The 54,812-nt window shown below is 65.9% G+C and carries 56 protein-coding genes and 1 tRNA gene (1 of these 57 running past the window's edge); 28 read left to right on the top strand and 29 right to left on the bottom strand.

All coding sequences use genetic code 11. The features are described from left to right. The 5 genes from ctaD to AC3FJ6_RS07935 form a co-directional block, all read left to right on the top strand. Positions 1–517: the end of a cytochrome c oxidase subunit I gene (gene ctaD / locus AC3FJ6_RS07955; protein WP_488771410.1), read on the top strand. 1,115 nt of this gene lie to the left of the window's left edge; the window shows 517 of its 1,632 coding nt (coding positions 1,116–1,632); its start codon lies off the left edge, out of view; it ends in the stop codon at positions 515–517. Positions 518–616: 99 nt separating this feature from the next. Beyond that, complete coding sequence (locus AC3FJ6_RS07950; RefSeq protein ID WP_175460007.1) at positions 617–763, top strand: cytochrome oxidase small assembly protein; 147 nt, start codon at positions 617–619, stop codon at positions 761–763. 36 nt (positions 764–799) lie between these two features. Next, complete coding sequence (locus tag AC3FJ6_RS07945) at positions 800–1,399, top strand: cytochrome c oxidase assembly protein (protein ID WP_488771409.1); 600 nt, start codon at positions 800–802, stop codon at positions 1,397–1,399. Between the two features lie 11 nt (positions 1,400–1,410). Further along, on the top strand, positions 1,411–1,626 hold the full coding sequence (locus tag AC3FJ6_RS07940) for a DUF2970 domain-containing protein (RefSeq protein ID WP_092603139.1): 216 nt from the start codon (positions 1,411–1,413) through the stop codon (positions 1,624–1,626). A 96-nt stretch (positions 1,627–1,722) separates the two neighbouring features. Then, positions 1,723–2,583 (top strand): cytochrome c oxidase subunit 3, encoded by an 861-nt coding sequence (locus AC3FJ6_RS07935; RefSeq protein WP_092603141.1) that lies wholly within the window; start codon positions 1,723–1,725, stop codon positions 2,581–2,583. A gap of 131 nt (positions 2,584–2,714) precedes the next feature. On the opposite strand, the gene AC3FJ6_RS07930 is transcribed toward AC3FJ6_RS07935, so the two are convergent. Continuing rightward, a complete protein-coding gene (locus tag AC3FJ6_RS07930; RefSeq protein ID WP_092603143.1) occupies positions 2,715–2,924 on the bottom strand; it encodes a twin transmembrane helix small protein in 210 nt (69 codons plus the stop codon). A gap of 100 nt (positions 2,925–3,024) precedes the next feature. Between AC3FJ6_RS07930 and AC3FJ6_RS07925 the strand changes: the two genes are divergently transcribed. From AC3FJ6_RS07925 to AC3FJ6_RS07905, 5 genes are all read left to right on the top strand, one after another. Further along, complete coding sequence (locus AC3FJ6_RS07925) at positions 3,025–3,744, top strand: SURF1 family protein (protein WP_488771846.1); 720 nt, start codon at positions 3,025–3,027, stop codon at positions 3,742–3,744. Positions 3,745–3,792: 48 nt separating this feature from the next. Continuing rightward, a complete protein-coding gene (locus AC3FJ6_RS07920) occupies positions 3,793–4,428 on the top strand; it encodes an SCO family protein (RefSeq protein WP_228771002.1) in 636 nt (211 codons plus the stop codon). Between the two features lie 76 nt (positions 4,429–4,504). After that, on the top strand, positions 4,505–5,608 hold the full coding sequence (locus AC3FJ6_RS07915; RefSeq protein ID WP_488771408.1) for a COX15/CtaA family protein: 1,104 nt from the start codon (positions 4,505–4,507) through the stop codon (positions 5,606–5,608). 8 nt (positions 5,609–5,616) lie between these two features. Next, positions 5,617–6,543, top strand: coding sequence for a heme o synthase (cyoE, locus tag AC3FJ6_RS07910; protein WP_488771845.1), 927 nt, complete (start codon positions 5,617–5,619; stop codon positions 6,541–6,543). Positions 6,544–6,639: 96 nt separating this feature from the next. Then, entirely contained in the window at positions 6,640–7,254 is a 615-nt protein-coding gene (locus tag AC3FJ6_RS07905) for an SCO family protein (protein ID WP_488771407.1), read from the top strand. 111 nt (positions 7,255–7,365) lie between these two features. Here AC3FJ6_RS07905 and rpoH read toward each other — a convergent pair whose 3' ends face one another. After that, positions 7,366–8,301: an RNA polymerase sigma factor RpoH gene (gene rpoH, locus AC3FJ6_RS07900; protein WP_400392107.1), complete on the bottom strand. Its 936-nt coding sequence runs from the start codon at positions 8,299–8,301 to the stop codon at positions 7,366–7,368. Positions 8,302–8,655: 354 nt separating this feature from the next. On the opposite strand from rpoH, the gene AC3FJ6_RS07895 reads away from it, so the two are divergent. Further along, positions 8,656–9,528, top strand: a complete 873-nt coding sequence (locus tag AC3FJ6_RS07895) for a pirin family protein (protein ID WP_092603155.1) — start codon at positions 8,656–8,658, stop codon at positions 9,526–9,528. Positions 9,529–9,586: 58 nt separating this feature from the next. On the opposite strand, the gene ybiB is transcribed toward AC3FJ6_RS07895, so the two are convergent. From ybiB to AC3FJ6_RS07870, 5 genes are all read right to left on the bottom strand, one after another. After that, positions 9,587–10,576, bottom strand: coding sequence for a DNA-binding protein YbiB (gene ybiB / locus AC3FJ6_RS07890; protein WP_488771406.1), 990 nt, complete (start codon positions 10,574–10,576; stop codon positions 9,587–9,589). A gap of 74 nt (positions 10,577–10,650) precedes the next feature. Then, entirely contained in the window at positions 10,651–11,454 is an 804-nt protein-coding gene (locus tag AC3FJ6_RS07885) for an ABC transporter ATP-binding protein (RefSeq protein WP_488771405.1), read from the bottom strand. A gap of 13 nt (positions 11,455–11,467) precedes the next feature. Further along, positions 11,468–12,337 (bottom strand): nitrate ABC transporter permease, encoded by an 870-nt coding sequence (gene ntrB / locus AC3FJ6_RS07880; protein ID WP_153949010.1) that lies wholly within the window; start codon positions 12,335–12,337, stop codon positions 11,468–11,470. Between the two features lie 101 nt (positions 12,338–12,438). Next, entirely contained in the window at positions 12,439–13,749 is a 1,311-nt protein-coding gene (locus tag AC3FJ6_RS07875) for a CmpA/NrtA family ABC transporter substrate-binding protein (RefSeq protein WP_488771404.1), read from the bottom strand. A 479-nt stretch (positions 13,750–14,228) separates the two neighbouring features. Further along, positions 14,229–14,864 carry an ANTAR domain-containing response regulator gene (locus AC3FJ6_RS07870; protein WP_488771403.1) on the bottom strand — a complete coding sequence of 212 codons (636 nt, stop codon included), beginning with the start codon at positions 14,862–14,864 and terminating at the stop codon, positions 14,229–14,231. A 181-nt stretch (positions 14,865–15,045) separates the two neighbouring features. Here AC3FJ6_RS07870 and AC3FJ6_RS07865 point away from each other — a divergent pair, with 181 nt between their 5' ends. Further along, positions 15,046–15,747, top strand: coding sequence for a fumarylacetoacetate hydrolase family protein (locus AC3FJ6_RS07865; RefSeq protein WP_488771402.1), 702 nt, complete (start codon positions 15,046–15,048; stop codon positions 15,745–15,747). Positions 15,748–15,751: 4 nt separating this feature from the next. After that, a complete protein-coding gene (maiA, locus tag AC3FJ6_RS07860; RefSeq protein ID WP_488771401.1) occupies positions 15,752–16,399 on the top strand; it encodes a maleylacetoacetate isomerase in 648 nt (215 codons plus the stop codon). A gap of 148 nt (positions 16,400–16,547) precedes the next feature. Here maiA and ftsY read toward each other — a convergent pair whose 3' ends face one another. After that, the gene (gene ftsY / locus AC3FJ6_RS07855) at positions 16,548–17,807 is read right to left on the bottom strand and encodes a signal recognition particle-docking protein FtsY (RefSeq protein ID WP_488771400.1); all 1,260 of its coding nucleotides are present in this window, start codon (positions 17,805–17,807) and stop codon (positions 16,548–16,550) included. A gap of 60 nt (positions 17,808–17,867) precedes the next feature. Between ftsY and AC3FJ6_RS07850 the strand changes: the two genes are divergently transcribed. The 5 genes from AC3FJ6_RS07850 (at position 17,868) to AC3FJ6_RS07830 (ending at position 22,547) form a co-directional block, all read left to right on the top strand. Next, complete coding sequence (locus tag AC3FJ6_RS07850) at positions 17,868–19,403, top strand: M16 family metallopeptidase (protein WP_488771399.1); 1,536 nt, start codon at positions 17,868–17,870, stop codon at positions 19,401–19,403. A gap of 22 nt (positions 19,404–19,425) precedes the next feature. Further along, on the top strand, positions 19,426–20,790 hold the full coding sequence (locus AC3FJ6_RS07845) for a M16 family metallopeptidase (protein WP_488771398.1): 1,365 nt from the start codon (positions 19,426–19,428) through the stop codon (positions 20,788–20,790). A 73-nt stretch (positions 20,791–20,863) separates the two neighbouring features. After that, positions 20,864–21,499, top strand: coding sequence for a 16S rRNA (guanine(966)-N(2))-methyltransferase RsmD (gene rsmD / locus AC3FJ6_RS07840; protein ID WP_488771397.1), 636 nt, complete (start codon positions 20,864–20,866; stop codon positions 21,497–21,499). 234 nt (positions 21,500–21,733) lie between these two features. After that, positions 21,734–22,219, top strand: a complete 486-nt coding sequence (gene coaD / locus AC3FJ6_RS07835; protein ID WP_066739714.1) for a pantetheine-phosphate adenylyltransferase — start codon at positions 21,734–21,736, stop codon at positions 22,217–22,219. Between the two features lie 67 nt (positions 22,220–22,286). Continuing rightward, complete coding sequence (locus tag AC3FJ6_RS07830; protein ID WP_488771396.1) at positions 22,287–22,547, top strand: YfhL family 4Fe-4S dicluster ferredoxin; 261 nt, start codon at positions 22,287–22,289, stop codon at positions 22,545–22,547. Between the two features lie 120 nt (positions 22,548–22,667). On the opposite strand, the gene pth is transcribed toward AC3FJ6_RS07830, so the two are convergent. The 7 genes from pth to AC3FJ6_RS07795 form a co-directional block, all read right to left on the bottom strand. Next, a complete protein-coding gene (gene pth / locus AC3FJ6_RS07825; RefSeq protein WP_488771395.1) occupies positions 22,668–23,264 on the bottom strand; it encodes an aminoacyl-tRNA hydrolase in 597 nt (198 codons plus the stop codon). Positions 23,265–23,367: 103 nt separating this feature from the next. Continuing rightward, positions 23,368–23,979, bottom strand: a complete 612-nt coding sequence (locus tag AC3FJ6_RS07820; protein WP_153948998.1) for a 50S ribosomal protein L25/general stress protein Ctc — start codon at positions 23,977–23,979, stop codon at positions 23,368–23,370. Positions 23,980–24,142: 163 nt separating this feature from the next. Continuing rightward, entirely contained in the window at positions 24,143–25,096 is a 954-nt protein-coding gene (locus AC3FJ6_RS07815; RefSeq protein WP_153948997.1) for a ribose-phosphate pyrophosphokinase, read from the bottom strand. 94 nt (positions 25,097–25,190) lie between these two features. After that, a tRNA-Gln gene (locus AC3FJ6_RS07810) sits at positions 25,191–25,267 on the bottom strand. Positions 25,268–25,332: 65 nt separating this feature from the next. Further along, a complete protein-coding gene (ispE, locus tag AC3FJ6_RS07805; RefSeq protein WP_488771393.1) occupies positions 25,333–26,211 on the bottom strand; it encodes a 4-(cytidine 5'-diphospho)-2-C-methyl-D-erythritol kinase in 879 nt (292 codons plus the stop codon). An 8-nt stretch (positions 26,212–26,219) separates the two neighbouring features. Next, positions 26,220–26,834, bottom strand: coding sequence for a lipoprotein insertase outer membrane protein LolB (gene lolB / locus AC3FJ6_RS07800; protein WP_488771392.1), 615 nt, complete (start codon positions 26,832–26,834; stop codon positions 26,220–26,222). Positions 26,835–26,981: 147 nt separating this feature from the next. Then, positions 26,982–28,802 (bottom strand): tetratricopeptide repeat protein, encoded by a 1,821-nt coding sequence (locus AC3FJ6_RS07795; protein WP_228771001.1) that lies wholly within the window; start codon positions 28,800–28,802, stop codon positions 26,982–26,984. A gap of 272 nt (positions 28,803–29,074) precedes the next feature. On the opposite strand from AC3FJ6_RS07795, the gene mutM reads away from it, so the two are divergent. The 3 genes from mutM (at position 29,075) to mutY (ending at position 33,516) form a co-directional block, all read left to right on the top strand. Continuing rightward, entirely contained in the window at positions 29,075–29,977 is a 903-nt protein-coding gene (gene mutM / locus AC3FJ6_RS07790; RefSeq protein WP_488771391.1) for a bifunctional DNA-formamidopyrimidine glycosylase/DNA-(apurinic or apyrimidinic site) lyase, read from the top strand. A gap of 360 nt (positions 29,978–30,337) precedes the next feature. After that, positions 30,338–32,281: a dynamin family protein gene (locus AC3FJ6_RS07785; protein WP_488771390.1), complete on the top strand. Its 1,944-nt coding sequence runs from the start codon at positions 30,338–30,340 to the stop codon at positions 32,279–32,281. 71 nt (positions 32,282–32,352) lie between these two features. Next, a complete protein-coding gene (mutY, locus tag AC3FJ6_RS07780; protein WP_488771389.1) occupies positions 32,353–33,516 on the top strand; it encodes an A/G-specific adenine glycosylase in 1,164 nt (387 codons plus the stop codon). 44 nt (positions 33,517–33,560) lie between these two features. Here mutY and AC3FJ6_RS07775 read toward each other — a convergent pair whose 3' ends face one another. The 3 genes from AC3FJ6_RS07775 to AC3FJ6_RS07765 all read right to left on the bottom strand — a co-directional run bounded on the left by AC3FJ6_RS07775 (position 33,561) and on the right by AC3FJ6_RS07765 (position 35,706). Then, a complete protein-coding gene (locus tag AC3FJ6_RS07775) occupies positions 33,561–34,214 on the bottom strand; it encodes an LON peptidase substrate-binding domain-containing protein (RefSeq protein ID WP_153948990.1) in 654 nt (217 codons plus the stop codon). Between the two features lie 57 nt (positions 34,215–34,271). Continuing rightward, positions 34,272–35,198, bottom strand: a complete 927-nt coding sequence (gene rapZ / locus AC3FJ6_RS07770; protein WP_153948989.1) for an RNase adapter RapZ — start codon at positions 35,196–35,198, stop codon at positions 34,272–34,274. 169 nt (positions 35,199–35,367) lie between these two features. After that, a complete protein-coding gene (locus AC3FJ6_RS07765; RefSeq protein WP_488771388.1) occupies positions 35,368–35,706 on the bottom strand; it encodes a PsiF family protein in 339 nt (112 codons plus the stop codon). Here AC3FJ6_RS07765 and AC3FJ6_RS07760 point away from each other — a divergent pair. Next, positions 35,705–35,869 (top strand): hypothetical protein, encoded by a 165-nt coding sequence (locus AC3FJ6_RS07760; RefSeq protein ID WP_488771387.1) that lies wholly within the window; start codon positions 35,705–35,707, stop codon positions 35,867–35,869. The genes AC3FJ6_RS07765 and AC3FJ6_RS07760 overlap by 2 nt on opposite strands. Positions 35,870–35,901: 32 nt before the next feature. Here the strand turns inward: AC3FJ6_RS07760 and hprK are convergent, their stop codons facing one another. The 8 genes from hprK to AC3FJ6_RS07720 all read right to left on the bottom strand — a co-directional run bounded on the left by hprK (position 35,902) and on the right by AC3FJ6_RS07720 (position 43,105). Further along, positions 35,902–36,873 (bottom strand): HPr(Ser) kinase/phosphatase, encoded by a 972-nt coding sequence (hprK, locus tag AC3FJ6_RS07755; RefSeq protein WP_092603200.1) that lies wholly within the window; start codon positions 36,871–36,873, stop codon positions 35,902–35,904. 66 nt (positions 36,874–36,939) lie between these two features. Next, a complete protein-coding gene (locus tag AC3FJ6_RS07750; protein WP_488771386.1) occupies positions 36,940–37,395 on the bottom strand; it encodes a PTS sugar transporter subunit IIA in 456 nt (151 codons plus the stop codon). A 499-nt stretch (positions 37,396–37,894) separates the two neighbouring features. Then, complete coding sequence (hpf, locus tag AC3FJ6_RS07745) at positions 37,895–38,248, bottom strand: ribosome hibernation-promoting factor, HPF/YfiA family (protein ID WP_066739680.1); 354 nt, start codon at positions 38,246–38,248, stop codon at positions 37,895–37,897. Between the two features lie 50 nt (positions 38,249–38,298). Next, positions 38,299–39,780: an RNA polymerase factor sigma-54 gene (locus tag AC3FJ6_RS07740; protein ID WP_488771385.1), complete on the bottom strand. Its 1,482-nt coding sequence runs from the start codon at positions 39,778–39,780 to the stop codon at positions 38,299–38,301. A 175-nt stretch (positions 39,781–39,955) separates the two neighbouring features. Continuing rightward, positions 39,956–40,756 carry an LPS export ABC transporter ATP-binding protein gene (gene lptB, locus AC3FJ6_RS07735; protein WP_153948985.1) on the bottom strand — a complete coding sequence of 267 codons (801 nt, stop codon included), beginning with the start codon at positions 40,754–40,756 and terminating at the stop codon, positions 39,956–39,958. Between the two features lie 23 nt (positions 40,757–40,779). Continuing rightward, positions 40,780–41,424, bottom strand: coding sequence for a lipopolysaccharide transport periplasmic protein LptA (gene lptA / locus AC3FJ6_RS07730; RefSeq protein WP_153948984.1), 645 nt, complete (start codon positions 41,422–41,424; stop codon positions 40,780–40,782). 64 nt (positions 41,425–41,488) lie between these two features. Further along, positions 41,489–42,118 carry an LPS export ABC transporter periplasmic protein LptC gene (gene lptC / locus AC3FJ6_RS07725; RefSeq protein WP_400391321.1) on the bottom strand — a complete coding sequence of 210 codons (630 nt, stop codon included), beginning with the start codon at positions 42,116–42,118 and terminating at the stop codon, positions 41,489–41,491. Between the two features lie 3 nt (positions 42,119–42,121). Further along, positions 42,122–43,105 (bottom strand): KpsF/GutQ family sugar-phosphate isomerase, encoded by a 984-nt coding sequence (locus AC3FJ6_RS07720; RefSeq protein ID WP_400391318.1) that lies wholly within the window; start codon positions 43,103–43,105, stop codon positions 42,122–42,124. A gap of 149 nt (positions 43,106–43,254) precedes the next feature. On the opposite strand from AC3FJ6_RS07720, the gene AC3FJ6_RS07715 reads away from it, so the two are divergent. Then, positions 43,255–45,234, top strand: a complete 1,980-nt coding sequence (locus tag AC3FJ6_RS07715; RefSeq protein WP_488771384.1) for a monovalent cation:proton antiporter family protein — start codon at positions 43,255–43,257, stop codon at positions 45,232–45,234. Between the two features lie 34 nt (positions 45,235–45,268). Here the strand turns inward: AC3FJ6_RS07715 and AC3FJ6_RS07710 are convergent, their stop codons facing one another. Both AC3FJ6_RS07710 and AC3FJ6_RS07705 read right to left on the bottom strand, forming a co-directional pair. After that, the gene (locus AC3FJ6_RS07710) at positions 45,269–45,685 is read right to left on the bottom strand and encodes a ribbon-helix-helix domain-containing protein (RefSeq protein ID WP_488771383.1); all 417 of its coding nucleotides are present in this window, start codon (positions 45,683–45,685) and stop codon (positions 45,269–45,271) included. A 46-nt stretch (positions 45,686–45,731) separates the two neighbouring features. Continuing rightward, positions 45,732–46,310: a DJ-1/PfpI family protein gene (locus AC3FJ6_RS07705; RefSeq protein ID WP_153948979.1), complete on the bottom strand. Its 579-nt coding sequence runs from the start codon at positions 46,308–46,310 to the stop codon at positions 45,732–45,734. Between the two features lie 120 nt (positions 46,311–46,430). Between AC3FJ6_RS07705 and AC3FJ6_RS07700 the strand changes: the two genes are divergently transcribed. Both AC3FJ6_RS07700 and AC3FJ6_RS07695 read left to right on the top strand, forming a co-directional pair. Next, entirely contained in the window at positions 46,431–47,003 is a 573-nt protein-coding gene (locus AC3FJ6_RS07700; protein ID WP_400393829.1) for an adenine phosphoribosyltransferase, read from the top strand. A gap of 145 nt (positions 47,004–47,148) precedes the next feature. Continuing rightward, positions 47,149–48,825, top strand: coding sequence for a Na/Pi cotransporter family protein (locus AC3FJ6_RS07695; protein ID WP_400393831.1), 1,677 nt, complete (start codon positions 47,149–47,151; stop codon positions 48,823–48,825). A 41-nt stretch (positions 48,826–48,866) separates the two neighbouring features. Here AC3FJ6_RS07695 and uvrA read toward each other — a convergent pair whose 3' ends face one another. Further along, positions 48,867–51,731: an excinuclease ABC subunit UvrA gene (uvrA, locus tag AC3FJ6_RS07690; RefSeq protein ID WP_488771381.1), complete on the bottom strand. Its 2,865-nt coding sequence runs from the start codon at positions 51,729–51,731 to the stop codon at positions 48,867–48,869. A 392-nt stretch (positions 51,732–52,123) separates the two neighbouring features. Here uvrA and AC3FJ6_RS07685 point away from each other — a divergent pair, with 392 nt between their 5' ends. The 3 genes from AC3FJ6_RS07685 to AC3FJ6_RS07675 all read left to right on the top strand — a co-directional run. Beyond that, a complete protein-coding gene (locus AC3FJ6_RS07685; RefSeq protein ID WP_488771379.1) occupies positions 52,124–53,374 on the top strand; it encodes an MFS transporter in 1,251 nt (416 codons plus the stop codon). A gap of 227 nt (positions 53,375–53,601) precedes the next feature. Continuing rightward, positions 53,602–54,153 carry a single-stranded DNA-binding protein gene (locus AC3FJ6_RS07680; RefSeq protein ID WP_488771378.1) on the top strand — a complete coding sequence of 184 codons (552 nt, stop codon included), beginning with the start codon at positions 53,602–53,604 and terminating at the stop codon, positions 54,151–54,153. 319 nt (positions 54,154–54,472) lie between these two features. Beyond that, on the top strand, positions 54,473–54,812 hold a 340-nt coding region (locus tag AC3FJ6_RS07675; RefSeq protein WP_488771377.1), incomplete at its 3' end, for an isochorismatase family protein.

Below are 54,812 nucleotides of genomic sequence, written 5' to 3'. Positions count from 1 at the left end.
CTTCATCTTCGTGTTCACGATCGGCGGCTTCACGGGCCTGATGCCGGCCGTCGCCCCGATCGACATCCAGCTGCAGGACACGTACTTCATCGTGGCGCACTTCCATTACGTGCTGGTGGCGGGCTCGCTGTTCGCGCTGTTCGCCGGCTTCTACTACTGGGGGCCCAAGTGGAGCGGGTTCATGTACGACGAGATGCGCGGCAAGATCCATTTCTGGGGCTCGCTGATCTTCTTCAACGTGACCTTCTTCCCGATGCACTTCCTGGGCCTGGCCGGCATGCCGCGTCGCTATGCCGATTACCCGACCCAGTTCACGGACTTCAACGCCGTGGCGTCGCTGGGCGCGCTGGGCTTCGGCCTGATGCAGGTGTACTTCTTCTTCGCGGTGGTGCTGCCGTCGTACCGTGGCGGCCAGGCCGCCGGCGACAAGCCGTGGGATGGCGCCGAAGGCCTGGAGTGGACCGTGCCGTCGCCGGCCCCGTTCCACACCTTCGAAGAGCCGCCGGTGGTGAAGTAAGCGCAGGGACGTCGTAGTTTTACGAAGTCGTGCGAAGTCGTGCGAAGTCGTGCCAATCGGCCGGATGCCCACGGGCGTCCGGCCAGCGAGATCCGAATCATGCAGCCCTCAGCCAAAAGCCCGTCGCAGCTGGAACGCCAGGCCAGCCAGAAAGCCGCCAACCGGCGCCTGGGATGGATCCTGTTGTCGGTGGCACTGGTTTTTTTCCTGGGATTTGTCGCCAAGATGAAGTTCCTGGGCGGCTGATCCGATAAGAACAAGGCAATAGCCGGAGACAAGGCAGTGGACGCGCAGGACAAAGCCCTCGAAAAGCGATTCAACCGCGGCATGATGATGCGGCTGCTGGTCGTGGTGACGCTGATGTTCGGCTTTGGCTACGCGCTGGTGCCGCTGTACAAGGCGATCTGCGACATCACCGGGCTCAACGTGGTGACCACGCGCGACCTGTATGGCGCGGGCGCGGCGGTAAAAAATACCCAGGTCGACACGACCCGCACGATTACCGTGGAGTTCGATTCGAATGCGCGCGGCCCGTTTGCGTTCCGGCCGGTCAGGCATTCGATGGAGGTGCACCCGGGCGAGCTGACGACGATCGTCTACGAAGTGGCCAATGGCCAGTCGCGCGACATCTCGGCGCAGGCGATCCCGAGCTACGCGCCCAAGCAGGCCACGGAGTATTTCAAGAAGGTGGAGTGCTTCTGCTTCAAGCAGCAGACGCTCAAGGCGAACGAGGCGCGCGAGATGCCGGTGGTCTTCGTGGTCGATCCGAAGCTGCCGAAGGATGTGAAGGTCATCACGCTGTCGTACACGTTCTTCGAGATCGGCACGCCGGTGGCGCAGGCCCAGGAAGCCGGGGTGACGGCAACGCAGCAGGGCAGCTGAGGAGGCTGGGCATGGCGACGGACGATCCGGTGCATCGCAAGGCGTCATTCGTACAGACGGTGCGTGCGGTGCTGTGGTCGTTCATTGGGCTGCGCAAGGGGTCGGAGCATGAATCCGACATGGCGCGCCTGAACCCGGTGCATGTGATCATCGCCGGGCTGATTGCGGCAGCGGTGTTCGTGGCGGTACTGATCGCCATCGTGCGCGTCGTGGTCAGCCAGGCATAGCAGGGCAGCAGATACAAAGCGAGCACGCCGCCGGCCAGATGTCGGGGCCGGACGGGCGGATAACATGAATCGAGACTTTGAGCTGGAGATAGAAGAATGAGTGCGAATCGCGCAAACGCCCCGTACTACTTCGTGCCGGGCCCGTCGCGCCATCCGATCACGGCGGCGTTCGGCCTGCTGATGACCGGCGCGGGAGCGGCCGGTTGGGTCAACGGGCAGCCGTGGGCGCCGTACCTGTGCGGCTTCGGGCTGATCTGGTTCCTGTTCGTGCTCAAGAGCTGGTTCGGCGACGCCATCGGCGAATCCGAGGGCGGGCTGTATGGCAAGAACATCGACGTGTCGTTCCGCTGGTCGATGGGCTGGTTCATCTTCTCGGAGGTGATGTTCTTCGCGGCGTTCTTCGGTGCGCTGTTCTACGCGCGCACCATCGCCATGCCGTGGCTGGGCGACCTGAACAACAAGATCATCTGGCCGGACTTCTCGGCCGTGTGGCCGAACACCGGCCCGGCGGGCACCGTGGAAACCTTCCAGACCATGGGGCCGTGGCCGATCCCGACGATCAACACGGCGCTGCTGCTGACCTCGGGCGTGACGCTGACCTGGGCGCACCACGCGCTGCTGGCCGGCAAGCGCAACCAGCTGATCCAGGGCCTGGTGCTGACCATCCTGCTGGGCGCGATCTTCATGTGCCTGCAGGTCTACGAATACATGCACGCCTACCACGAGCTGAACCTGAAGCTCACGTCGGGTGTCTATGGTTCGACGTTCTTCCTGCTCACGGGCTTTCACGGCTTCCACGTGACGATGGGCGCGATCATGCTGGCGGTGGTGCTGGGCCGCGTGCTCAAGGGCCACTTCACGCCGGACCACCACTTCGCGTTCGAAGGCGCCGCCTGGTACTGGCACTTCGTGGACGTGGTCTGGCTGGGTCTGTACGTGGTCGTGTACTGGTTGTAACACCGGGTGGTGTCTGCGCGCTCCCCCAGCCGCTCTCCCGCGCGGCGGGAGAGCGAAGCCAGCCAGCCACAAACGAAAAGCGCCGCGTGAGGTCAGTCTCAGCGGCGCTTTTTGTTTGGCATCCGGACGGCTCAGGGGGACATGTGGATGCCGGTGCTCTGAATCCAGCCCATCCAGTGCGAGAACAGGATGAACAGGAACAGTGCGATCGAGAAGCCGACGCGCAGCATCAGCGAGCGCATCATGTTGGGCGTGCGGCCACGGTCGCGCATCATGAAGAACAGCGCGGACGCCAGGCTGCCGATGATCAGGATAAAGGCGACGATGATGACAAAGCGCATGTGGGGGGCTCTTTTCGGCAAGCGCCCATTATGGCATCGCCGCCGCCGGAGGAAACCCGTGACGACCCGCAGGCGGTGGCGCGCGCCGGGAGCGGTGCCGATGATTGCCGCGCTGGTGGTGATCGCGGTGACCTGCGCGCTGGGCAACTGGCAACTGGGCCGTGCGCACGAGAAGACCGGCCGCGCCGCACGGCTGGCGGCGGCAGCGGCGCAGGCGCCGGTCGATCTGACAGCAGGGCGGGGAGACGCCGCGGCTTTGGTGGATCGCCACGTGCGCGCACGCGGCAGCTTCGACGACAGCCGCACCGTGCTGCTGGACAATCGCCCGCATGGCAATGGCACCGACAGCCGTGCCGGATTTCTGGTGCTGACGCCGTTGCGGCTGGCCACGGGCGGGCAGGTGCTGGTGCTGCGCGGCTGGCTGCCACGCGACGCGCAGGACCGCACGCGCATCGCGCCGTTCCCGACGCCAGCCGGCGAGGTCACCGTCGAAGGCACCGCGCTGGCCGCCGTGCCGCGCGTGTACAGCCTCGGCCAGGACCCCGCCGCGGAGGCCGGCCGCAAGATACGTCAGAATATCGACCTTGCCGCGTATGCGCGTGAGATCGGTACGCCACTGCTGCCAGTGGTACTGGAACAGTCGGGCGATACGGGCGATGGGCTGGCGCGCGACTGGGCGCCCGCCGATTCCGGCGCCGACCGCCACTATGGCTACGCCGCGCAGTGGTTCGGCCTGGCCGCGCTGACCGTGGTGCTGGTGGCAGTGCTGGGATGGCGCCGCGCCCGGCGCGAGGCCGGACCGGCCACGGCCACCGAATGACCCGAGAGTGATCAGATTGATCGAACGATGAACGTACAGACATCCTCCATGCCGCAGCAAGATCCCTCGGCCACGCCCGACCCCCGCATCGATGCCCGCACGCGCCGTGGCCGTCTGCAGATGCTGATGCTGCTGCTGGTGTGCGCATCGCCGGTGCTGTTCTCGTATTTCACCTATTACGTGATCAAGCCGACCGGCGGCAGCACCAACTATGGCGCGCTGGTGGACCCACAGCGCCCGATGCCGGCCGTCGAACTGGTCAACGAGCGCGGCGAGGCCGTGCCGCTGACGTCGATGCGCGGCAAGTGGCTGATGCTGATGACTGATCCGTCCGCCTGCGACGAAGCCTGCGCGCGCAAGCTGTTCACGATGCGCCAGATCCGCGCGGGGCAGGGCGAGGACCGCGAGCGGATCGTGCCGGTCTGGCTGATCCAGGACGCCGGTAAAGTGGACGATCGGCTATCTACCGCCTACAACGAACCCTATGCCGGCGTGCGCTTCCTGCGCATGGACCGTGCGGCCATCGCGCAATGGCTGCCGGCCCAGGAAGGCGGCCGCGTCGAGGACACGCTGTTCCTGGTCGATCCGCTGGGCAATCTGATGATGCGCTGGCCGAAGGACCCCGACCCGAAGAAGGTGAGCGGCGACCTGAAGAAGCTGCTCAAGTATTCGCGCATCGGCTGACGCGCGCCGGAACCATCCTGGCGCACCGACCGATCCATCCCGATCGTTTTTTCGTTGAATTACCGGCTGTACCCAAATGCTGCTCCAGCTCGCCATCATCGGCATCCTGATCGCCCTGCTGCCACTGTCCTATGTGATGGTGCGCGGCAGCCGTGACAAATATCGCAAGCTCGTGTGGATCACGGCGTTCCTGACGCTGGACCTGATCATGTTCGGCAGCTTCACGCGGCTGACCGACTCGGGCCTGGGCTGCCCGGACTGGCCGGGTTGCTATGGCCATTCGAACCCGCATGCGGCGATGGAGCCGATCCGCGCGGCCGAGACGGCGCTGCCGAGCGGCCCGGTCACGCTGGTCAAGGCCTGGATCGAGATGATCCATCGCTATTTCGCCATGGCGGTGGGCGTGCTGATCATCTCGCTGATGGTGCTGGCCTGGGTGAAGCGGCGCGAACTCAGGCAGTCGCCATGGTTTGCCACGGGCGTCTTCGTGCTGGTCTGCGTGCAGGGTGCCTTCGGCATGCTCACGGTCACCATGAAGCTGCAGCCGATCATCGTGGTCACGCACCTGATGCTGGCCATGCTGCTGCTGGCATCGCTGATCTGGCTGGGCTCGCGCAACGACCAGCCGCACGCGGTGGCGCCGCAGGCGGCGTCGCTGCGCTGGGCGGGCCTGCTGGCCATCGTGCTGCTGGTGGTCCAGATCTTCCTGGGCGGCTGGGTCAGCACCAACTACGCGGTGCTGGCCTGTACCGACTTCCCGCTCTGCAACGGCCAGCTGGTGCCCGAGATGGACTTCCGCCATGGCTTCACGCTGTGGCGCCAGCTGGGTATGACGGCCGATGGCGACTACATCCCGCACGCGGCGCTGGTGGCCATCCACTGGGTGCATCGCGGCTTTGCGTTCGTGGTGCTGGGCTACCTGCTGTGGTTCGGCCTGCGCGCCCGCCGGCTGGAAGGGCTGGCGCGCCACGGCAAGTGGCTGCTGGCCGTGCTGGCGCTGCAACTGGCCACCGGGATGTCGAACATCGTGTTCGACTGGCCGCTGGTGGCGGCGGTGGCACATAACGGCGGAGCAGCCCTGTTGCTGATGCTGTTGCTCCGTCTCAACTACAATATCGGCCTCGCGACCCGCTCCGCAGGCGCCGCCGCCCAGTCCGCAATCGCGGCGCGCGCCACATGAAGGACAAGATGCCCCCCGTGGTTACCGCTACCCACCCCCACTCTTCCGTGGGCCGGATTCGTCACCTGGCCCGCCAATACGCCGCACTGACCAAGCCGCGCGTGACGCAACTGGCCGTGTTCTGCTCGGTCATCGGCATGTTCCTGGCCACGCCGGGCATGGTGCCGTGGTCGGTCCTGATCGGCGGCGCCGCCGGTATCTGGCTGCTGGCCGGCGCGGCCTTCGCCATCAACTGCCTGGTGGAACAGAAGATCGACGCGCTGATGCGCCGCACGGCCTGGCGCCCGTCCGCCACCGGCGAGATCACCACCACGCAGACGCTGATCTTCTCGGCCATCCTTGGCGGCGCGGGCATGTGGCTGCTGCACGTGTTCGCCAACGACCTGACGATGTGGCTGACCTTCGCCACGTTCCTGGGCTACGCGGTGGTCTACACGATCCTGCTGAAGCCGGCCACGCCGCAGAACATCGTGATCGGCGGGCTGTCGGGCGCCATGCCGCCGGCGCTGGGCTGGGCCGCCGTGGCGGGCACCGTGCCGGCCGAGGCCTGGTTCCTGGTGCTGATCATCTTCACGTGGACGCCGCCGCACTTCTGGGCGCTGGCGCTGTATCGCCGCGCGGACTATGCCAAGTCCGGCCTGCCGATGCTGCCGATTACCCATGGCGAACGCTACACGCTGCTGCATATCCTGCTGTACACGCTGGTGATGATCGCGGCCACGCTGCTGCCGTTCGTCTACGGCATGAGCGGCGTCATCTACCTGGTGGCCGCGCTGGGGCTGGGCCTGGTCTTCCTGGGCTACGCCTGGAAGCTGTTCCGCAACTACTCGGATCAACTCGCGCAACGCACCTTCCGCTATTCGATCCTGTACCTGTCGCTGCTGTTCGCGGCGCTGCTGGTGGATCACTACTTCAAGTTCGTGCCGCAGGTCTGATCGGTCTGCCTGCGGCATCTTGCCGCGCCCGGAGTCCACGGCCAGCGTGATCGGCGATACTTCCGGGCGTATCTTGCTTCCCATCCGCTCCGACGCATGCCGACCTCCGCCTCTGGCTTTTTCGCCACATTCCGCCGCTTTTGCCTGCTCGCCCTTTGCGCCGCGTTCCTGGCCGCCTGCGGGCAGCCGAAGCCGTCGTTCAAGAACGTCGATATCTCGGGCGCCAGCGACTTCGGCAAGGATTTCGCGCTGCAGGACCCCGCCGGCAAGACCCGCACGCTGGGCGACTTCAAGGGCAAGGTGGTGCTGATGTTCTTCGGCTACACGCATTGCCCGGACGTCTGCCCGACTACCATGGTCGAGCTCAAGCAGGTGATGGAGCAGCTGGGCCCCGATGCCGACAAGGTGCAGGTGCTGTTCGTCACGGTGGACCCGGACCGCGATACCGGCGCGCTGCTGGGCCAGTACGTGCCGGCCTTCGACGCGCGCTTCCTGGGCCTGCGCCCGGCTGACGAGGCCGCGCTCAAGCAGGTGACCAAGGACTTCAAGGTGTATTACGCCAAGGTGCCCGGTTCGTCGCCGAACAACTACACGATGGATCACTCGGCCGGCAGCTACGTATTCGACCAGAACGGTCAGTTGCGGCTGTTCATCCGCCACGGCCAGGGTCCGGAGCCGATCGCCCACGACCTGAAGGCGCTGATGTCCTGATGTCCTGACGGACGTGCCGGGCGCGCGGCGGCGATGCCGGTGCGCCAGGGCAAACAAAAAGGCCGGTCAATCGACCGGCCTTTTGCTTGGTGCGTTCCGCGTTGGCGCGGATCAGGCAAATGCCGCCAGCGCACCCTTCATCTTCTTCATCGCGGCCGTCTCGATCTGGCGGATCCGCTCGGCCGACACGCCGAATTCGTCGGCCAGCTCATGCAGCGTGGAGCCGCCCGAGCCGTCGTCGTTCACGTCCAGCCAGCGCGCCTCGATGATGCGGCGGCTGCGCGGATCGAGCTTGCTCAGCGCTTCTTCCAGCCCTTCCACCTGCAGCCGGTCGTTGTGTTTGGCCTCGATGACCTTGGTGGGCTCGTTGTGGTTGTCCGCAAGGTAGGCGATGGGGGCGAATTCTTCCTCGCCATCGTCGATCTGGCCTTCCAGCGCCATATCGCCGCCCGACATGCGGGTTTCCATCTCCATCACTTCCTCGGGCTTGACGTTCAGCTCGCGTGCAACGGCTTCGATCTGCTCGGGCGTGAAGGTATGCGCACCCTGCTTGTGGCTGCGCAGGTTGAAGAACAGCTTGCGCTGGGCCTTGGTGGTGGCCACCTTGACCATGCGCCAGTTCTTCAGCACGTATTCGTGGATCTCGGCCTTGATCCAGTGCATCGCGTACGACACCAGGCGCACGCCCTGCTCGGGGTCGAAGCGCTTCACGGCCTTCATCAGGCCGATATTGCCTTCCTGGATCAGGTCGGCGTGCGGCAGGCCGTAGCCCAGGTACTGGCGGGCGATCGACACGACCAGGCGCAGGTGCGACATCACCAGGCGGCGGGCGGCATCGACGGAATCGTTGTCGCGCAGGTCGCGGGCCAGCCGCAGCTCTTCCTCGGGGGTAAGCAGCGGAATGCGATGGACCGCCTGGATATAGCTATCCAGATTGCCCAGCGTGCCCGGAAACGTCAGCGCAAGGCTGTTCGCGGCAGCACTCTGGGGCGCCGTCGGCAGACGGCGGGAAACTTGGTTTTGATCGGCAGACAGGACTGCGTTCACTATGACTCCTTTCGCATCCGGCGGTGGGTTGCCGGTGTGTCCCGGAAGGACACCGCATTGCAACGCATATTAGCACTCGAACCGGACGAGTGCTAAGTTAGAGGGCCGATGGGGTTGATAGTTCCGTCACATCGGGGTCGTAATCCCGATAGCGTCTGATCGTCGTCGGCTTCGGATCGCGCCCCAGTCCCCACAAGGCCTGGCGGGCGGCGTGATCCCGACAGGAATATTAGAGAAGCCGGCGGTCAATCGGTTTCCGACGAATTCACTGCAAATTCGGGATGGTGAATTGCGGGATTCGCTACACTGAAGTTGTTTTCCAGCCGCATTGCACCATTCCTTGGAGACGTTTCCATGTCTGCTATCGAACACTTGCTGAAGCCGCATGTGCGGGATATCGGCGAGTTCACCGTCCGCCGCCTGCTGCCCGCCGCCACGACCCAGACCGTCGGGCCGTTCATTTTCTTCGACCACATGGGCCCCGTGGAGATGGCGCCGGGGCAGGGCATGGATGTGCGTCCGCATCCGCATATCGGTCTGGCCACGGTGACATACCTTTTCGAGGGCGAGATCATGCACCGGGACAGCCTGGGCAGCGAACAGGTGATCCGGCCGGGCGACGTGAACTGGATGACGGCTGGCACCGGCATCGTCCATTCGGAACGTTCGCCGGATGCCGCCCGCGAGGCAGGCCCGCGCCTGCATGGCATCCAGACCTGGGTGGCACTGCCGCTGGCCCATGAGAACGATCCGCCGTCGTTCCACCACCATCCGGGCGCCACGCTGCCCAAGCTGGAACTGCCCGGCGTGCGGATGACGGTGATTGCCGGCGATGCCTTCGGCGCCGAATCCCCGGTGCGGGTGTACAGCCGCACGCTCTACGTGGCCATCGAGATGGATGCCGGCGCCAGCCTGGTGATTCCGGCGGAACATGTGCAGCGCGGCGTCTATCCGGTGGACGGCAACCTGGAAATGGATGGCGAGACGCTGCCCGCCGAGCATCTGGTGGTGTTGACGCCGGGCGAGCCGGTGACGATCACGGCGACCATGCCGTCGCGCGTGATGCTGCTCGGCGGCGATCCGACCGACGGCCGCCGCTTTATCTTCTGGAACTTCGTGGCCAGCAGCAAGGAAGCCATCGAGGAAGCCAGCCAGCGTTGGCAGGACGACAAGTTTCCGCACGTGCCAGGCGAAACCGAGCGCATCCCGCTGCCGGTGCGGCGTTAGGCCGCAGCGCGGCCGACGTGCCGCGGCCGCCTTTCCGCGCGCTGGCCGGGTTGGGCGATCAGACCGGGCTGGCCCAGGCCACGCGCGTGGCCTGCCGCAGGCAATCCTTGATCGTGGCGATCTGGGTGGCGATGGGGGCGGGCACCGGCTCGGCGCCATCGAGCACCTTGCGGATCCAGGCCGCCGTGTCGGCCACGTCGGTGCCGGCCGGCAGCGCCGGCACTTCGGCGATGGAACCGCCCACCGGGTCCACCATCGTGCGCTGATGCCCGTCGTGCAGCCAGTCGATGCGCGTGCTGCGGCGGGCATCGGCCACCACCTCGCCCTCGGTGCCCCGGCCCAGCAGCACATTGGCCGGCTCGTGCGAGAAATAATCGGTCAGTGTTTCGCGATATTCGGGGTGGGTGTAGCTGTACAGGCGCAGGGCTTCGGCCGGCGTATGCGCGCCCACCGGCTGCAGCATCTTGACGATCGTGTGCGACGAATTGCGCAGGCCGATGATGGCGCGCTTGTCGAGCAGGGCCGACAGCGCGGGCGACAGCACGTCGATAGGCAGCACGGCCAGCGGGTTCGATGCCGCACGCAGCTGGTCCTGCGCGGCCTGGGTGGTGGCGCACAGCGGCACGCCCAGCGCGTCGAACAGGGCCATGCTGGTCACGCGGCCGTGGAACGCGCGCACGCCATGCACCAGCGTCGGCACGCCATCGCGCGCCAGCAGCATCGCCAGCAGCGGCACCAGGTTGGGCTGCTTGCGCGCGCCGTTGTAGCTGGGGATCACCACCACGGGCTTGTCGGGCGGCGCCGCCAGCGGCTGGCAATGCTGGTGCGCGGCTTCAAGCATGCCGGCCAGTTCGTGCGGGGCCTCGCCCTTGATGCGGTACGCCATCAGCACCGCGCCCAGTTCGATATCGGAAACGCGGCCTGCCAGCATGGCGTCGAACAGCGCCTGGACATCCTCGCGCGGCAGCGCCCGGGCGCCGTTGACGCCGCGGCCGATTTCCTTGATGTACTTTGCCGCCAAAAATGGCGAATCTGCTGCTGTGGTCATGATGACTGCCGGAATCGTGGGGGTGGGGTTCATGATAGCCCACGATTGCCGCCGGCAATGGGTCCCGCAGGGCCTCAGGCGGCTTCCTGCAGCGCCGGGTTGCGCTGCTTGCGGTACAGGAAGTCCAGCACGGCCGTGCGGCAGGCGTGGTAGGTCTTGTCGTCGGCCAGCGCCACGCGGTCGCGCGGGCGCGGGATATCGACGCTGACGATCTCGCCGATGGTGGCCGCCGGGCCGTTGGTCATCATGACGATGCGGTCGGCCAGCAGCACGGCCTCGTCCACATCGTGCGTGACCATGACGACGGTGCTCTTCGTACGCGCCACGATCTTGATCAGTTCGTCCTGCAGATGGGCGCGGGTCAGCGCATCGAGCGCACCGAACGGCTCGTCCATCAGCAGCACCTTGGGCTGCATCGCCAGCGCCCGGGCGATGCCCACGCGCTGCTTCATGCCGCCCGAGATCTCGTGCGGATACTTGCCTTCGGCGTGGGTCAGGCCCACCAGTGCCAGCGTGTCGTGCGTGCGGGCCTTCAGCTGCGCCTTGCTCTCCGTGGCACCGAACACGCGCTCCACGCCCAGGTGGACGTTTTCGAAGCACGTCAGCCACGGCAGCAGCGAATGGTTCTGGAAGACCACGGCGCGCTCCGGCCCGGGCCCGGCGATCTCGCGCCCGGCGCAGATCAGCGCGCCGGCGGTGGGCGTGGTCAGCCCGGCGATCAGGTTCAGCAGTGTGGACTTGCCGCAGCCCGAATGCCCGATCAGCGTGATGAACTCGCCTTCGGCAACCGACAGGTTGATGTCGCGCAATGCCACAAACGGGCCCTTGCGCGTCTTGAACGTCTGGCCTACGTGTTCGATGCTGACGAATTTTTCCATGACGGGGCTCCGATCAGGTGTTGCCGTAGCTGAAGCGGCGCGCCAGGGCCAGCAGCAGGTGCTCCAGCACCAGGCCCACCACGCCGATGATGAAGATGGCGATGACGATGTGCTCGACCTTCAGGTTGTTCCACTCGTCCCACAGCCAGAAGCCGATGCCGGTGCCGCCGGTCAGCATCTCGGCGGCCACGATCACCAGCCACGCGGTGCCGATGGACAGACGCACGCCGGTCAGCATGTACGGCAGCACGGCCGGGAACAGCACGCTGCGGAAGATCTTCCATTCGGACAGGTCAAGCACGCGCGCCACGTTCAGGTAGTCCTGCGGCACGCGCGTCACGCCCACCGCCGTGTTGATGATCATCGGCCAGATCGAGCAGATGAAGATGGCCCAGATGGCGGCCGGGTTGGCGGCCTTGAACAGCAGCAGGCCGATGGGCAGCCAGGCCAGCGGCGACACGGGCCGCAGCAGGCTGATGACCGGTGCCGCCATCGCGTTCAGGAAGGCGAAACGCCCCAGCAGGAAGCCGGCCGGAATGCCGATCACCGCCGCCAGGCCGAAGCCGGCCGCCACGCGCGCCAGCGACGCCAGCACGTTCCAGCCGATGCCCTGGTCGTTCGGGCCGTTGCGATAGAACGGATCGGCAAACAGCGGCACGGCGGCATTCCAGGTGGCACCGGGCGTGGGCAATGCCGGGATCAGCGTGGCGATGCCGTGCCAGACCAGCAGGAACAGCACGAAGCCGGCCAGCGGCGGCACGCACTTGAGCACGAAGCCGGCTACGGCCTCGCGCCGCGCGGCCTGCTTCGCCTGGATGGCAAGCTCCTGGGCGCGGCGGCGCGTCTGTTCCTTGGCTTCCGTATCGAGGACATCGGCATCCATGGCGGCTCCTTGCGGAGTAGTGGGGGTAACGGCAGGGGCGAGGGCATTCACGGCGGGCTCCTTTCCAGAGGGCGATCAGGTCGCGAACAACGCGTGCGGGGTCAGAGGGCGCCGGCCCTGATCTTGAAGCCGTCGGCGTAGGCCTTCGGGTCCTTGGCGGCGTCCCAGGTCACGCCGTCGATCAGCTTCGCGGTCCGGAAATCGCTCTTGGGCAGCGGCACCTGCGCCGCGGCGGCGGCCTGCTTGAACACGTCGATGCGGTTCACCTGCCTGGCCACGGCCAGGTAGTCGGGGTGGTCCTTCAGCAGGCCCCAGCGCTTCTGCTGCGTGAGGAACCACATGCCGTCCGACAGGAACGGGTAGTTGGCCAGGCCGTCCTGATAGAACTTCATCGAATCGGGGTCGTCCCAGGTCTTGCCCAGACCGTTGCTGTAGCGGCCCAGCATGCGGTCCAGGATGATGTCCATGTCGGTGTTGACATAGGACTTGGCCGCGATGGTCTCGGCGGTCTTGCGGCGGTTCGAGGCCGAAGCATCGATGAACTTCGATGCTTCAAGGACGGCCGCCACCATCGCGCGGGCCGTGTTCGGATTTTTCTGGACGAAATCCGATGTGGTGCCGAGCACCTTCTCGGGGTGATCCTTCCAGATGGCCTGGGTGGTTTCGGCCGTGAAGCCGATCTTGTCGGCGATGGCACGCGCGCCCCACGGTTCGCCCACGCAGAAGCCGTCCATGTTGCCCACGCGCATGTTGGCTACCATCTGCGGCGGCGGCACGGTGATGGCCTTGGCGTCCTGCATCGGATTGATGCCGTTGGCGGCCAGCCAGTAATAGAGCCACATCGCATGCGTGCCGGTGGGGAAGGTCTGGGCGAACACGTACTCGCGCTTTTCGCGGGTCATCAGCGCCTTCAGGCTGGCACCGTCCTTGACGCCCTTTTCCGCCAGCTTCTGCGACAGCGTGATGGCCTGGCCGTTGTGGTTCAGGTTCATCAGCACCGCCATGTCCTTCCGGGGCCCGCCGATGCCGAGCTGCACGCCGTAGACCAGGCCGTAGAGCACGTGCGCGGCATCGAGCTCGCCATTGACCAGCTTGTCGCGCACGGCTGCCCACGACGCCTCCTTGCTCGGCGTGATCTTGATGCCGTACTTCTTGTCCAGGCCCAGCGTCGACGCCATGACCACCGAGGCGCAGTCGGTCAGCGGGATGAAGCCGATCCTGACTTCGGCCTTCTCGGGCGCATCGGAGCCGGCTGCCCAGGCACCGCTGCGCACCAGCGGATCGACCAGCGTCATCACGCTGGCGCCGGCAAGGGTGGCCAGCGCGCGGCGGCGGCCGTGGCTGGCCGGAGCGCGGTCGGCGGCCGCGTTGTCGGCGACGTTGGGCTTGGCAATCTTGAGGCGAGAGGGCATTGCGATGGCTCCGAGAAGAAAAAAGGCGTCCCGACCGCAGCCCCAGGCGTCGACAGAAGCCGGAAGGTGCGGTGCAGGACGCCGTTGTCCGATGCCGCGCGGGCCGTCGTTGGCGCGCGTGCATGCATGTTGTGGGTGATACCGGGCACTACAGGGTGATGCCGGCCGTCGTTGGCCTTGTCAGCCACTACGCAAGCGTCATGCCATGCCCGTTGCGGTGCACAACGCCGTGCGGTCGGCTGCGCTTTTCACCAGGCCGAGGCGCCAAGCGAGGGGACGGTGCATGCGGGGGGCTGCGGCGCAGGTCCCCGGGAGCGGAAATCGGCGCGAAACCGTGCGGGAAAACGGCGGGGAAGCGGCGGGGAAGCGGCGGGATGGCGTATCTGGTGCAGCGCCGCGCCCGCGCATGCACCGGGCTGGTGTTGGGGGGGGCGCGGGAGGGACGCGGGCGAAAGGGATGGCGGAAGGATGGACTGGCCTCAGCCCATCACGTCGATCACGCGCTGGGCGGCTTCCACGAGCTTGATGCCACGCTCCATCGCCATCGACCGCAGCCGCTTGTAGGCGTCGTCCTCGGTGATGCCGCGCGACTCCATCAGCAGGCCCTTGGCGCGTTCCACGGTCTTGCGCTCGGCCAGCTTGAGCCTGGTGGCGTCCAGCTCGGCGCGCAGCTGCTGGTCGAGCTCGAACCGCGCATAGGCCACGTCCAGCACGGTCTTGACGCGCTCGGCGCGCAGGCCGTCGACGATATAGGCGGTGATGCCGGCCGACAGCGCGGCCTTGATGCGCTGGGAGTCGTCGTTGTCGGTGAACAGCACGATCGGGCGCGGCGCGTGCTGGGTGGACACGCAGACATGCTCGATGGTGTCGCGGGCGGCCGATTCGGACGCGATGATGACCAGGTCGGGCAGCGTGGCCGCGATCACGTCGGGCAGCCGCAGGTCGGCGTCCACGGTCTGCACCGTCGTGAAGCCGGCCTGCGCCAATCCGGCGCGGATTGTCTCCACATTGAGCGGATCGGCGTCGTGCGGGTCGCGCACCAGCAGGATGCTCAGGGTGCGGGAGCCTGCGGCCGGCGGTGGACTGGCAGGTGGGGGCGAGGTGCGGCGGTTCATGACGGTCGCTGGGTTGCACTGCAATATGCAAGATTCGCGCCGGGGCTGCCTGCACTGTATGCCACCGTACGCCGGGTGTATGCTTTGCCCCTGCCGCGCCCCCGATTTCCGCATCGAAACCGGGGCACGCCGAATGCACCGGCGCGGCGTCCCATCAAAAAGAGAAAGCAGGAGAGTTTGGATGACCGAGTTCGTATTCGCCCCGCAGGCCCCCGTCGGGGTGCCGGTCCGTGGCAGCAGCGCAAGCTTCCCCGTGCGCCGGGTCTATTGCGTGGGCCGCAATTATGCCGCGCATGCACGTGAAATGGGCTCGGACCCCGACCGCGAACCGCCGTTCTTCTTCTGCAAGCCGTCCGACGCGGTCAGCTACGTGCCCGACAACACCGAAGGCACGTTCCCGTACCCGCCGGGCACCGGCAACTGCCACTACGAGGTGGAGCTGGTGGTGGCCATCGGCAAGGGCGGCAAGGACATCCCCGTGGAACAGGCCGCGAGCCACGTCTACGGCTACGCCATCGGCCTGGACATGACGCGCCGCGACCTGCAGAACGAGTCGAAGAAGACCGGCCGCCCCTGGGAAACCGGCAAGGCGTTCGACAAGTCGGCACCGATTGGCCCGATCGTGCCGGTGTCCGCCATCGGCCACCCGGAAAAGGGCGCGGTGACGCTGGCCGTGAACGGCGTGGAAAAGCAGCGCGGTGACTTGTCGGACCTGATCTGGTCGGTGCCCGAAATGGTGTCGTACCTGTCGAAACTGTTCGAACTGCAGCCGGGCGACCTGATCTACAGCGGCACGCCCGAAGGCGTGGGCCCGGTGGTCAAGGGCGACGTCATGCAGTGCCACGTGGCCGGCGTGGGCGACCTGACCGTCAAGGTGGTCTGAGGCCATGCTTGCGCTCCACAGCTACTTCCGCAGCTCGGCTTCGTTTCGCGTACGCATCGCCTTGAACCTGAAGGGGCTGCCCTACGACTACAAGGGCGTGCACCTGCTCAAGGACGGCGGCATGCAGCTCAAGCCCGAGTACCGCGCGCTGAACGCCGACGGCGTGGTGCCGACGCTGGTGGTCGACGGCCGTCCGCTGATCCAGTCGATGGCCATCATCGAATATCTCGACGAGACCCATCCCGAGCCGGCACTGCTGCCGAAAGACCCGTTCGAGCGCGCCGTGGTGCGCGGCCTGGCCCAGGAAATCGCCTGCGAGATCCATCCGCTGAACAACCTGCGGGTGCTCAAGTACCTGAAGCATGAACTGAAGGTATCGGACGAGGCCAAGGACGGCTGGTACCGGCACTGGATCGAGCAGGGCTTCGCCTCGCTGGAAATCAACCTGCAGCAGCTGGGCCACGTGGGCCGCTACGCATTTGGCGATACGCCGACGCTGGTGGACCTGTGCCTGGTGCCGCAGGTGTTCAACTCGCAGCGATTCAACGTGGACCTGACACCGTTCCCGACCATCGCGAAGATCCACGCCAACTGCATGGAACTGGAAGCATTCCAGAAGGCGGCACCGGCGGCGCAGCCCGATAGCGAGTAGGTTTCGGCGGTTCGTTTTGGCCAGCAAAGAAAAACCCCGGCGTTGATGCCGGGGTTTTTCCAGGCAATTGGTCGTGCCCTTGTATTTTGAGGAGGAGCCCCGCGTCAGCGGGGCTTTGCCTTTGCAGGGCCGGAACGCCGGCTGGGTATCACCCCAGCAGCGCCTCCGCGAACTCCTCGGCCTTGAACGGCTGCAGGTCTTCCACTTTCTCGCCCACGCCGATGAAGTACACCGGCACCGGGCGCTGGCGGGCGATGGCGGCCAGGATGCCGCCCTTGGCCGTGCCGTCGAGCTTGGTCACGATCAGGCCGGTCAGGCCCAGCGCGTCGTCGAAGGCACGGGTTTGTGCCAGGGCGTTCTGGCCCGTGTTGGCGTCGATCACCAGCAGGCATTCGTGCGGGGCCGTGGGCATGGCCTTGCCGATCACGCGCTTGACCTTCTTGAGTTCTTCCATCAGGTGCAGCTGCGTGGGCAGGCGGCCGGCGGTGTCGGCCATCACGATGTCGATCTTGCGGGCGCGGGCGGCGTTCACGGCGTCGAAGATCACCGCGGCCGGATCGCCGCTTTCCTGGGCCACCACGGTCACGTTGTTGCGCTCGCCCCAGATGGTCAGCTGTTCGCGCGCGGCGGCGCGGAAGGTGTCGCCGGCGGCCAGCAGCACCGACTGGTGGTAGCTCTGGAAGTGCTTGCAGAGCTTGCCGATGCTGGTGGTCTTGCCCGCGCCGTTCACGCCGGCAATCATCATCACCAGCGGCTGCTCGCGGCCCAGCTCCATGGTCTTTTCCAGCGGCTTGAGCAGCTGCACCAGCAGATCCTTCAGCGCGGCCTTCACGCCTTCGGCGGTCTCGATGCGATCGCTCTTCACGCGGCGGCGCAGTTCGCCCAGCAGGTACTCGGTGGCTTCCACGCCGGCATCCGACATCAGCAGCGCGGTTTCCAGTTCCTCGAAAAGGGCTTCGTCGACCTTCACGCCGACGAACAGCACGCCGATGTTGCGGCTGGTCTTCGACAGGCCGGCTTTCAGGCGTGACATCCAGCCGCGCTTGGCCTCGGCCGTCTGCGCGGGCGGCGGCACCAGTTCCAGTTCCTCGACCACGGGCGGCTCATAGGCAACCGGGGCGGGCGGGGGAGGCGGCACCTGGGCCGGCACGGGCACAGGCACCGGTACGGGTACCGGGGCGGGCGCGGGCATCGGCACGGGGACCGGAACCGGCACAGGAACCGGTACCGGGACGGGAACAGGCGCCGGCGCAGGAGCGGGCGCAGGAACGGGGGCGGGAAGCGGTGCCGGTGTAGGGGCCGGCGAGGGTGCCGGCGCGGGCGAGGGTGCGGGCGAAGGCGCAGCCGCCGGCGGCTCGACGGGCGCGGGAGCCGGCTCGGCCTTGCGCTTCTTCCAGAAACTAAACATTGGGAAAGGGGTCAATACCCCGGTAGAATCAATCGCCAAAATTCTAGCAGACGGGGTCGCATGAACCATTGCGCTGACTTGTCCCAGGCGGGCGCCGCCCGCGTTGCATCGCCGTCCACCGGCACCGCCAGATTCTCGCGGCGCCTTCTTTCCACCCTGATCGTCGCCTCGCTTGCCGCCCCACTGGCGGGCACCGCCTGGGCGCAGGCCAAAGGGGAGACCGCTCGCGCAACCACGCCGCAGGGGCCGCCTTCCGGCATGGCCACGGCTGGCCAGGTAGGCCAGACTGAGGCCGGCACCACGGAATTCCGGCTGTCCAACGGCATGCGCGTGATCGTCAAGGAAGACCATCGCGCGCCCACGGTGGCGCACCAGATCTATTACCGGGCCGGCGGCAGCGACGAAGTCAGCGGCACCACCGGCGTGGCGCACATGCTCGAACACATGATGTTCAAGGGCACGCCCAAGGTGCCGATCGGCGAGTTCTCGCGCCAGATTGCCTTGCTGGGCGGCCGCGAGAATGCGCTGACCAACCGCGATTTCACGCTCTACTACCAGCAGATCGCCAAGCAATACCTGCCGAAGATGATGGAGCTGGAGGCCGACCGCATGGCCAACCTCATCATCAAGAAGGAAGAGTTCGACCGCGAGATGAAGGTGGTGATGGAAGAACGCCGCCTGCGGACCGACGACTCCCCGCGCGGCAAGGTCTACGAACAACTGCTGGCCACGGTCTACACGGCCATGCCGTACCGGCACCCGGTGATCGGCTGGATGGACGACCTGGTCAACATGCGCGTGGAAGACGTGCAGGACTGGTACAAGACTTGGTACGTGCCGAACAACGCGCTGCTGGTGGTGACCGGCGACGTAAAGGCCGACGAGGTGCGCGCGATGGCCGAACGCTACTACGGCAAGCTCAAGGCGCGCCCGCTGCCGCTGCGCAAGACACAGCTCGAGGCGCCCCAGCAGGGCATCAAGCGGATCTGGGTCAAGGCGCCGGCCGAGAACCCGTACATCGTGCTGGCCTACAAGGTGCCGCGCCTGCATGACGTGGAAAAGGACGTCGATCCGTATGCGCTGGAGGTGCTGTCGGCCGTGCTGAACGGTTATGACAACGCCCGCCTGACGCGCGAACTGGTGCGCCAGCAGCGGCTGGCCGACGACGTGAACGTCGGTTACGACAGCATCAACCGTAACGAATCGCTGTTCGTGCTCGACGGCACGCCGGCCAGCGGCCACACCACCGAGGAAATCGAGAAGGCGCTGCGCGAGGAACTGCAACGCATCGCAAAGAGCGGGGTGTCCGAGGAAGAGCTCAAGCGCGTCAAGGCGCAGGTGGTGGCCGGACAGATCTACAAGCGCGATTCGGTGTTCGGGCAGGGCATGGAAATCGGCGTGGCCGAGATTTCGAATATCTCGTGGCGCCAGATCGACCGCATGCTCGACAAGATCAAGGAAGTCACGCCGGCCCAGGTGCAGGCAGTGGCCGCGAAGTATTTCAGCGACGACAACCTGACCGTGGCCACGCTGCTGCCGCAGCCGATCGACCCCAACAAGCCCAAGACCGCCGCGCCCGAAGGGCTGCGCCACTGAGGACAGAGTCCAAGGAGAAACAATGTCCCTGTCCGCCATGACCATTGCATCCCCACGTCTGCTGCGCCGCCTGGCTGCCGCCGCATGCGGGGCGGCCGCGCTGCTGGCCGGCTCGGTGGCCCATGCCGCCATTCCGATCGAAAGCTGGACGGCATCCACCGGCGCCAAGGTGTTTTTCGTGCCGAGCCCGTCGATTCCGATGCTCGACGTCAATATCGATTTCGACGCCGGCAGCCGTTATGACCCGCCTGGCAAGTCCGGCCTGGCCACGCTGACCGCGGCGCTGCTCGACAAGGGCGCCAACGCGCAGGATGGCCAGCCCGCCCGCAACGAGGCGCAGATTGCCGACGCCTTTGCCGATACCGGCGCCGATTTTGGCGGCGCCGCCGGCGGCGACCGGGGCGGCATCGGCTTGCGTACGCTGACAGCTTCGCCGGAACGTGAGCAGTCACTACGGCTGGCGGGGCAGCTGATCAAGGCCCCGGCCTATCCCGATGCCGTCGTGGCGCGCGAGAAGCAGCGCCTGATTACCGCCATCCGCGAGGGCGACACGCGCCCCGGCGTGATTGCCGACAAGACGCTGTCGAAAGCGATCTACCCTAGCCATCCGTATGGCGTTTCGGCCACGCCGGAATCGGTGGGGTCCATTACGCGCGATGACCTGCTGAAGTTCTGGCGTGACAATTACACGGCCAGGCGCGCGGTGGTGACCCTGATCGGTGCTATCGACCGCAAGCAGGCCGAGCAGATTGCCGAGGATATGACGCGCGGCCTGCCCGAGGGCACCGCGGCGCCGAAGCTGCCCGACGTGCAGATGTCGATTCCGGCCAGCGAGAAGCGCATTCCGCACCCGGCACAGCAGGCCAGCGTGGCCATCGGCGCGCCAGCCATCGCGCGTGGCGACCCCGATTACTTTGCCCTGCTGGTGGGCAACTACGTGCTGGGCGGCGGCGGTTTCAGCTCGCGTCTGACCGATCAGGTGCGCGAGAAGCGCGGGCTCACCTACGGCGTGGACAGCTTCTTCGCGCCGTCCAAGCAGCCGGGGCCGTTCAGCATCACGCTGCAGACCAAGAAGGAAAACACCGACGAGGCGCTGGGGCTGGTTCGTCAGATCCTGGCCCAGTATGTGGCGCAGGGCCCGACCGATGCCGAACTGAAGGCCGCCAAGGACAACCTGGTCAATGGATTCCCGCTGCGCATCGACAGCAACCGCAAGCTGCTGACCAACGTGGCCAATATCGGCTGGTACGGGCTGCCCCTCGACTATCTGGATACCTGGACCGCGCAGATCAACAAGGTGACGCGCGACCAGGTGCGTGCCGCCTTCCAGCGCCACGTGCATCCCGATGCCATGGCGACGGTCATCGTCGGCGGCCCGGAAAAGTGATCTTCGGGCCGGATCGTTGGGCAGGACACGCCATGGCCCTGTGCCGGGGCGTGGCAGGCTCTACAATCACGGCATGAATCCGCAATCCCGACCTTCGCCCGCACCGCGCGGGCGAACTGCTCTGTCCCGCCAGGCACCGGCCCAGGTGCGCATCATCGGTGGCCGCTGGAAACGATCGCTGCTGCCCGTGCTGGAAGCCGAAGGCCTGCGCCCCACGCCCGACCGCGTCCGGGAAACGCTGTTCAACTGGCTCGGCCAGGACCTGGCCGGCCTGGTGTGCCTGGACCTGTTCGCGGGATCGGGTGCGCTGGGATTCGAAGCCGCCTCGCGCGGCGCGGCCGCGGTGACGATGGTCGAAGCCAATCCGCGCGTGGCCAAGCAACTGCGCGACAACCAGTACAAGCTCGACGCCTCGCAGGTGCGGATCGTCCAGGCCGATGCATTCGCCGCGGCCGCACAGATGCCGGCCAGCGGTTTCGACGTGGTGTTTCTGGACCCCCCGTTTGCCGAGGACTGGATCGGACCCGCTCTGGAGCACGCGGCGCGCCTGACCCGGCCGGGCGGCGTGGTCTATGTCGAGTCGGACAAGGCACTGATCGGCGCCGATGCGCCCGTGCCGGCCGCGCTGGAAATCATTCGCCAGGCGCGCGCCGGCGCCGTGCATTTTCACTTGCTGCAGCACCGAACCGGCAACGGGGCGGACCAGTAAACCCGCATCGTCAGATGATGCTGGTCATATGACGACTGCCTGGCGGCTTGCCGCGCCGGGCAAGCGTTTGCGGGCTGCTGCGATGCGGCAAAAAGCCGGCCGGGCGGACTTCCAAAAGCTGCGTTTGGGGTTACACTACGCCGCTGTTGTTTGTCCAACGCCCGTCACGCAGGCAGTATTCGAGAGCGGCCCCGGCATCGCGGGCCGGCAACGGGCAGCCCCAAAGGAGGAAACATGGTCGTCGCCGTCTATCCCGGTACTTTTGATCCCATGACCCGGGGACACGAGGATCTCGTCCGTCGTGCGTCGAATATCTTCGACGAACTCGTGGTCGGCGTGGCGCACAGCCCCAACAAGCGCCCGTTCTTCTCGCTCGAAGAGCGCATCGGCATTGCCCGCGAAGTGCTGGGCCACTATCCGAATGTCAGGGTCGAAGGCTTTTCGGGCCTGCTCAAGGATTTCGTGCGCAAGAACAATGCGCGCGTGATCGTCAGGGGCCTGCGCGCGGTGTCGGATTTCGAATACGAATTCCAGATGGCCGGCATGAACCGCTACCTGCTGCCCGATGTCGAGACGATGTTCCTGACGCCGTCCGACCAGTATCAGTTCATCTCCGGCACGTTCGTGCGCGAGATCGCCGTGCTCGGCGGTGATGTCAGCAAGTTTGTCTTCCCCTCCGTGGAACGCTGGCTTCAGGAGAAGATCGGCAAACCGGAATAAAATACGGGCTTCGATTCCGCCGACGTGGCCAGTCCGGGTGCGGGTGGGATCGCTGGAAGGAACCATCATGGCGCTACTGATCACCGACGACTGCATCAATTGCGACGTTTGTGAACCCGAGTGCCCGAACGAAGCCATCTCGATGGGGCCCGAGATCTATGAGATCGACCCCAACAAGTGCACCGAGTGCGTCGGCCACTTCGACGAACCGCAATGCCAGCAGGTCTGTCCTGTGGCCTGCATTCCGAAGGATCCGAACCGCATCGAGACGCGCGAGGTGCTGATGCAACGCTACCGGCTGCTGACAGCGGCCAAGCATGTGGCCTGAAGCCGGAGACACATCCGGCCACTTCGTTCCGGCCCCACAAAGCAGACAGGCAGAAACGAAAAACCCCGCACGACCGCAAGGTCGGCGGGGTTTTTTCATGGCGCCTTGCCGCGCGCCGGTCTAGCGGTTCGTGTGCAGTTCCATCATCGCGCGCTCGCTCTCGCCGCGCGCCAGGACGCCGAGCGGGCCCATGCAGCGGTCGATCGCTTCATCGATGGCCTGCTGTTCTTCCTTGCGTGGCGGCTTCAGCACATAATTGACCACGTCCTCGCGCCCGCCGGCGGAACCGCCCGGTGTGTTGCGGGGATGGCCCACCCCAAGGCGCAGGCGCCAGTAGTCCTGCGTAGTCAGATGGGCGGAGATGTCCTTCAGGCCGTTATGGCCGCCGGAACCGCCGCCGCGCTTGAGCTTGACCGAGCCGGCCGGCAGGTCCATCTCGTCGTGCGCCACCAGGATTTCGTCGGGCAGGATCTTGTAGAAGCGCGCCAGCGACACCACGGACAGGCCCGAGCGGTTCATGAACGTGGACGGCTTGAGCAGCCAGATGTCCTGGTCCCACAGCCGGGCGCGGCCGGCCAGGCCGTGGAAGCGTCCTTCCACGCGCAGCGTGGTGCCGCCCACGCGGGCGAGCTGGTCGACCAGCCAGAAACCGGCGTTGTGGCGGGTGGCCTCGTATTCCGCCCCGGGATTGCCGAGGCCGACGATGAGCTTGATCATGGGCTGAAAAAAGCGAAAAAGCAGGCGTGAAAGGATACGCGAAAACCGCGTACGAAAAAAAACCGCCGGCGAACCGGCGGTCTTTTCGTGAAGCGCGGGCAGCTTAGGCAGCCGGCGTTTCGCCTTCGCCTTCAGCGGCTTCCGACGACTGGGCGCCAGCCGGCAGCGAGATGCTGGCCACGGCCGGGTTGTCGTCACCGTGGGTGATGGCGGTCACGCCCTTCGGCAGCTTCAGGTCCGACAGGTGGATGGTCTGGTTCAGTTCGGCTGCAGCCAGGTCCACTTCGATGAACTCGGGCAGGTCGGCCGGCAGGCACGACACTTCCAGGTCGTTCAGGATGTGGTTCACGATGCCGTGGCCCAGCTTCACGCCAGGAGCGGTTTCCTGGTTCATGAAGTGCAGGGGCACCTTCACGTGGATCTTTTCCGTGGCCGACACGCGCTGGAAGTCAACGTGCAGCACCAGCGGCTTGAACGGGTGCATCTGGAATGCGCGCAGCAGCGCCTTTTCAGCCTTGCCAGCCACTTCCAGGTCCAGGATCGACGAGTGGAACGCTTCCTTCTTCAGGGCGTGCCACAGGGCGTTGTGATCCAGTTCGATCATCTTCGGCTCGGCGGCGCCGCCGTAGATGATGCCGGGCGTCTTGCCCGAATTGCGCAGGCGGCGGCTCGCACCCGTTCCCTGTACGCTACGCTCGAAAGCTACTACTTTCATGTTCAACTCCAGATGTGAAGAAGGCTGTCCGCGACCAGACAGCCTCGACTGACGATACGACACTCAAACCGTACCGCATGAATCACATTGGCCACCCTGAGGTGGCCAATGCGGTAAACCCAGAATTCTAGCAGGCTTTTGCCGCCCTGCGCTTGCTTGCCGATCAGTGGTCGGCAAACAGCGACATGATCGAGTCACCCTTGACGATCCGGGTGAAGGTCTCGGCCAGCAGCGGGGCGGTTGAAACCTGGCGGATCTTGCCGGACTGGCGGGCTTCGTCGGACAGCGGAATCGTGTCGCAGACCACCACTTCGTCCAGTTCCGAAGCCGCAATGCGGGCAGCGGCACCGCCCGACAGCACCGGGTGCGTACAGTAGGCAAACACCTTCAGCGCGCCACGTTCCTTCAGCACCTGGGCAGCCTTGCACAGCGTGCCGCCGGTGTCGATCATGTCGTCCATGATCACGCAGTTGCGGCCGGCCACTTCACCGATGATGTTCATCACCTCGGACACATTGGCCTTGGGACGACGCTTGTCGATGATGGCCAGGTCGCAGTCGAGCTGCTTGGCCAGCGCACGGGCACGCACCACGCCGCCGACGTCCGGCGAAACCACCAGCAGGTCGCCGTAGTTCTTCTCGCGCAGGTCGCCCAGCAGGACCGGCGAAGCGTAGATGTTGTCGACGGGGATATCGAAGAAGCCCTGGATCTGGTCGGCGTGCAGGTCCATCGTCAGGACGCGCTCCACACCGGCGACTTCCAGCATGTTGGCCACGATCTTGGCCGAGATGGCCACGCGGGCGGAACGCGGACGGCGATCCTGGCGCGCATAGCCAAAGTAAGGCATGGCTGCGGTGATGCTGCGTGCCGAGGCGCGCTTGAGCGCATCGACCATCACCATCAGTTCCATCAGGTTGTCGTTGGTCGGCGCGCAGGTGGACTGCAGCACGATGACGTGCTTGCCGCGAACGTTTTCCTGGATTTCTACCTGGACTTCACCGTCGGAGAAACGGCCGACCAGAGCTTTGCCCAGCGGAATGCCGAGGTGCTGTACGACAGCCTCCGCGAGTTTAGGGTTGGCATTGCCGGTAAATACCATCAAGCCTTCGACGCTCATTCGGGGCACCTGTCTTGCTGCTGGGGGAGCTTTGCGCCACCGGCCAGCGCCGGTAGCGATATCTGCATGTCCGTTTGGACACTATAGGAAGTAATGGCAGGGGAAGAAGGATTCGAACCTTCGAATGCCGGAATCAAAATCCGGTGCCTTGACCAACTTGGCGACTCCCCTACACAACCTTTAACGTCTGTCGCCGAACCGAACTTTACTTCAGTACTTCGCCAAACGAAAACCTGCTATGCGAACGTTGCGAGCGGGTGGTGAGACAAACTTTTCACACACCTGCCATCCCAATCGGACGGCAACCTTTCCATCACCTTCCGCGCATCCTGCTCGTCTTCGAAACGGGCAAATACGCAGGCTCCGGAACCGGTCATCCTTGCATGCGGACTATATTGTCTCAGCCATTCAAGGGCTCGGGCAACTTCGCCGAACTTCGCTGTTGCTATCGCTTGCAAGTCGTTGCGACCGAAAGCGAATTTGTTTGTGCAAGCAGCGAAGTCCGCAACTATAGAGATCGGGGAATCCCTTGTCAAGCGTTCATCCGAAAAAATTGCAGCAGTCGGTACATGCTGGCGCGGATGGATAACCACGAACCAGCTCTCGGGCAGTGCCACGGGCGTCAGTTCCTCGCCCACGCCTTCGGCGAAGGCGTTCTGGCCGAACACGAAAACGGGCACGTCGGCGCCCAGCGCAAGACCGATGCGCATCAGTTCTTCGCGCGGCACGCCCGCGCCCCAGAGATGGTTCAGCGCCAGCAGCGTGGTGGCCGCGTCGGACGATCCGCCACCGATGCCGCCGCCCATCGGCAGGATCTTGTCGATGGCGATGTCCGCGCCGAAGCGCGTGCCGCAGGCCTGCTGCAGCGCGCGTGCCGCGCGCACCACCAGGTCCGTATCGGCGGGCACGCCGGGGATGTCCGTGACCCGCGCGATCACGCCGTCGTCGCGGCGGCGAAAGTGCAGGGTGTCCGACCAGTCGATCAGCTGGAACACCGTTTGCAGCGTGTGGTAGCCGTCAGGGCGGCGGCCCGTCACATGCAGGAACAGGTTGAGCTTGGCCGGCGCGGGGCAGTTGCGCAGTTCGGCGGGTGGCAGGGCGGTGCCTGCGGTCATGGCTTGCGTCATTGTTCGGATTTGGGATCGATCACCAGCCGCACGGACAGCGGCGCTTCGTTGCCGTCGCGCGCCATGTCGATGCGGCGCGGCTGGGCAGCAGGGGCAGGGGTGCCTTCGGGCGCGTCCTGCCAGGTCACGTAGCGCACCGTCCAGCCGCTTTGCTTGAGCGTGTCGGGCCGTCCGCTGGTGTCGCGCGTGACGCTGGATGGCGCGCCGGGCGCGGGCCGCGCATGCAGCCAGTCGCGCATGCCGGACACCGGCAGTGAGAAGCCCAGCGCCTGCTCCATCAGACTGTCCACCTCGGGGGCATTGCGCGGCTTTTCATTCGGCAGGTCGAGCGTGGCGCCGGACGGGGTGCTGGTCACCACGGCCAGCGTCTGACCCAGCGGCGAGATCAGGTCGAGCCGCACGTTGCGGCCCTGTTCCTGCCAGCGAAAGCTGCCTTGCACGCCCTCGCTGCGGCCGTAGCGCGTGTAGTTGGCGGCGAAGCGCCCGGTGTAGTGCTCGCTGCGCGCGGTCTCGCTGGCGTCGAAACTGCGGGATGGCGTGATGGTGCTGCACGCGGCAAGCCAGAGCGGGGCGGCCACGCAGAGCAGGGCCAGGCGTCGGGATCGGAGCATGTGCAAGATGTCGGGAGTTGGACGGCGTTCGATGTTCGCTGGCGACACAACGCGGTGGCCGGGGCGATGGCCCGGCACCGGATGGATCGCCAGAAAGCAGCGCCCGGGCGCGGGGCCCGGGCAGCCAGACAAGATACCAAATGCGGGCTACTTCGACAGCGATACGCTCTGGTTGTAGCGGCGCAGCGTGTCGACCAGCGTGGGGTTCTCGGGCTCCACCTTGGCCGCCTCGGTCCACGTCTTGCGCGCTTCCTCGTGCTGGCCCAGTTGCCAGAGCACTTCACCCAGGTGCGCGCCGATCTCGGCTTCGGGCGCCTTGCTGTAGGCGGTCTTCAGCAGGTCGGCTGCGGGCTGCAGTTCCCCCTGGCGATACTTGACCCACGCCAGGCTGTCCATGATGTACGGATCGTCGGGCCCCAGTTCCGATGCGCGTTCAAGCAGCTTGCGCGCCTCGGGCAGGCGCTCGTTGCGATCCGCCAGCGAATAGCCAAGCGCGTTGTAGCCCTGCTTCTGCTCGGGCTGCAGTGCGATGACCTTGCGCAGGCCCTTTTCCATGCTGTCGTAACGCTTTTCGCGTTCGTCGAGCATGGCCAGTTCATAGAGCCAGTCGGCGTTCTCGGGCTCGACCTTCACGCGTTCGTTCAGCACCTTGCGCGCGCGATCGTAGGCCTTGGCTTCGAGCAGTGCGCCCACTTCGGCCTGGCGGATCGCGGTCATGCGCTGGGCGCGCTGCAACGGATCGGAAATATCCTCGGCATCGGCCAGCAGGTCGCCGAACACGGCCTGGGCGTCGTCGAGCTTGCCCATGCGCGCCAGCAACTGGCCGCGCTTGGCCTGCGCCGCGGTGGCCAGGCGGCCGTCCTCGATCCTGTCGAGCCATCCGATGGCCGCCGGATAGTCCTTCTTTTCCTCGGCAATCTGCGCCAGGTACTGGTACGCGATGTCGGGGCTGGCAGCGGGCGACTTCTCGGCCATCTGCAGGTATTCCTTCAGATAGCGTTCGGCGTCGTCGTAGTTGCGGGCTTGCAGGCTGGTCAGGCCCAGCGCCAGCGGCACGCGCGGGTCGTTCGGGGCCACCTTGCGCAGCACCTCGAATTCGGCGCGGGCGGCTTCCATGTCGTTCTTCTGCAGATACAGCCGCGCCAGCGTGATGTGACCATTGACCGACGACGGCGACTTGGCCAGGAACCGCTTGAGCACCTCGATCGACTTGTCGGTGGCCGACTCGGCCTGCAGTTCGGCCGCCATCAGTGCGGCGGGCTCCAGGTCGGGCTTGATGCGCAGCGCCTGGTCCAGTTCGGCCAGCGCGCCGGCATTGTCGCCGGCGGCCTCGCGCGCACGCGCCAGGGCCAGGTGCGTTTCGGCCAGCTTCGCGTCGTTGGCCGTGATGCGCTGGAGCACGCCCACTGCGCCAGCCGGATCGCTGGTGCGGGCCATCTGCTGCTGCATCAACAGGATGGCTTCGCCGCGATGGTTGGCCGGGGCGGCCGCCAGTTGCTGCACCAGCAGCGGTTCGGCGTCTTCCCACCGACCGTTGAGCACCAGCAGCGTAGACAGGACCTGTCGCGCCGCGGGCGACTTCGGTGCCAGGTCGGCCCAGAGGCGCGCCCCGTCGAGTGCCTGCTGCGCGACGCGCGCATTGAAGGCGATTTCCGTGGCCCGTTGCGCCAGGCGCGGATCGCGCGTTTCGCGTGCCAGGTCCATGTAGGTGCGGTAGGCCGGTCCCACCAGCCCGCGCTGCATCGAGATTTCGGCAGCCAGCACGCGGTACAGGATGTCCGGGGTCAACGCGACGTTCGGCAGCGGCGTGCGTGGCGCCTTGGCGCCGGTTGACGGCGCAGGTACTTCGATGACTTCGTCATCGTCCTGCGCGACCGTTGCCGGGGCGGCGTGGGCCAGCGATGCAAACGCCAGGCACGCGGCCACGCCCAGGGCGCGCGCATGGCGACGGAAACGGAAAGTGTTCATCTGGATGGGTTCCGGGCGCATGGCTTGAGAGGGCAAGATGTTGTCCGGCATGAAAGCAAAGCTCCGGCGCACGGGGCGTGGGAATGGATGGGGGCATTGTAGCCTGCCGCTACAATGCGCTGCTTGCCCCGCGGGGCGCTTACGTATGGGAACCCGCACATGCAGGCCTGGCGGCAGGGAATTCCCTGCGTCATTGGAGCGCAAAAGCCCTCCATAGGTTCTGCAACGGTGGGAAAGCGGGGCCGGATTCCGGCCGAAAATCACGGGGTGCCATGCCAGAACTACCGGAAGTCGAAGTCACGCGGCGCGGTTTGCTGCCGCACGTGGTGGGGCGCCGCATCGTCCAGGTGACCGTGCGTCATCGCGGACTGCGCTGGCCCGTGGAGCCCGAACTGGAGGCGCGCCTGACCGGCCGCGTGATCGGCCGCATCGAACGGCGCGGCAAATACCTGCTGCTGGAATGCCTGCCGGCGCCCGCTGGCGGGCGCAGCCCGGGGCCCGGAGACGATTCGCCCGGCTGGCTGCTTGTCCACCTGGGCATGACCGGCACACTGCGTGTGTACCCCGACGCGCCGCCGGCTGGCCCCCACGACCACCTCGACGTCGCCCTGGCATCGGCCGGCGCCCCGGGTGACGCGCAAGACGGCCCGCTCATGGTGCTGCGCTTCCGCGACCCGCGCCGCTTCGGCGCGATCATCTGGACCCCGCTGGCCGAAGCGGCGCTGTCCGAACACCCGCTGCTGCGGCGGCTGGGCATCGAGCCCTTCGACCCGCGTTTCGACGGCGGGTGGTTCCACCGGCTCACGCGCGGCCGCTCGGTGGCGATCAAGCAGGCGCTGCTGGCCGGTGACATCGTCGTCGGCGTAGGCAATATCTACTGCTCGGAAAGCCTGTTCCGCGCGGGCATCCGTCCCACCACGCCAGCGGGCAAGATCAGCCTGGCGCGATACGACAAGCTGGCCGCCGCCGTGCGGGAAACGCTGACCGAAGCCATTGCGCGGGGCGGCAGCACGCTGCGCGACTTCGTGGGCAGTGACGGCAGCAGCGGTTACTTCCAGCTCGACTGCCTGGTTTATGACCGCGCAGGCGAGCCATGTCGCGTTTGCGGCACACTGATCCGGCAGATCGTCCAGGGCCAGCGTTCCACCTTCTACTGCCCGCATTGCCAGCACTGAAACGGCCCTCCAGAACTGCCGTCCGGCGTTGTTGAGCCGGCAACGGTGGGGGCTGGCTGGCACGGCACCGGCCATGGCAATCCGATGGCGAAACATTGTCGCAAACCATTGCCGATGGGTCGGCGCAACACTCCGGCCACAGAACCGTAACAAGGGACGTGAATTCCACAAAATGTGTCCGGAAACCTGTATCGTGTGCCCAGTCATAAAAAGTTACAAAAACGGCCGGATTCGCCCCGATGACAATGGCGTCCGGCGAAGACGAGTGGCTTCGGGTCCGCGGGTCAACGGACAAGCCCGGTGCCAGTCGTGCAGTACGCGCCCAACACCATAAATCCAAGCCGACACAGCGAATCCCTCATGACGAGCCTCGCCCAACAATTCGAACAATATGGCGCCTGGAGAACCGGGGTCCTTCAGTCACTCGCCGAATTCCAGTCCTGGCTGCAACAGTACGACCTGCATGACGCCACCGCGGACGACCGCGCCCAGCGCATCCAGAGCGTGCTCAAGAGCGACCGCCTCAAGGTGGCGTTCATTGCCGAGTTTTCGCGCGGCAAGAGCGAGCTGATCAACGCCATCTTCTTTGCCGACTACGGTCGCCGCATCCTGCCTTCGTCCGCCGGACGGACGACGATGTGCCCGACCGAGCTGCGTTACGACGAGCACGAGCCGCCCTGCATCCGGCTGTTGCCGATCGAAACGCGCCTGCAGGACGCCTCGACGGCCGACTTCATGGAGCCCGGCTCGTCCAATTCGCACTGGACCACGGTGCCGCTGGACCCGTCGTCGCCCGAGGGCATGCTGGCCGCTTTCCAGCACGTGGTGGAAACCACGCGCGTGACGCCGGCCATGGCTGAATCGCTGGGCCTGTACAACGAGAACGACCCCGATGCCGCCTATTCGGTCGATGCCGACGGCATGGTCGAGATCTCGCGCTGGCGCCATGCGGTGATCAACTTCCCGCATCCGCTGCTGCGCCAGGGCCTGGTGATCCTGGACACACCGGGCCTGAACGCGATCGGTACCGAGCCGGAACTGACGCTGCGGCTGATTCCCGATGCGCACGTGGTGGTGTTCGTGCTGGCCGCCGATGCCGGCGTGACCAAGAGCGACCTTGCGCTGTGGCGCAGCCACGTGGGCGCAGGCCATCGCCGGGGCTGCCTGGCCGTGCTCAACAAGATCGACGGCCTGTGGGACCCGCTGAAGTCGTCGCCCGAGATCGCGGGCGAGATCGCGCGCCAGGTTCGCACGACGGCGCAGACGCTCGGCATCGAGGAGCGCCGCGTGTATCCGGTGTCGGCGCAGAAGGGCCTGGTGGCCAAGGTCACGCACGATCAGCCCATGCTGGTGCGCAGCAACCTGATGCAGTTCGAGAACGTGCTGTCCGACCAGCTGATTCCGCAGCGGCGCGAGATCGTGTCCGACCAGGTGCATCGCCTGGTGCAGGAGATGTCGCGCGGTGCGCAGCAGCTGCTGCAGAGCCGCCGGCGCGATATCGTCGAGCAGCTGTTCGAACTGCGCGGCCTGCGCGGCAAGAACCACGCGATGGTCAAGCACATGCTGATGCGCGTGCAGAGCGAAAAGGAAGAGTTCGAGCAGAGCATCGCCAAGTTCCAGGCGCTGCGCCTGGTGTTCGGCCGCCACAGCGCCGACATCATCAAGAGCCTGCAGTTGCGCGACGTGCGCCGCACCATGCGCGACAAGCGCGAGCAGATGAAGGAGCGATTCTTCTCGCGCGGCCTGCGCGAAGACATGGAGGCGCTGTTCGGCCAGCTTGCCGGGCTGATCCAGGACGCCGACCAGAAGATCGCCGGCCTGCACCAGCTGGTGGACAGCATGTATCGCCGCTTCAACGCCGAGCATGGCTTCACGCTGCCGTCGCCGATGCAGTTCGTGACATCGCGCTACGCCGCCGAGCTGAACGAGACGCTGGCGCTGGTCAACGCGCACTTCGGCACCGTGAACATGCTGACGCGTTCGCGTCCGCAACTGGTCCAGAATGCGTTTGCGACGATGGCCAGCCGCGTGCTGGAGAACTTCCGGGACCTGAACCGCGACATCGAGATCTGGCTCAAGTCGGTGATGACGCCGCTGGAAGCGCAGGTGCGCGAGCACCAGAAGCAGCTGCGCCGCCGCGTGGATTCGATCGAGCGCATCCACGAGGCCACCGACACGCTGGAAAGCCGCATCGCCGAACTGGAGGATGTGCTGAACGGCCTGGACGAGCGCAGCACCCGGATCGAATCCTTCACGCGCAAGCTGGTGGAGGTTCCGGTCGAGGCTTCGGCCCGCGCTGCATAGCCGTTCCGCCATCGTTGGTATCATGTGGCGCCGCCTTCGAGCGGCGCCTTTTCTTTTCCAGACGCCCCGCAATGCCCCGCAAGCCTGCTGCCGTGCCCGTGCTCCCCGATGAAACCGCCGTACCTGCCGATTTCGGCATGCGTGTGGTCGCATGGCAGCGCCAGCATGGCCGGCATGACCTGCCGTGGCAGAACACGCGCGACGCGTACCGCATCTGGCTCTCGGAGATCATGCTCCAGCAGACCCAGGTGGCGGCCGTGATCGAGTACTTCCGGCGATTCGTGTCGGCGCTGCCCACCGTGGCGGCGCTGGCTGCCGCGCCGGCCGACGAGGTCATGGCGCTATGGGCCGGCTTGGGCTACTACTCGCGTGCGCGCAACCTGCATCGCTGCGCGAAGGCCGTCATGGAAGACCACGGCGGCGTGTTTCCCACCGATCCGGCCGTGCTCGTCACGCTGCCCGGCATCGGGCGCTCGACGGCGGCGGCCATCGCCGCGTTCAGCGCGGGCGTGCGCTCGCCCATCCTCGACGGCAACGTCAAGCGCGTCTTTGCGCGCGTGTTTGGCATCCACGGCTACCCCGGCGAACGTGCCGTCGAGACGCGCATGTGGGCGCTGGCCGGCCAGGCGTTGCCGCCGGCCGGACCGAACCAGGCCGAAGACATGGTGGCCTATACGCAGGGGCTGATGGATCTGGGCGCGACGATCTGCTCGCGTGGCAAGCCGGCGTGCCTGGGCGATGCGGACAGCTGCCCGCTCGCGGTGGACTGCGTGGCGCGCCGGGACGGCCTGACGGCGCTGCTGCCCACGCCCAAGCCGCGCGCCGCGATTCCCGAACGCAGCACCGTGATGCTGATCGTGCGCCATGGCCGCGATGTGCTCGTCAACCTGCGGCCCGACAGCGGCATCTGGGGTGGGCTGTGGAGCCTGCCGGAGATCGCCGTGGACGGCATGCCGTTCGACGCGGAAGCCGCCGAGGATGCCGCGCTGGAGTCGGCGCGGCAATTCGGCCAGCCCGTGCGCGCGCATCTGGCCGGCGAACTGACGCACGTTTTCACGCACTTCCGGCTGCTGATCCGTGCGGTCCGCGTGGACCTCGACGCGGCAACGCGGCCCGCCAACGGCGATATGGGCCAGGCGCGGCGCTGGCTGTCGCTGGACGACCTTGACGCGCTGGGCACGCCCGCACCCGTGCGGCGCCTGCTCGAAGACCAGGCGCGCATCGGACTTTTCTGAATTCCTGAGTTCCCGAGTTTCTGGCGTTCTGACGATCGGTGCCGTCAGACGATGTGGTGCTGCCGCATGTAGCGGTGGACGATTTCGATGCGCATGCCGGCATCGGGCAGCGCCATCAGCATCTGCTTGGCCTTGAGCGGCACGGGCAGCAGTTCGCATAGCCGGTTGGCCACCCAGGTCGGGTCGTCCCAGAGATAGGGTTCGGCGAACGGCAGCCGGGACTTGTCGGGCTGTTCGCTATGCACTGACGCCACGATGCGGCGCAGCGCCTCCAGGCACTCGCTCAGCAGCTCCAGCTTGCAGTCGATGACATCGTCGGGCAGCACTTCGGCCTGGGCCACCAGCAAGCCGTCGTCGCGCGTGGCGTGGGACAGCACGCGGAAGCGCCGCCGTCCGCGGGTCTCGATCAGCAGCACGCCCAGCTGCTCCATGTTGCAGTCGACGATCTGCGCCAGGCAGCCGATTTCCTCGGGCACCGTTTCGTGGCCGGCACGCGCGACTTCCTCGCCGCTGGTGATCAGGCAGACGCCGAACGGCGTGCCATCGCGCATGCAGTTGCGCACCATGTCGACGTAGCGTTTCTCGAACACCCGCAGAGGCAGGCGGCCGTCGGGGAAGAGTACCGTGTTGAGGGGAAACAGCGGCAGCGCCTCGATGATGGCGCCCGGGGATGCGGTGTCTGGGGGGAGTGTCGACATGCGATTGGCCGCTCCAGTGGCGGGACGGCGCCGGGGCCGTTCCCTCAAGCCCGCGTGTCAGCCGGCCGGGGCCAATTCGCGGTGTCTGACCAGCACATTACCATGGGCCCGGAAATAGTTGGCGAGTCGTTCGGCAATGAACACCGACCGATGCTGGCCGCCCGTGCAGCCGATGGCCACGGTCAGGTAGCTGCGGTTGTCCGCAATGAAACTCGGCAGCCACTTCTCGACATAGGCGCGAATGTCCTCGGCCATGGCCAGCACCATCGGCTGGCTCTGCAGGAAGTCCGCCACCGGCGCGTCGCGGCCGGTCAGCGGGCGCAGGGCCAGATCGTAATAGGGGTTTGGCAGCGAGCGCACATCGAACACCATGTCCGCATCGCTTGGCACCCCGTGCTTGAAGCCGAACGATTCGAACAGCAGCGTGAGCGACTGCCCGCTGGCGCTGTCGTTGCGAATCAGCTCCTTGACCCAGCTGCGCAGCGTGTTGGTGCGCACATTGCTGGTATCGATGCGATGGGCGGACTCGGACAACGGGCTGAGCAGCCCGCGTTCCATTTCGATGGCTTCGATCAGCGATGTACTGACCGTTGCGCCGGGTCCGCCTGGCCCGGCACCTTCCGGGACGCCCAGCGGCGCACCGTCCGGGCCTACGCCGACACGGGTCGACAGCGGGTGGCGGCGGCGCGTCTCCGAATACCGCTGCACCAGCGCATCGGTATTGGCCGTCAGGAACAGCACCTGCACCTGATGATGGGCGGAAAGCTCGCGGACGGTGTCCGGCAGCCGCGCCAGCGACTCGCGGCTGCGAATGTCCGTGGCCACGCCAAGATGGGTATAGCCCTGGTCGGCCAGATAGGCCGTGAGCTCGGGGATGAACTGGGCCGGCAGGTTGTCGACGCAGTAGTAGCCTGCATCTTCCAGGACGTTCAGGGCGACCGACTTGCCGGAGCCGGAAATTCCGGTGATGAGAATGATCCGCATAGCGACGCAAGGATAGCACCGCAAGGTAACCGCGTCATGACAGCTTGTCCCAGACAAAAATGGCGAATCGCAGAGGATTCGCCATTTTCCGAGGGAACATTGCCCGGATCGGGCCGCGTAACGGTTTGTGAACCCCGGGGTGATGAACCGGGGGTGCGAACCGCGCCGATCAGGTTGCCGGCTTGGCCGACAGGCACTCGCTCTGTGCCTTCTTGTATTCGTCGCCCTTCTTGCCCTTGTTGGCCTTGGAGCACGCGGCCATCTTTTCCTGCTGGGTCTTCGGCTCGGCTGCCGGGGCGGGGCCGCTGGCCGACAGGCACTCGCTCTGCGCCTTCTTGTATTCGTCGCCCTTCTTGCCCTTGTTGGCCTTGGAGCAGGCCGCCATCTTTTCCTGCTGCGCGGTCTTGCCGGACTTCTCGGCAGCGGCCGGAGCCGAGGCGCCCTGGGCAAACGCGGCGGTGGCGAACAGGGGGGTAACCAGCAAACACATCGCGATCAGCTTTTTCATGCTTCTCTCCTGGCTGTGGAAACACATCGTGGCCGCGCGCCATGCCGGCGTCTGGCAGAACCTGGGCTCGGCGCCCATTACAGCACAAAACGGCGGCCGCCCGCAGTTCGTTGACGAAGGGCCATGCCAGGCTTGTAAGCAAATGAAAAACGCCCGCGAATGAAGCGGGCGTTTGCACACGGGCGCGGTAGCGGCTCAGAGCAGGCGACCTTGTCCGCGCGATACCACGTCGGCCTGCATGGCCGCGCGCTGGCGGTCCATGAAGTCGCGCAGGGTGTCGATGCCGCGCAGTCGCAGGATCGTGTTGCGCACGGCGGCTTCGACCAGAACGGCCAGGTTTCGGCCGGCCGCCACCTGGATCTTCACCATGTGGATCGGCAGGCCCAGCACGTCGAGGTACTGGGAATCGAGCGGCAGCCGTTCGAATTCGCCATCATTGCGACGTACCAGCTGCACCACGAGCTTGAGCTTCATCTTCCGGCGCACCGCCGTTTCGCCAAAGATCGTCTTGATATCGAGCAGGCCCAGGCCGCGCACTTCGAGCAGGTTCTGCAACAGCGGCGGGCAGCGGCCTTCGATGAAGTCGGGGCCCAGCCGGACGAAATCGACGGCATCGTCCGCCACGAGGCCGTGGCCGCGCGAAATCAGTTCCAGGCCCAGCTCGCTCTTGCCCAGGCCCGATTCGCCCATGATCAGCACGCCCATGCCGAGGATGTCCAGAAATACCCCGTGCATCGTCACGCGCGGCGCGGAGATGCGCGACAGGTAGAGGCGCAGGTGATCGATCACGGCCGCCGAGGACACCGGCGTGGTGAACAGCGGGGTCGACGAGCGCGTGCAGCGCAGTTCCAGGTCGGGCGGGGGCTCCATGCCGTCGGCCACCACCAGGAACGGCGGCTCCAGCAGGATCAGTTCGCCCATCTGGCGCTTGCGCGGTTCGTCGTCCAGGCGTTGGTAATACTGGATTTCGGGTTTGCCCAGCACCTGGATCCGGTTGGGGTGGATCAGGTTCAGGTGGCCCACCAGATCGGCGGCGGAAGTGGCTTCGCGAGCGAATTCGACGTCAAAGGCCCGGTCGGCACCTTCCAGACCGGCGACCCACGACAGTTTGATGTCGGCTGCGTTGTCGTCGAAGATCGACTGCGAGGTGACGCCGGTGAGTTCCATGCGGGATGCTTTCTACGAGGGGGGCGGTATGGCTTCAGGCGGCCAGCCAGGCCGGCCTGCGGATCGTCACGGATGCCATTCGATCAGCAACTGGTGGACGGCTTCGGGCGTGGGCAGCGTGGCCAGCCCTTCGCGCATCTCGCGGTCCGACAGCAACTGTGCGATTTCCGAGAGAATTTCGAGGTGCTGCTGGGTGGCCTGTTCGGGCACCAGCAGGAAAATCAGCAGCGAGACCGGCTTGCCGTCGGGCGATTCGAACGGAATCGGCTCGGCCAGGCGCATGAAGCCGGCCAGCGGCTGCTTCAGGCCCTTGATACGGCCGTGCGGAATGGCGACGCCGGCACCCAGGCCGGTCGAACCCAGCGATTCGCGGGCGAAAAGGTTGTCCGTGACGGTGGCGCGGGCCACACCATGGTTGTTCTCGAACAGGAGCCCGGCTTGCTCGAAGACCCGCTTCTTGCTGGTGACGGTGACGTCGAGATGGATGTTGCCGGGTGGCAGCAATTTGGCCAAACGATTCATGGGCGATGCACGAGAAGTCAGGTTGGCGATACGGCGCACAAATGCCGTCCCGCCGGATGGGGCAATTCAGGATATCGAGTGCTTGGTGGACGCCCGCATTGGAACGTCCGGCTCATTATAGAGCAGGGCCACAGCGCGCTTGTGCACTGCAGCGCCGGCGCCGCGGGTGGTGCCGCGGATTGGCCGGCCGGATTGCCCACCCGGATATTGCCGCCGGCGCCCGCATGATCTTCCGTCACGTGGCCTGCCGTTCGGGTCACCGGGACCGTTCTGCCTGTCGTTCTTGTATGGCGCAGCATACACCGAGCCGCGCAAGATGCGAACACCCCCGGCAAATCAATTGGTTTCGGCCGTGGTGGGAAGGTAACGGAGAATGTCAGCCCGACGCGGGCGCGCACCCATCAAAAAAGCCGCGCAGATGCGCGGCTTTGCTCTCTTCCTGTCAGTCCTCTCGGGGACGCTGACGTCCGCCTCGAGGGGCAGTCAAGGATTTGCCAGCCTATTGTTGCTGTAGCTGGGCTTCAGCCATCTGGTACTTGACCGCTTCCCGGTCATGACCCTGCACGCGGTCCTTGTAGCGGATCACCTGCCGGTCGAGCTTGTCGACCAGACAGTCGATCGCAGCGTACAGGTCTTCATGGTGCGCTTCGACGAAGATGTCCTTGCCCTTGAGATGCAGATTGATTTCCGCGTACTGACGCTTGTCCTTTTCCTTGTGGTTGTCGACAGATAGCAGCACGCTCACGCCAATGACCTGATCGAAATGCCTGACAATTCGCTCCAGTTTCGTTTCCACATACTCACGCAGCGGCGGCGTGATGTCGAGGTGGTGTCCACTGATCTTGAAGTTCATAGCGCTTCTCCTTCTGAAAGAGCCGCACCAGGCAGGCGGTTGCGGCTCGGCTACAAAGACTTGCGGAGATTGACTGCGGGGATCTTCAGTGCTTCGCGATATTTGGCCACCGTGCGGCGTGCGACCACAAAGCCCTGTTCGCCCAGCAATTCGGCGATGCGGCTGTCGGAAAGAGGATTCCTGGGTTCTTCGGCTCCTATCAGTTGCTTGATCAGCGCGCGGATCGCCGTGGAAGAGGCCGCGCCGCCCGTCTCCGTGGAGACGTGGCTACCAAAGAAGTACTTCAACTCGAAAGTACCCATTGGCGTGGCCATGTATTTGTTCGTGGTCACCCGGGAAATGGTCGACTCATGTAAACCGAGTGTATCGGCAATTTCCCGCAAAACCAAGGGCCGCATCGCTATTTCGCCGTGCGAAAAAAAGTTCTTCTGACGCTCCACAATTGCCTGCGCCACACGCAGGATCGTGTCGAATCTTTGCTGGATGTTCTTGATAAGCCACCGCGCTTCCTGCAGCTTTTGTTGCAGTCCCGCAGCCCCCGCTTCGCCTTTTGCACCGCGCAAGATCTGCGCGTACATGTCGTTGATGCGCAGGCGCGGCATCACATCCGGATTCAGCTGGGCAATCCAGCCGCTGCCGCTCTTGCGCACGAACACGTCCGGCACCACGAAATCGGCCTCGGGGCGGCTGTACGCATGTCCTGGGTACGGTGCCAGCGAGCGGATCAGGTCGTGCGCCGCCTTTAGTGCAATGTCGTCCACCTGCAGCGCTTTCTTGAGGCGCGTGTAATCCCTGACCGCCAGCAGTTCAAGATGGTGATTGACGATGGACAGGGCCAGTTCGCGCTGAGGATGCTGCAACCGTTTCAATTGCAGGCTCAGGCATTCGGCGGCATTGCGCGCGCCCACGCCGGGCGGATCGAAGCTCTGCAGCAGCGTCAGCATCGCCTGTACTTCTTCCACCTCGAATTCGAGTTCTTCGGGCAGTTCGGTGCAGATTTCCTCGAGTGACGCACTCAGGTATCCGTCGTCGTCGAGCGATTCGATGAGGAAGATGGCCAGGCCCTTGTCGCGCGCCGAAATCTTGAGCGGCGTCAGCTGTTCCATCAGGTACTCGCGCAGCGTGGGATCCGCATCGCGCAACTGCATCGGCGTCTTTTCGTCTTCGTCGTTCTGCGGGCGGCGCGCGAAGTCGTCGAGGCTCCAGTCGTTGCCGTAGTCCTCGGCACCGGAATCGCTGAAGCCTTCTTCCTCGCCGCCGGACGCATGTTCGCTGCGATCGTCGCCGTTGGCCTGCGGTTCGGACGGGGCCGGCGCCGGGGCGCTTTGCAGATTGACGGAGCCGTCAGCCGCCACGCGCAGCGGGCTTTCGATCCAGTCGTTCTCGCGTTCCAGCAGCGGGTTTTCCGTCAGCGCCTGTTCCACCTCCTGTTGCAGTTCGAGCGTGGAAAGCTGAAGCAGCCGGATGGACTGCTGCAGTTGCGGCGTGAGGGCCAGATGTTGGGAGAGGCGGAGCTGAAGCGAAGGTTTCATGCGACCTATTCTATGCGCATCTTTCCGTTGTTGGAACGGAATTTGCTACAACCTATCGCTTCGGCTTCCTGATCGGCAACGGCTTTGAAATAGCCGCGGGCAAGTGCGGTAAAAATGACCTGCCGATGACCTGCCGAAAACCTGTCGGCAGTGTGGCCGCGGAGGCGGCACGGTCTTACATGCGGAAGTTCTCGCCCAGATAGACGCGGCGCACCGACTCGTTGGCGATGATTTCCTCGGGCTGGCCGGCGGCCAGCACGGTGCCTTCGCTGATGATGTACGCGTGGTCGCAGATACCCAGCGTTTCGCGCACGTTATGGTCGGTGATCAGCACGCCGATATTGCGCGCCTTCAGGAAGCTCACGATGCGCTGGATTTCGCCCACGGCGATCGGGTCCACGCCGGCGAACGGTTCGTCGAGCAGGATGAAGCGCGGGGACGACGCCAGCGCACGCGCGATTTCCACGCGGCGGCGCTCGCCGCCCGACAGCGACAGCGCCGGGTTGTTGCGCAGATGGGCGATCTGCAGGTCGTCGAGCAGCGAATCCAGGCGGCGTTCGATTTCGGCCTTGGGCAGCGGCTTGCCGTTTTCCACCTGCAGTTCCAGCACCGCGCGGATGTTCTCTTCCACGTTGAGCTTGCGGAATACCGACGCTTCCTGCGGCAGGTACGACAGGCCCATGCGGGCGCGTTCGTGGATGGCCAGTCCGCTGATGTGCTCGTCGTCGAGCACGATGTCGCCTTCGTCCAGCGCCACCAGCCCCACGATCATGTAGAACGACGTGGTCTTGCCGGCGCCGTTGGGGCCCAGCAGCCCCACCACCTCGCCGCTTTTCACGTCGAGCGATACGTCCTTGACCACCGTGCGCGTGCCGTAGCGTTTCTTCAGGTGACGCACGACCAGCGTGCTGCTGTCGGTGCGGACGGCGGATGCGGAGGACGTGGCAGAGGCGGTGAGCGTGGCGGAATCGTTCATCAGGACTGGCTGGAGGTAAGGCGTTAAGGCTTGGGCGCGGTGGACGGCTTCAGATCCAGCGGTGCGCCCGCAGCGGCGGGGGCGCTGGCGTCCGAGCGCGGCGACAGCACCGCGCGCACGCGGCCCGACGTATTGCCGGCCGTGGTGTTGTTGTCGCCGCCGGTGGCGGTGTAGTACTCGTTGCGGCTGTCGTAGGTGATCACGGCGCCGCGGATCTCGTCGATGATCTTCGCGCCCACGCCCGACACGCGCGCCGCGCGGGCATGCCCGATCAGCTTGTTGATCTCGGACTTGCCGTCGTATTCGATGCGGTCGCCCCAGCCGTCGATGTACTCGTCCACGCCGTCGCGCTTCTGGCGGATATACGCCTGACGGCCGGGCTTGGACGTGGCGATGGCGTACTGGTAACCCTCGGGGTCGGTGCGCAGCTCGGCCGCGTCGGACTTCAGCACCATGGTGCCCTTGGTCAGCACCACGTTGCCGGTAAGGGTGTAGATCTGCTTGACGTCATCGTAGCTGGCGTTGTCGGCCTCCAGCACCAGCGGCTTGCCCTGGTCGGCGCGCTCGGCAAAGGCCGGCGCGGCCAGCGTCAGGCCGAGGGCGGCGATGGACGCCAGCAGGGCGGGCGCGAGGCGGCGACAGGGCGATGTCGTCAGGGATGCAGTCATGTTTGGCGAATGGTGAGATAAAGACGGCGGCCAGGATGCGCCGGAGCGTTTGCGTCCCCCGGGGTCACTGGGTCCTGGCCTGCCCCTGCGGCGGGTTCATGATGATGGTGCCGCGTACGTTGCCCAGCAATTGTACTTCGCGGGTGACGTTGTTGAAGATCATGCCGTTGGCCGTCATGACCGACGGGCCGCGCGTCAGCTCCACCGCCTTGTCGGTCTTGACGATGTCGTCATTGACCAGCAACTGGAAGTATTGCGATGCCGCGGTCATGCGCGGGTCCTTGGACGGATCGACGCCGGCCTGGCGGACCACGAACGCATTGCCGTAGAGATCGATGATCGAGCCCTCGGCGTTCATGGTGCCGCGCTGGGAATTGGCGGTGACCGGCGGGCGGTCCGGCTCGTACGAACGCATGGCCGGGGTGGTCACCTCGTAGGTCTGGTCGTCCTCGAAGTGCACCATCTTCACGCCCGTGAAGCGCAGCTTGGTGGTGCCGTCCTCGGCCAGTTCGGTGGCCGAGAAACGGTCCATCCAGTAGTCGGGCTCATGGCGCTTGACGCGCGACTGCTCGCTGGCCTCGCGCGGCGAGTTCAGCTGCACCAGCCAGAACGTGCTGCCGGCGACGATGGCCATCAGCAGCAGCGGCAGCAGCCGCATGATCATGCCGGTGAGTCTGGACAGGAAGTCCGGCATCGTTCAGATGACCTTGGCGCGCGTCAGGTCATGGATATGGAGCGCGCCCACCAGGCGGCCGTCGCCATCGACGACGAGCAACTGGTTGATGCGGTTCGTTTCCATGATCTGCACGGCTTCCACGGCGAGCTGGTCAAGATGGACCGTACGCGGGTTGTGGTGCATGACCTCGCCGATCGGCACGGTCTTCCAGTCGCGCGGGGTTTCCAGCAGGCGGCGCAGGTCGCCATCGGTGAACACGCCCACGGCCCGGCCTTCGGGGTCCACCACGGCGGTCATGGCCATGCCCTTGCGCGTGATTTCCATCAGCGCCTGGGCCAGCGGCGTGCTTTCGCGCACCTCCGGCACGGCATTGCCGGTGCGCATGACATCGCGCACGTGGGTCAGCAGCTTGCGGCCCAGCGCACCGCCCGGGTGAGAGCGGGCAAAGTCTTCCTCGCCGAAGCCGCGGGCGTCGAGCACGGCCACTGCCAGGGCGTCGCCCAGGGCCAGCGCGGCCGTGGTGCTGGCCGTGGGGGCCAGGTTCAGCGGGCAGGCTTCCTGTGCCACGGCGCCGTCCAGGTGGGCGTCGGACAGCTTGGCCAGGTTTGATTCGGCGTTGCCTGTGATCGAGATCAGGCCGGCGCCAATGCGCTTGACGATCGGGACGATCGACAGCAGTTCGGCCGTTTCACCGGAATTCGAGAAGGCGACCAGCACGTCGTCGCGCGTGATCATGCCGAGGTCGCCATGGCTGGCCTCGGCCGGATGGACGAAAAACGACGGCGTGCCCGTGGATGCCAGCGTGGCGGCCACCTTGCGGCCGATATGGCCGGACTTGCCGATGCCCGAGACCACCACGCGGCCCGTGCAGCCGAGAATCATCTCGACGGCCCGGGTAAAGGCGGGGGTCAGGCGGCCGGCCAGCGCCGAAACGGCGTCGGCCTCGATCTGGAGGGTGTGGCGAGCGAGCTCGAGTGCTCGATTCGCATCGAAATTGGCTATCATGGCGCTGGAGTATACCAACGAATGCGATGGCGTCTGGCCCGGCAAGCCGCCCGGCTGCCCCGACGACCGCCGCGCTTGCCGTCTTTTGCCGGCGGGGTGCAGATGCCGGCTCAGGCGCGTGCCCGGCCGTCGTTTTTGAAGCCTGCCGAATGCATTCTCCGCTGGAACTGACCCTCGTGCTGCTGGCCGCCGCCGTTTTTGGCGTGGTGGCCTTCCGCATGCTGCAACTGCCACCCATGCTGGGCTATCTGGCGGTTGGCATCCTGATCGGCCCCCACGCATTGGGGCTGGCCAGCGATACGGGCCAGACCAAGTACCTGGCCGAATTCGGCGTGGTCTTCCTGATGTTCTCGATCGGCCTGGAGTTCAGCCTGAGCAAGCTGCGCGCCATGAAGCGGCTGGTGTTCGGGCTGGGCGGGTCGCAGGTGGCGCTGTCGCTGCTGGCCGTGCTGCCGGCCAGCTGGCTGTTCAGCTGGGCGTTCCCGCTGACCTGGCAGGCGTCGGTGGCGCTGGGCGGCGCGCTGGCCATGTCGTCGACGGCCATCGTCGTGAAAATGCTATCCGAGCGCATGGAGCTGGAAAGCGAGCACGGCCGCAACATCATCAGCGTGCTGCTGTTCCAGGATCTGGCCGTGGTGCCGCTGCTGATCATCATCCCGGCACTGTCGCGCGATCCCGGCGACCTGGCCTGGGCGCTGGGGCTGGCCACGGTCAAGATCGTGGTGGCCCTGGGCCTGATCTTCTTCGTCGGGCAGCAGCTGATGAGCCGCTGGTTCCACATCGTGGCGGCGCGCCGGTCGCAGGAACTGTTCATGCTGAACCTGCTGCTGGTCACGCTGGGCATGGCCGCGCTGACCGAACGGCTGGGCCTGTCGATGGCGCTGGGCGCGTTCATGGCCGGCATGCTGATTTCCGAGACCCCGTACCGCCACCAGGTGGAAGAAGACATCAAGCCGTTCCGCGACGTGCTGCTGGGGCTGTTCTTCGTCACCATCGGCATGTTGCTCAACGTGCGCGTGGTGTTCGACCATATCTGGCTGGTGCTGGGCCTGCTGGTGGTGCCGATCCTGTTCAAGCTGGTGCTGATCACCGGGCTGGCGCGGCTGTTCGGGTCGCGCCAGGGCGTGGCCATCCGTACCGGCCTGGGGCTGGCGCAGGCCGGCGAATTCGGTTTCGTGCTGCTGAACCAGATCGACGGCATGGGGCTGGTGGATCCGGTGCTGATCCAGGTGATCCTGGCGTCGATGCTGCTGTCGATGCTGGCCGCGCCGTTCCTGATCCAGTACAGCGACGCCATCGTGCTGCGCTTTGCCGCCAACGAATGGCTGATGCAGTCGCTGAACATGACCCGTATCGCGGCCCAGAGCCTGCAGACCGAAAAGCACGCCATCATCTGCGGCTACGGACGCAGCGGGCAGAACCTGGCGCACATGCTGGAGCGCGAGGGCATCACCTATGTGGCGCTGGACCTCGACCCCGACCGCGTGCGCGAGGCCGCCGCGGCCGGGGACACCGTGGTCTATGGCGATGCCGGGCGGCGCGAATCGCTGATCGCCGCCGGTATCCACCGGGCCGCGCTGGTGGTGATCACGTATGCCAATACGCCCTCGGCGGTAAAGGTGCTGCACCACGTGCAGGAACTGGCGCCCGCGATGCCGGTGATCGTGCGCACCGTGGACGATTCGGAACTTGATACGCTGCAGAAGGCCGGGGCCACCGAGGTGGTGCCGGAAATCATCGAAGGCAGCCTGATGCTGGCGTCGCACGCGCTGGTGTTGCTGGGGGTGCCGATGCGCCGGGTGGTGCGCGGCGTGCAGCAGGCGCGTGACGCGCGCTACAGCCTGCTGCGCGGCTACTTCCACGGCCGCGACGACGAGGAAGACATGGTGGAGCGCGATACCGTGCGGCTGCATTCGGTATCGCTCGGGCCCGAGCATACGGCGGTGGGGCGGCGCCTGGGCACGCTGGGGCTGGAGCGCATCGGCGTGGAGGTCACGGCGGTGCGCCGGCGCGGCATTCGGGCCTTCGATCCGGAGCCCGAAACCGTACTGGAGCCGGGCGACATCGTCGTGCTGCGCGGCACGCCCGAGGCGCTGGAATCGGCCGAAGAACGGCTGGCGCGGCAGTAGGCGCCGGCTTTACCGTTTCACCCGGTCGGACGGATCAGGCGCTGCGCGTTTGCCGTCCGTCTTGCGGAGTTTGTCGGCGCTGGCTGTTGCCGTCGACCCAGGAGGCGGGTAGATCACTCAGTACCGCCCGCGCGTCGAGGGACCGGATCGGTACATCGGTATCGGCGGGGATGCGGCCTTCGTTCTGCAACAATAAGTAACGCATGCAGCACACGCGAAGGAATGACGCGAAGTTGGCGGTGAGCGACGCCTCGCCGCGATGTTCGGCCAACTCGTCGTGCAGGCGCGCCAGCAGCTGGTTGACGCTCATGCCGTCACGCTGCGCCAGTTCTTCCAGCACTTCCCAGAACAGGTTTTCGAGCCGGATGCTGGTCGCCACGCCGTGCAGGCGCAGCGACCGCGACTGGGTCTGGTACGAATCCGGATTGGCCCGGATGAAGATCTCACACATGCGAACTCCCGTGCGCCGCGACCGGGCTGGCCGCGTTCGGAAGCCTCTACTCTACGATCCGCGTTCCCAGCACGGCAAGAAACTGCGCCAGCCAGGCCGGATGTGCCGGCCACGCCGGGGCGGTGACGAGGTTGCCATCGGTATGGGCCTGGTCCACGGGGATATCGGCGTACTTGCCGCCGGCCAGCCGCACTTCGGGGGCGCAGGCCGGGTAGGCAGAGCAGGTGCGGCCTTCCAGCACATCGGCCGCAGCCAGCAGCTGGGCGCCGTGGCAGACCGCCGCGATCGGCTTGTTGGCCTGGGCGAAGTGACGCACGATCTCGATCACCCGGTCGTTCAGGCGCAGGTATTCCGGCGCGCGGCCCCCCGGAATCACCAGGGCGTCGTAGCTGGCCGGGTCCACATCGGCGAACGTGGCATTGAGCGTGAAATTGTGGCCGCGCTTTTCGGTGTAGGTCTGGTCGCCCTCGAAGTCATGGATGGCGGTGGCGCAGGCGTCACCGGCCTTCTTGTCGGGACAGACCGCGTGGACCGTGTGGCCCACCATCTGCAGTGCCTGGAAGGGCACCATGGTCTCGTAGTCCTCGGCGAAATCGCCGACCAGCATCAGAATCTTCTTTGCCATAGCTGTCTCCTGTATGGTTACGGGTTGCGGACGCCCAAGCAGCCGGGCCATTGTGCGGCGGCAAGGCGGGGCGCGGGTGGTAGCCCGTTACCGCATGAACTCTTTCCAGACAGATTCCCCATGGCAGATCCCATCATCCAGTCCCCCGATCTCGGCGATGTCACCGGCTACCTGCGTGACCGCATCCGTACCGTGCCGGACTGGCCGCAGCCCGGTGTCCAGTTCCGCGACATCACCCCGCTGCTGCAGAACCCCAAGACGCTGCGCGTGCTGATCGACGTGTTCGTCCACCGCTACATGGACCAGCAACTGGACCTCGTGGCCGGCATCGACGCACGCGGCTTTATCCTGGGCTCGATCATCGCGTACGAGCTGAACCTGGGCTTCGTGCCCATCCGCAAGAAGGGCAAGCTGCCATTCCAGACCGTGGCCGAGGAATACGAGCTTGAATACGGCAGCGCCACCGTGGAAATCCACGCCGACGCCTGCAAGGCCGGCGACCGCGTGTTGCTGATCGACGACCTGATCGCCACGGGCGGCACCATGATGGCCGGCCGCAAGCTGCTGGAACGCCTGGGCGCCACGGTGGTGGAGGGCGCGGCAATCGTCGATCTGCCAGAACTGGGCGGGTCGAAGCTGCTGCACGGCAGCGGCCTGCCGCTGTTCACGGTCTGCAAGTTCGACGGCCACTGACGCCGGCGCAACGCTTCGGCGGACGTCGGACCCCGTCCAATTGCCCCACATGACAGCGGGGCGCATAATGCCCCCTTGATAACAACGCGATGACCGGGCGGCACGCCTCCTGCCACCCGCCGGCACCGGTCACAAGGGACGCACAATGGGCGTACTGCTTCATCTCCTCTCCGGCGTGGCGCTCCTGGTCTGGGGCACCAATATCGTCAAGGTCGGCATCCTGCGCGTGTACGGCGCCAATCTGCGCCATGTGCTGTCGGCCAGCGTGTCGAACCGCTTCAAGGCATTCGTCGCCGGCCTGGGCGTGACCGGGCTGGTGCAGAGCAGCAATGCCACCGCCGTCATCGTCAGTTCCTTCGTAGGCCAGGGCCTGATCGCCGTGGCCCCGGCGCTGGCCATCATGCTGGGCGCGAACGTGGGCACGGCCGTGATGGTGCAGGTGTTCTCGCTCGACCTGTCATGGCTGTCGCCGCTGCTGATCTTCGTCGGCGTGATCCTGCATCTGAGCTGGAAGGGCAGCAAGGCTGGCCACGTGGGCCGGGTGTTGATCGGGCTGGGCCTGATCACGCTGGCGCTGGAACTGATTTCGATTGCCACGCGCCCGGTGGTGCAGGCGGCCGGCGTCAAGGTGCTGTTCAGCACGCTGACCGGCGACGCCGCGCTGGACATGCTGATCGGCGCCTTCCTGACCATCCTCTGTTATTCCAGCCTGGCCGTGGTGCTGTTCTGCGGCGCGCTGGCGTCGGCCGGCGTGGTGTCGATCCACGTGGCGCTGGCGCTGGTGCTGGGCGCCAACCTGGGGTCCGGCATCTCGGCGCTGCTGACCACGTCGGGCAACAACCAGCCCGGCAAACGCGTGACGCTGGGCAACCTGCTGTCGCGCCTGCTGGGCTGCGTGATCGCGCTGCCGCTGCTGACCCAGGCCGAGGACCTGCTGGCCCACATCGACGCCGACCCGCAACGGCTGATCGTCAATTTCCACCTGTTGTTCAATGTGGCGCTGGCCGTGGTGCTGCTGGGCGCCACGGCGCCGCTGGCGCGCCTGTGCGAAGCCATCCTGCCCGGCCGCAACACCGGCGACAGCCAGGTGACGCCGCGCCACCTGGACCCCGCCGCGCTGTCCACGCCCACGCTGGCGCTGTCGAATGCCGCGCGCGAGGTGCTGCGCATCGGGGATCGGGTGGAGCAGATGCTCGACAACCTGCTGCGCGTGCTGCGCACCAACGACCTGAAGCTGGCCAACGCCACGTGCCGGATCGACAACGAGGTGGACGACCTGTACACCGCGATCAAGCTCTACCTGACCCAGATCAGCACCGAGGCGCTGGACGAACGCGACGGCCAGCGATGGACCGAAATCATCTCGCTGACCATCAACCTGGAGCATGCGGGGGATCTCATCGAGCGTGTCATCGTCGATGCCCGGGAGAAGAAGATCGCGCACAACCTGTCGTTCTCCGAGGCCGGCATGCAGGAAATCGCCGAAATGCACGCGCGTGTGGTGGGCAACCTGCGGCTGGGTTTGTCGGTATTCCTGACCGGCGACATCCGCAGCGCACAGCAGTTGATGGCCGAAAAGGCCAATTTCCGCGACCTGGAACGCAAGTACGCGCGCTCGCACCTGCAGCGCGTGGCCGTCCAGACCGTCGAAAGCATCGAGACGAGTTCGCTGCACCTGGACGTGATCAGCGAAATGAAGCGGCTCAATTCGCTGTTCTGCGCCACCGCCTACCCGGTGCTGGAGCAGGCCGGGCTGATGAACCGCAGCCGCATGAAGGAAGACACGCCGGGCAAGATCGGCGACGTGGCGGAGGCGCGCTAGGCACGCCGCCCGCCTGAACCGCCGGGCGCCTTCCGGGCGCCTTACTTCCGCTTGAGCAGCGGCGCCAGGTACTTGCCGGTAAAGCTGGCCTTGCTGGCCGCCACGGTCTCCGGCGTGCCCTTGGCAATCACCTGGCCGCCGCCCGCGCCGCCCTCGGGGCCCATGTCGATCAGCCAGTCGGCCGTCTTGATGACGTCGAGGTTGTGCTCGATGATCACCACCGTATTGCCATGGTCACGCAGCTTCTGGATCACCGCCAGCAGCAGTTCGATGTCGTGGAAGTGCAGCCCCGTGGTCGGCTCGTCCAGGATGTACAGCGTGCGGCCCGTGTCGCGCTTGGACAGTTCCAGCGACAGCTTCACCCGCTGCGCCTCGCCGCCTGACAGCGTCGTAGCCGATTGTCCAAGCCGGATATAACCCAGACCGACGTCGAGCAGCGTCTGCAGCTTGCGGCGCACCACGGGCACGGCGCTGAAGAACTCGTGGGCCTGCTCCACGGTCAGGTCCAGCACTTCGGAGATGTTCTTGCCCTTGTAGAGCACCTCCAGGGTCTCGCGGTTGTAGCGCTGGCCGTGGCAGACATCGCACGGCACGTAGACGTCCGGCAGGAAGTGCATCTCCACCTTGATCACGCCGTCGCCCTGGCACGACTCGCAGCGGCCGCCCTTGACGTTGAACGAGAACCGGCCCGGATCGTAGCCGCGCTCCTTGGCCGCCGGCACGCCGGCAAACAGTTCGCGGATCGGCGTGAACAGGCCGGTGTACGTGGCCGGGTTCGAGCGCGGCGTGCGGCCAATCGGGCTCTGGTCGACGTTGATGACCTTGTCGAAGTGTTCCAGCCCCTCGATCTGGTCGTGCGGCGCCGGTTCGGCCGTCGAGCCATACAGGTGGCGCGCCACGGCGTTGTACAGCGTGTCGTTGATCAGCGTGGACTTGCCCGAGCCCGACACGCCGGTGATGCACGTCAGCAGGCCCACCGGGATCTCGGCCGACACGTTGCGCAGGTTGTTGCCCGTGGCATTGACGATGCGCAGCAGCCGGTCCGGGTCGGGCGCGGCGCGCTTCCTGGGCACCTCGATGCTGCGCTGGCCGGACAGGTACTGGCCCGTCAGCGACGCCGGCGACTGCTCGATCTGCGCGGGCGTGCCTTCGGCCACGATCATCCCGCCATGCACGCCGGCCCCGGGGCCGATGTCGACCACGTAGTCGCAGGCCCGGATCATGTCTTCGTCGTGCTCCACCACCAGCACGGAATTGCCGATGTCGCGCAGGTGCTTGAGCGTGCCGATCAGGCGGTCGTTGTCGCGCTGGTGCAGGCCGATCGACGGCTCGTCCAGCACGTACATCACGCCGGTCAGGCCCGAGCCGATCTGCGAGGCCAGGCGGATGCGCTGGGCCTCGCCGCCCGACAGCGTGTCGGCGCTGCGCTCCAGCGACAGGTAGTCGAGTCCCACGTTGTTCAGGAAGTTCAGCCGCGCCGAGATCTCCTTGACGATCTTGTCGGCGATCTCGCGCTTGGCGCCGTGCAGGTTCAGCGTCAGGAACCACGTCAGCGCGTCGCGCAGCGGCAGGCCGTTGATCTCGTAGATCGCGCGCGCCTGCTCGTCCTCGCCGATCTTCACGTGGCGGGCTTCGGTGCGCAGGCGCGTGCCATGGCACACCGGGCAGGCCTGGTTGTTCTGATACTTGGCCAGTTCCTCGCGCACCGCCACCGAATCGGTCTCGCGATAGCGGCGCTCCAGGTTCGGAATGATGCCCTCGAACGCATGCGAGCGCACCGTGGTGCGGCCGCGCTCGTTGATATACGTGAACGGGATTTCCTGCTCGCCCGAGCCGTGCAGCACCACCTGCTGCACCTCGGCGGGCAGGTCCTCGAACGCGGCCTCGGTGTCGAAGTCGTAAAACGCCGCCAGGCTCTGCAGCATCTGGAAGTAGAACTGGTTGCGGCGGTCCCAGCCCTTGATGGCACCCGAGGCCAGCGACAGGTTCGGGAAGGCCACCACGCGCTTCGGGTCGAAGAACGTGATCTGGCCCAGGCCGTCGCAGCTCGGGCAGGCGCCCATCGGGTTGTTGAACGAGAACAGGCGCGGTTCCAGTTCCTGCAGCGAATACGAGCAGATCGGGCAGGCAAAGCGCGAGCTGAACATGTGCTCGCGGCCGGTATCCATTTCCAGCGCGAGCGCGCGGCCGTCGGCCAGGCGCAGCGCGGTCTCGAACGATTCGGCTAGGCGCTGCTTGATGTCGGCGCGCACCTTCACGCGGTCCACCACCACGTCGATCGAGTGCTTTTCAGTCTTCTTGAGCTTGGGCAGGCTGTCCACTTCGTAGACCTTCGCCTCGGCCTCGTGCGCCGTGCCGCCGCCCGAGCGGATGCGGAAGCGCACGAAACCCTGCGCCTGCATCGAATCGAACAGGTCGGAATGCTCGCCCTTGCGGTCGGACACCACGGGCGCCAGGATCATCAGCCTGGTGTCTTCGGGCAGTGCCAGTGCGGCATCCACCATCTGCGACACGCTCTGGGCCTGCAGCGCGATGTTGTGGTCGGGGCAGTAGGGGGTGCCGGCGCGGGCATAGAGCAGGCGCAGATAGTCGTGGATCTCGGTGACCGTGCCGACCGTGGAACGCGGGTTGTGGCTGGTGGCCTTCTGCTCGATCGAGATCGCGGGCGACAGCCCTTCGATCAGGTCGACATCGGGCTTTTCCATCAGCTGCAGGAACTGGCGGGCATAGGCGGACAGCGATTCCACGTACCGGCGCTGGCCCTCGGCGTAGAGGGTGTCGAACGCCAGCGAGGACTTGCCGGAGCCGGACAGGCCCGTGATCACCACGAGCTTGTTGCGCGGCAGGTCCAGGTTGATGTTCTTCAGGTTGTGGGTACGCGCCCCACGGATCTTGATTTCTTCCATATACCGTTCGTTCGCCCGGTGGGCGGCCTGCGAGCAGGTCGGTCCCGCGGAAATTCGATGTGCCTGGCCAGACGCCTGGGGCGCCCCGGACAAGGGCGCAGCCCGCCGCTTCACGCACATTTCACGCCTGGCCGAAGCCGGACGTGATGGAACAAGCGCGAGAAGCAAACCTGCTAATATACCGAACTTCGGTTTCCGGGGTTACCCGGCGCCAAACGGACTGAAGACGGCGACGTGCCGGCGGGGCCGCAGGCATCGCGGCAGCGTCTGTTGCGCGGATGTCTGCGATGCCAGACAAGGCCAGGTCCGGGCAACTTCCGGGCGCCAGCGCGTGTCGAAGCTGCCAGGCTGACCGAGCCCGCGACCGAGCCAGAATTCCACCCACGACCGCAATGCCGTCGATCCCCCCTTCCTCACCCAGTCTTTCCAACGAGCCCACCCGCACCGAAACCGTGCGCGACCGCATGACCCGCGGCGAGTTGCACGCCAGCCTGTCGCTGGCCAGCATCTTTGCGCTGCGCATGCTGGGGCTGTTCCTGATCCTGCCCGTCTTCGCCGAATTCGCGCGGACGCTGCCCGACGGGCACGACGCACAGCGCGTGGGCGTGGCGATGGGCATCTACGGCCTGATGCAGGCCTTCCTGCATATCCCGCTGGGCTGGCTGTCCGACCGCGTGGGCCGCAAGCCGGTCATGGTGGCCGGCCTGCTGCTGTTCGTGGCCGGGGCGCTGGTCGCCGCCTTTTCCGATACGCTGACCGGCATCACCACCGGCCGCGCCCTGCAGGGCATGGGCGCGATCTCGGCAGCCATTACCGCCTGCATCGCCGACCTGACGCGCGAACGGCATCGTACAAAAGCCATGGCGATGGTTGGCGGCAGCATCGGCCTGACGTTTGCGCTGTCGCTGGTGATTGCCTCGCCGCTGCTGCACAGCATCGGCATGTCCGGCATCTTCGGGCTGATGGGCGTGCTGGGCGCCCTGGCCATCGGCGTGACGCTGTTCGTGGTGCCGAACCCGCCGCCGCCCCATCCGGTACAGATGCCGTTTCGCAAGGTGCTGCTCAATGCCGACCTGATCCGCCTGAACGTTGGCGTGCTGGCGCTGCATGCCAGCCAGGTGGCGATGTTCATGGTGGTGCCGGCGATGCTGGGCGATGCCGGCATGCCGCTGGACCAGCACTGGAAGGTGTACCTGCCCGTGGTGCTGGTGTCGTTCCTGCTGATGCTGGCGCCGATGATGGCCGCCGAACGCTACGGCAAGGTGCGGCCGGTGCTGCTGGCGTCGGTGGCGCTGATGACTGCCGTGCAGCTGCTGTTCGCCACCGTGCATGGGCTGTGGCCGATCGTGGGCGTGCTGCTGCTGTTCTTCGTGGCGTTCAACGTATTGGAGGCCATGCAGCCATCGCTGGTGTCGCGCTACGCGGCCGCCAGCCGCGGTGCCGCGCTCGGCGTGTACAACACCACGCAGTCGCTGGGCCTGGCCCTGGGCGGCGTGGCGGGCGGCTGGCTGCTCAAGCACGAGGGCCGACCGGCGGTGTTCGTCGCCTGCGCGGCGGTGCTGCTGCTGTGGCTTATAATCGCCTGGAGCATGAAGGCGCCGCCGGCTCGCAGCAAGGAGGGCGCCTCGGCAGTGGCGGCCTAGACACAAATTTTCACCTATCCGCAAAAGCCCGACACGCTTTTTCCCGGCATCGGCGGTAGCATTCGACACGCGCCCGACGGAGTATTCCGAACGGCGCGTGATGTCGTTTACGGTCGTCCAGTGATGGGCCTGTGCCGGGTGGCGGTCGCGGGCCCGATTAATTTCTGCGAATCTCGCACTACGTTTAACGCCGCGCTGAAAGGGCGCGGTCCTTGGAGAACTCTTATATGGCATCGGTCAACAAAGTCATCCTCGTCGGCAACCTGGGCGCCGACCCCGAAACCCGCTACATGCCCAGCGGCGACGCTGTGACCAACATCCGGCTCGCGACGACCGACCGTTACAAGGACAAGCAGAGTGGCGAGTTCAAGGAAGCGACCGAATGGCACCGCATTGCCTTCTTCGGCAAGCTGGCCGAGATCGCCGGTCAATACCTGCGCAAGGGTTCGTCGGTCTATATCGAAGGCCGTATCCGCACCCGCAAGTGGCAGGACCAGTCGGGCCAGGACAAGTACAGCACCGAAATCGTGGCTGACCAGATGCAGATGCTGGGCGCCCGCCAGGGTGGCGGCGGCGGCGACGAAGGCGGCTACGGCGGCGGTGCCGGCGGTGGCGGTGGCTACAGCCGCGAATCGCAAGGCGGCGGTGGCGGTGGCTATGGCGGCGGCCGTGGGCAGGGCGCCCAGGGCGGCGGTGGCGGCCAGCAGGGTGGCCAGCGCCGTCAGCAGCAGGCCCCGTCGAACGGCTTCGAGGACATGGACGACGATATTCCGTTCTGATCCCGCCTCATACCGGTTGTGAAGAAGAGCCCCGCCCAGTGCGGGGCTTTTTCTTTGGTCTGTCCGTCCTGTGCGCACGTATCGATAAGCCGGCCTCCGCCGGCTTTTTCGTTTGTCCCTCGTCGCGAAGGCAGGCGTCCGGGTCATATTCAATAATTTTGAATAACTATTACGACGATAGCCCACTTTGCGCAGGTGCCTGGTCGCTATAGTTCTGCACATGGACAGCGCCGCAACGCAGCGAAACGAACGAAGCGAAGCCAGCGCCGCCCGATAACACCTCAAACTTATTGAATCGTTTTTAATACCGGAGCCCATCATGTCGAACGCCACACTGCAAGTCCTGACCCCGCGCAACAGCCAGCTGATCATCATCGACCACCAGCCCCAGATGGCCTTCGGCGTGCAGTCGATGGACCGCCAGACCATGAAAAACAACGTCGTGGGCCTGGCCAAGGCCGCGAAGATCTTCGACGTGCCGACTACCATCACCACCGTCGAGAGCGAATCGTTCTCCGGCTACACCTACCCCGAACTGCTCGACGTCTTCCCGGGCAAGCCAACGCTCGAACGCACCTCGATGAACTCGTGGGACGACCAGAAGGTGCGCGATTCGCTGGCCGCCAACGGCCGCAAGAAGATCGTCGTGGCGGGCCTGT

Source organism: Cupriavidus sp. 94F1 (genome assembly GCF_057798875.1).
The sequence above is the reverse complement of the archived record's forward strand: the minus strand, read 5'-3'. Positions and strand labels throughout refer to the sequence as shown.

Bases quoted from the DNA above. Each gene is read 5' to 3' on its own strand.
- lptA (WP_153948984.1), bottom strand. From the start codon at position 41,424: ATGACTGCATCCCTGACGACATCGCCCTGTCGCCGCCTCGCGCCCGCC.
- AC3FJ6_RS07750 (WP_488771386.1), bottom strand. From the start codon at position 37,395: ATGAATCGTTTGGCCAAATTGCTGCCACCCGGCAACATCCATCTCGAC.
- AC3FJ6_RS07710 (WP_488771383.1), bottom strand. From the start codon at position 45,685: ATGTGTGAGATCTTCATCCGGGCCAATCCGGATTCGTACCAGACCCAG.
- AC3FJ6_RS07920 (WP_228771002.1), top strand. From the start codon at position 3,793: ATGCCGCAGCAAGATCCCTCGGCCACGCCCGACCCCCGCATCGATGCC.
- AC3FJ6_RS07740 (WP_488771385.1), bottom strand. From the start codon at position 39,780: ATGAAACCTTCGCTTCAGCTCCGCCTCTCCCAACATCTGGCCCTCACG.
- AC3FJ6_RS07915 (WP_488771408.1), top strand. From the start codon at position 4,505: ATGCTGCTCCAGCTCGCCATCATCGGCATCCTGATCGCCCTGCTGCCA.
- maiA (WP_488771401.1), top strand. From the start codon at position 15,752: ATGCTTGCGCTCCACAGCTACTTCCGCAGCTCGGCTTCGTTTCGCGTA.
- AC3FJ6_RS07940 (WP_092603139.1), top strand. From the start codon at position 1,411: ATGGCGACGGACGATCCGGTGCATCGCAAGGCGTCATTCGTACAGACG.
- AC3FJ6_RS07705 (WP_153948979.1), bottom strand. From the start codon at position 46,310: ATGGCAAAGAAGATTCTGATGCTGGTCGGCGATTTCGCCGAGGACTAC.
- AC3FJ6_RS07820 (WP_153948998.1), bottom strand. From the start codon at position 23,979: ATGAAAGTAGTAGCTTTCGAGCGTAGCGTACAGGGAACGGGTGCGAGC.
- cyoE (WP_488771845.1), top strand. From the start codon at position 5,617: ATGCCCCCCGTGGTTACCGCTACCCACCCCCACTCTTCCGTGGGCCGG.
- AC3FJ6_RS07870 (WP_488771403.1), bottom strand. From the start codon at position 14,864: ATGAACCGCCGCACCTCGCCCCCACCTGCCAGTCCACCGCCGGCCGCA.
- rsmD (WP_488771397.1), top strand. From the start codon at position 20,864: ATGAATCCGCAATCCCGACCTTCGCCCGCACCGCGCGGGCGAACTGCT.
- hpf (WP_066739680.1), bottom strand. From the start codon at position 38,248: ATGAACTTCAAGATCAGTGGACACCACCTCGACATCACGCCGCCGCTG.
- coaD (WP_066739714.1), top strand. From the start codon at position 21,734: ATGGTCGTCGCCGTCTATCCCGGTACTTTTGATCCCATGACCCGGGGA.
- AC3FJ6_RS07845 (WP_488771398.1), top strand. From the start codon at position 19,426: ATGTCCCTGTCCGCCATGACCATTGCATCCCCACGTCTGCTGCGCCGC.
- hprK (WP_092603200.1), bottom strand. From the start codon at position 36,873: ATGGAACTCACCGGCGTCACCTCGCAGTCGATCTTCGACGACAACGCA.
- rapZ (WP_153948989.1), bottom strand. From the start codon at position 35,198: ATGCGGATCATTCTCATCACCGGAATTTCCGGCTCCGGCAAGTCGGTC.
- mutM (WP_488771391.1), top strand. From the start codon at position 29,075: ATGCCAGAACTACCGGAAGTCGAAGTCACGCGGCGCGGTTTGCTGCCG.
- AC3FJ6_RS07785 (WP_488771390.1), top strand. From the start codon at position 30,338: ATGACGAGCCTCGCCCAACAATTCGAACAATATGGCGCCTGGAGAACC.
- AC3FJ6_RS07905 (WP_488771407.1), top strand. From the start codon at position 6,640: ATGCCGACCTCCGCCTCTGGCTTTTTCGCCACATTCCGCCGCTTTTGC.
- AC3FJ6_RS07930 (WP_092603143.1), bottom strand. From the start codon at position 2,924: ATGCGCTTTGTCATCATCGTCGCCTTTATCCTGATCATCGGCAGCCTG.
- AC3FJ6_RS07775 (WP_153948990.1), bottom strand. From the start codon at position 34,214: ATGTCGACACTCCCCCCAGACACCGCATCCCCGGGCGCCATCATCGAG.
- pth (WP_488771395.1), bottom strand. From the start codon at position 23,264: ATGATCAAGCTCATCGTCGGCCTCGGCAATCCCGGGGCGGAATACGAG.
- AC3FJ6_RS07935 (WP_092603141.1), top strand. From the start codon at position 1,723: ATGAGTGCGAATCGCGCAAACGCCCCGTACTACTTCGTGCCGGGCCCG.
- AC3FJ6_RS07720 (WP_400391318.1), bottom strand. From the start codon at position 43,105: ATGATAGCCAATTTCGATGCGAATCGAGCACTCGAGCTCGCTCGCCAC.
- ispE (WP_488771393.1), bottom strand. From the start codon at position 26,211: ATGACCGCAGGCACCGCCCTGCCACCCGCCGAACTGCGCAACTGCCCC.
- AC3FJ6_RS07765 (WP_488771388.1), bottom strand. From the start codon at position 35,706: ATGAAAAAGCTGATCGCGATGTGTTTGCTGGTTACCCCCCTGTTCGCC.
- lolB (WP_488771392.1), bottom strand. From the start codon at position 26,834: ATGCTCCGATCCCGACGCCTGGCCCTGCTCTGCGTGGCCGCCCCGCTC.
- AC3FJ6_RS07815 (WP_153948997.1), bottom strand. From the start codon at position 25,096: ATGAGCGTCGAAGGCTTGATGGTATTTACCGGCAATGCCAACCCTAAA.
- lptC (WP_400391321.1), bottom strand. From the start codon at position 42,118: ATGCCGGACTTCCTGTCCAGACTCACCGGCATGATCATGCGGCTGCTG.
- AC3FJ6_RS07760 (WP_488771387.1), top strand. From the start codon at position 35,705: ATGCTTCTCTCCTGGCTGTGGAAACACATCGTGGCCGCGCGCCATGCC.
- AC3FJ6_RS07715 (WP_488771384.1), top strand. From the start codon at position 43,255: ATGCATTCTCCGCTGGAACTGACCCTCGTGCTGCTGGCCGCCGCCGTT.
- AC3FJ6_RS07850 (WP_488771399.1), top strand. From the start codon at position 17,868: ATGAACCATTGCGCTGACTTGTCCCAGGCGGGCGCCGCCCGCGTTGCA.
- AC3FJ6_RS07885 (WP_488771405.1), bottom strand. From the start codon at position 11,454: ATGGAAAAATTCGTCAGCATCGAACACGTAGGCCAGACGTTCAAGACG.
- AC3FJ6_RS07925 (WP_488771846.1), top strand. From the start codon at position 3,025: ATGATTGCCGCGCTGGTGGTGATCGCGGTGACCTGCGCGCTGGGCAAC.
- AC3FJ6_RS07700 (WP_400393829.1), top strand. From the start codon at position 46,431: ATGGCAGATCCCATCATCCAGTCCCCCGATCTCGGCGATGTCACCGGC.
- AC3FJ6_RS07895 (WP_092603155.1), top strand. From the start codon at position 8,656: ATGTCTGCTATCGAACACTTGCTGAAGCCGCATGTGCGGGATATCGGC.
- ntrB (WP_153949010.1), bottom strand. From the start codon at position 12,337: ATGGATGCCGATGTCCTCGATACGGAAGCCAAGGAACAGACGCGCCGC.
- lptB (WP_153948985.1), bottom strand. From the start codon at position 40,756: ATGAACGATTCCGCCACGCTCACCGCCTCTGCCACGTCCTCCGCATCC.
- ftsY (WP_488771400.1), bottom strand. From the start codon at position 17,807: ATGTTTAGTTTCTGGAAGAAGCGCAAGGCCGAGCCGGCTCCCGCGCCC.
- mutY (WP_488771389.1), top strand. From the start codon at position 32,353: ATGCCCCGCAAGCCTGCTGCCGTGCCCGTGCTCCCCGATGAAACCGCC.
- AC3FJ6_RS07685 (WP_488771379.1), top strand. From the start codon at position 52,124: ATGCCGTCGATCCCCCCTTCCTCACCCAGTCTTTCCAACGAGCCCACC.
- AC3FJ6_RS07830 (WP_488771396.1), top strand. From the start codon at position 22,287: ATGGCGCTACTGATCACCGACGACTGCATCAATTGCGACGTTTGTGAA.
- AC3FJ6_RS07950 (WP_175460007.1), top strand. From the start codon at position 617: ATGCAGCCCTCAGCCAAAAGCCCGTCGCAGCTGGAACGCCAGGCCAGC.
- AC3FJ6_RS07680 (WP_488771378.1), top strand. From the start codon at position 53,602: ATGGCATCGGTCAACAAAGTCATCCTCGTCGGCAACCTGGGCGCCGAC.
- AC3FJ6_RS07865 (WP_488771402.1), top strand. From the start codon at position 15,046: ATGACCGAGTTCGTATTCGCCCCGCAGGCCCCCGTCGGGGTGCCGGTC.
- AC3FJ6_RS07875 (WP_488771404.1), bottom strand. From the start codon at position 13,749: ATGCCCTCTCGCCTCAAGATTGCCAAGCCCAACGTCGCCGACAACGCG.
- uvrA (WP_488771381.1), bottom strand. From the start codon at position 51,731: ATGGAAGAAATCAAGATCCGTGGGGCGCGTACCCACAACCTGAAGAAC.
- AC3FJ6_RS07795 (WP_228771001.1), bottom strand. From the start codon at position 28,802: ATGAACACTTTCCGTTTCCGTCGCCATGCGCGCGCCCTGGGCGTGGCC.
- ybiB (WP_488771406.1), bottom strand. From the start codon at position 10,576: ATGACCACAGCAGCAGATTCGCCATTTTTGGCGGCAAAGTACATCAAG.
- AC3FJ6_RS07695 (WP_400393831.1), top strand. From the start codon at position 47,149: ATGGGCGTACTGCTTCATCTCCTCTCCGGCGTGGCGCTCCTGGTCTGG.